Origin of the sequence: Sporosarcina aquimarina (assembly GCF_023715615.1) — a bacterium.
Taxonomy (GTDB): Bacteria; Bacillota; Bacilli; order Bacillales_A; family Planococcaceae; genus Sporosarcina; species Sporosarcina aquimarina_A.
The window spans coordinates 230,686-288,356 of the sequence record NZ_JAMBOM010000002.1 but is presented as its reverse complement, the minus strand read 5'-3'; the positions used below and the strand labels follow the sequence as shown (position 1 = coordinate 288,356).

At 42.3% G+C, this 57,671-nt stretch carries 45 protein-coding genes, 1 pseudogene and 1 other annotated feature (1 of these 47 running past the window's edge); of the genes and pseudogenes, 34 read left to right on the top strand and 12 right to left on the bottom strand.

The genetic code is table 11. The features are described 5' to 3' along the window. The 5 genes from M3197_RS08400 to M3197_RS08380 all read left to right on the top strand — a co-directional run. A protein-coding gene (locus tag M3197_RS08400; protein ID WP_251660627.1) for a DUF1444 domain-containing protein crosses the window boundary here: on the top strand, positions 1-292 show its 3' portion. It extends 527 nt beyond the left edge of the window; the window shows 292 of its 819 coding nt (coding positions 528-819); its start codon lies beyond the left edge, outside the window; it ends in the stop codon at positions 290-292. Further along, positions 289-894: a YtpR family tRNA-binding protein gene (ytpR, locus tag M3197_RS08395; protein WP_251660625.1), complete on the top strand. Its 606-nt coding sequence runs from the start codon at positions 289-291 to the stop codon at positions 892-894. The genes M3197_RS08400 and ytpR overlap by 4 nt, the downstream gene beginning before the upstream one ends. 202 nt (positions 895-1,096) lie before the next feature. Further along, entirely contained in the window at positions 1,097-3,883 is a 2,787-nt protein-coding gene (locus M3197_RS08390) for a DNA translocase FtsK (RefSeq protein ID WP_251660623.1), read from the top strand. Positions 3,884-3,960: 77 nt separating this feature from the next. After that, on the top strand, positions 3,961-5,274 hold the full coding sequence (murC, locus tag M3197_RS08385) for a UDP-N-acetylmuramate--L-alanine ligase (RefSeq protein WP_251660621.1): 1,314 nt from the start codon (positions 3,961-3,963) through the stop codon (positions 5,272-5,274). Between the two features lie 289 nt (positions 5,275-5,563). Then, a complete protein-coding gene (locus M3197_RS08380; protein ID WP_251660619.1) occupies positions 5,564-6,265 on the top strand; it encodes a YtxH domain-containing protein in 702 nt (233 codons plus the stop codon). A gap of 40 nt (positions 6,266-6,305) precedes the next feature. On the opposite strand, the gene M3197_RS08375 is transcribed toward M3197_RS08380, so the two are convergent. Further along, entirely contained in the window at positions 6,306-8,438 is a 2,133-nt protein-coding gene (locus tag M3197_RS08375) for a cell division FtsA domain-containing protein (protein ID WP_251660617.1), read from the bottom strand. 162 nt (positions 8,439-8,600) lie between these two features. Here M3197_RS08375 and M3197_RS08370 point away from each other — a divergent pair, with 162 nt between their 5' ends. Then, positions 8,601-9,683 carry a bifunctional 3-deoxy-7-phosphoheptulonate synthase/chorismate mutase gene (locus M3197_RS08370; protein WP_251660615.1) on the top strand — a complete coding sequence of 361 codons (1,083 nt, stop codon included), beginning with the start codon at positions 8,601-8,603 and terminating at the stop codon, positions 9,681-9,683. An 82-nt stretch (positions 9,684-9,765) separates the two neighbouring features. Continuing rightward, on the top strand, positions 9,766-10,770 hold the full coding sequence (gene ccpA / locus M3197_RS08365) for a catabolite control protein A (RefSeq protein ID WP_251660613.1): 1,005 nt from the start codon (positions 9,766-9,768) through the stop codon (positions 10,768-10,770). A gap of 90 nt (positions 10,771-10,860) precedes the next feature. Here the strand turns inward: ccpA and M3197_RS08360 are convergent, their stop codons facing one another. The 3 genes from M3197_RS08360 to M3197_RS08350 are packed head-to-tail and all read right to left on the bottom strand — an operon-like array spanning position 10,861 to position 13,322. Then, a complete protein-coding gene (locus M3197_RS08360; RefSeq protein WP_251661032.1) occupies positions 10,861-12,027 on the bottom strand; it encodes an acetoin utilization protein AcuC in 1,167 nt (388 codons plus the stop codon). Continuing rightward, positions 12,024-12,674 carry an acetoin utilization AcuB family protein gene (locus M3197_RS08355; RefSeq protein WP_251660611.1) on the bottom strand — a complete coding sequence of 217 codons (651 nt, stop codon included), beginning with the start codon at positions 12,672-12,674 and terminating at the stop codon, positions 12,024-12,026. The genes M3197_RS08360 and M3197_RS08355 overlap by 4 nt, the downstream gene beginning before the upstream one ends. A gap of 15 nt (positions 12,675-12,689) precedes the next feature. Next, positions 12,690-13,322 carry a GNAT family N-acetyltransferase gene (locus M3197_RS08350; RefSeq protein WP_039043934.1) on the bottom strand — a complete coding sequence of 211 codons (633 nt, stop codon included), beginning with the start codon at positions 13,320-13,322 and terminating at the stop codon, positions 12,690-12,692. Between the two features lie 177 nt (positions 13,323-13,499). Here M3197_RS08350 and acsA point away from each other — a divergent pair, with 177 nt between their 5' ends. After that, the gene (gene acsA, locus M3197_RS08345; protein ID WP_251660609.1) at positions 13,500-15,218 is read left to right on the top strand and encodes an acetate--CoA ligase; all 1,719 of its coding nucleotides are present in this window, start codon (positions 13,500-13,502) and stop codon (positions 15,216-15,218) included. An 87-nt stretch (positions 15,219-15,305) separates the two neighbouring features. On the opposite strand, the gene M3197_RS08340 is transcribed toward acsA, so the two are convergent. After that, complete coding sequence (locus M3197_RS08340) at positions 15,306-18,317, bottom strand: transglycosylase domain-containing protein (RefSeq protein ID WP_251660607.1); 3,012 nt, start codon at positions 18,315-18,317, stop codon at positions 15,306-15,308. 103 nt (positions 18,318-18,420) lie between these two features. Continuing rightward, positions 18,421-18,619, top strand: a binding site (T-box leader). Positions 18,620-18,684: 65 nt separating this feature from the next. Between M3197_RS08340 and tyrS the strand changes: the two genes are divergently transcribed. Then, the gene (gene tyrS / locus M3197_RS08335) at positions 18,685-19,950 is read left to right on the top strand and encodes a tyrosine--tRNA ligase (protein WP_251660604.1); all 1,266 of its coding nucleotides are present in this window, start codon (positions 18,685-18,687) and stop codon (positions 19,948-19,950) included. 1,149 nt (positions 19,951-21,099) lie between these two features. On the opposite strand, the gene rpsD is transcribed toward tyrS, so the two are convergent. Next, positions 21,100-21,702, bottom strand: coding sequence for a 30S ribosomal protein S4 (gene rpsD, locus M3197_RS08330; RefSeq protein WP_251660602.1), 603 nt, complete (start codon positions 21,700-21,702; stop codon positions 21,100-21,102). 363 nt (positions 21,703-22,065) lie between these two features. On the opposite strand from rpsD, the gene M3197_RS08325 reads away from it, so the two are divergent. Next, positions 22,066-23,919 (top strand): sensor domain-containing diguanylate cyclase, encoded by a 1,854-nt coding sequence (locus M3197_RS08325; RefSeq protein WP_251660600.1) that lies wholly within the window; start codon positions 22,066-22,068, stop codon positions 23,917-23,919. Positions 23,920-24,012: 93 nt separating this feature from the next. Beyond that, on the top strand, positions 24,013-25,224 hold the full coding sequence (locus tag M3197_RS08320) for a PLP-dependent transferase (RefSeq protein ID WP_251660598.1): 1,212 nt from the start codon (positions 24,013-24,015) through the stop codon (positions 25,222-25,224). 68 nt (positions 25,225-25,292) lie between these two features. Here M3197_RS08320 and M3197_RS08315 read toward each other — a convergent pair whose 3' ends face one another. Beyond that, positions 25,293-25,772, bottom strand: coding sequence for a GAF domain-containing protein (locus M3197_RS08315; RefSeq protein WP_251660596.1), 480 nt, complete (start codon positions 25,770-25,772; stop codon positions 25,293-25,295). 200 nt (positions 25,773-25,972) lie between these two features. On the opposite strand from M3197_RS08315, the gene ezrA reads away from it, so the two are divergent. From ezrA to M3197_RS08265, 10 genes are all read left to right on the top strand, one after another. Continuing rightward, entirely contained in the window at positions 25,973-27,670 is a 1,698-nt protein-coding gene (gene ezrA / locus M3197_RS08310; RefSeq protein WP_251660594.1) for a septation ring formation regulator EzrA, read from the top strand. A 76-nt stretch (positions 27,671-27,746) separates the two neighbouring features. Further along, a complete protein-coding gene (locus tag M3197_RS08305) occupies positions 27,747-28,892 on the top strand; it encodes a cysteine desulfurase family protein (RefSeq protein ID WP_251660592.1) in 1,146 nt (381 codons plus the stop codon). Further along, positions 28,879-30,081 carry a tRNA uracil 4-sulfurtransferase ThiI gene (thiI, locus tag M3197_RS08300; protein WP_251660590.1) on the top strand — a complete coding sequence of 401 codons (1,203 nt, stop codon included), beginning with the start codon at positions 28,879-28,881 and terminating at the stop codon, positions 30,079-30,081. Before M3197_RS08305 ends, thiI begins: the two co-directional genes overlap by 14 nt. Positions 30,082-30,333: 252 nt before the next feature. Then, positions 30,334-30,543 (top strand): alpha/beta-type small acid-soluble spore protein, encoded by a 210-nt coding sequence (locus M3197_RS08295; RefSeq protein WP_025786089.1) that lies wholly within the window; start codon positions 30,334-30,336, stop codon positions 30,541-30,543. Positions 30,544-30,684: 141 nt separating this feature from the next. Beyond that, a complete protein-coding gene (gene mbcS / locus M3197_RS08290) occupies positions 30,685-32,256 on the top strand; it encodes an acyl-CoA synthetase MbcS (protein ID WP_251660588.1) in 1,572 nt (523 codons plus the stop codon). Between the two features lie 126 nt (positions 32,257-32,382). Then, the gene (gene rarD / locus M3197_RS08285; protein WP_251660586.1) at positions 32,383-33,321 is read left to right on the top strand and encodes an EamA family transporter RarD; all 939 of its coding nucleotides are present in this window, start codon (positions 32,383-32,385) and stop codon (positions 33,319-33,321) included. A 63-nt stretch (positions 33,322-33,384) separates the two neighbouring features. Beyond that, positions 33,385-34,395, top strand: coding sequence for a signal peptide peptidase SppA (sppA, locus tag M3197_RS08280; RefSeq protein ID WP_251660584.1), 1,011 nt, complete (start codon positions 33,385-33,387; stop codon positions 34,393-34,395). Between the two features lie 17 nt (positions 34,396-34,412). Further along, complete coding sequence (locus M3197_RS08275) at positions 34,413-35,012, top strand: RDD family protein (RefSeq protein ID WP_251660582.1); 600 nt, start codon at positions 34,413-34,415, stop codon at positions 35,010-35,012. 29 nt (positions 35,013-35,041) lie between these two features. Next, positions 35,042-35,548, top strand: a complete 507-nt coding sequence (gene tpx / locus M3197_RS08270) for a thiol peroxidase (RefSeq protein WP_251660580.1) — start codon at positions 35,042-35,044, stop codon at positions 35,546-35,548. 110 nt (positions 35,549-35,658) lie between these two features. Then, positions 35,659-36,579: a class I SAM-dependent methyltransferase gene (locus M3197_RS08265; protein WP_251660578.1), complete on the top strand. Its 921-nt coding sequence runs from the start codon at positions 35,659-35,661 to the stop codon at positions 36,577-36,579. Positions 36,580-36,885: 306 nt separating this feature from the next. On the opposite strand, the pseudogene M3197_RS08260 reads toward M3197_RS08265, so the two are convergent. Both M3197_RS08260 and M3197_RS08255 read right to left on the bottom strand, forming a co-directional pair. Further along, positions 36,886-38,186: pseudogene (locus M3197_RS08260) on the bottom strand (IS1182 family transposase). Between the two features lie 279 nt (positions 38,187-38,465). Then, positions 38,466-38,915 (bottom strand): universal stress protein, encoded by a 450-nt coding sequence (locus M3197_RS08255; protein WP_251660577.1) that lies wholly within the window; start codon positions 38,913-38,915, stop codon positions 38,466-38,468. Positions 38,916-39,134: 219 nt separating this feature from the next. Between M3197_RS08255 and ald the strand changes: the two genes are divergently transcribed. Continuing rightward, positions 39,135-40,253, top strand: a complete 1,119-nt coding sequence (gene ald / locus M3197_RS08250; protein ID WP_251660575.1) for an alanine dehydrogenase — start codon at positions 39,135-39,137, stop codon at positions 40,251-40,253. 54 nt (positions 40,254-40,307) lie between these two features. Here the strand turns inward: ald and M3197_RS08245 are convergent, their stop codons facing one another. Further along, positions 40,308-41,402, bottom strand: a complete 1,095-nt coding sequence (locus M3197_RS08245) for a M24 family metallopeptidase (protein ID WP_251660573.1) — start codon at positions 41,400-41,402, stop codon at positions 40,308-40,310. Between the two features lie 109 nt (positions 41,403-41,511). On the opposite strand from M3197_RS08245, the gene M3197_RS08240 reads away from it, so the two are divergent. After that, positions 41,512-42,192: a metal-dependent hydrolase gene (locus M3197_RS08240; RefSeq protein WP_251660571.1), complete on the top strand. Its 681-nt coding sequence runs from the start codon at positions 41,512-41,514 to the stop codon at positions 42,190-42,192. 99 nt (positions 42,193-42,291) lie between these two features. Then, positions 42,292-43,599 (top strand): DRTGG domain-containing protein, encoded by a 1,308-nt coding sequence (locus tag M3197_RS08235; protein WP_251660569.1) that lies wholly within the window; start codon positions 42,292-42,294, stop codon positions 43,597-43,599. A 21-nt stretch (positions 43,600-43,620) separates the two neighbouring features. Here the strand turns inward: M3197_RS08235 and M3197_RS08230 are convergent, their stop codons facing one another. Further along, positions 43,621-43,941, bottom strand: coding sequence for a YtpI family protein (locus tag M3197_RS08230; RefSeq protein WP_251660566.1), 321 nt, complete (start codon positions 43,939-43,941; stop codon positions 43,621-43,623). Between the two features lie 97 nt (positions 43,942-44,038). Between M3197_RS08230 and M3197_RS08225 the strand changes: the two genes are divergently transcribed. From M3197_RS08225 to M3197_RS08190, 8 genes are all read left to right on the top strand, one after another. Further along, entirely contained in the window at positions 44,039-44,980 is a 942-nt protein-coding gene (locus M3197_RS08225) for a DHH family phosphoesterase (RefSeq protein ID WP_251660565.1), read from the top strand. An 18-nt stretch (positions 44,981-44,998) separates the two neighbouring features. After that, a complete protein-coding gene (locus tag M3197_RS08220; protein ID WP_251660563.1) occupies positions 44,999-48,079 on the top strand; it encodes a DNA polymerase III subunit alpha in 3,081 nt (1,026 codons plus the stop codon). Between the two features lie 165 nt (positions 48,080-48,244). Next, entirely contained in the window at positions 48,245-48,907 is a 663-nt protein-coding gene (locus M3197_RS08215) for a FadR/GntR family transcriptional regulator (RefSeq protein WP_251660561.1), read from the top strand. After that, a complete protein-coding gene (accD, locus tag M3197_RS08210) occupies positions 48,901-49,764 on the top strand; it encodes an acetyl-CoA carboxylase, carboxyltransferase subunit beta (protein ID WP_251660558.1) in 864 nt (287 codons plus the stop codon). The genes M3197_RS08215 and accD overlap by 7 nt, the downstream gene beginning before the upstream one ends. Beyond that, the gene (locus M3197_RS08205) at positions 49,761-50,714 is read left to right on the top strand and encodes an acetyl-CoA carboxylase carboxyltransferase subunit alpha (protein ID WP_251660556.1); all 954 of its coding nucleotides are present in this window, start codon (positions 49,761-49,763) and stop codon (positions 50,712-50,714) included. Before accD ends, M3197_RS08205 begins: the two co-directional genes overlap by 4 nt. 38 nt (positions 50,715-50,752) lie before the next feature. Beyond that, on the top strand, positions 50,753-51,712 hold the full coding sequence (gene pfkA / locus M3197_RS08200) for a 6-phosphofructokinase (protein WP_251660554.1): 960 nt from the start codon (positions 50,753-50,755) through the stop codon (positions 51,710-51,712). A gap of 33 nt (positions 51,713-51,745) precedes the next feature. Next, entirely contained in the window at positions 51,746-53,506 is a 1,761-nt protein-coding gene (gene pyk, locus M3197_RS08195) for a pyruvate kinase (protein WP_251660552.1), read from the top strand. A gap of 58 nt (positions 53,507-53,564) precedes the next feature. Continuing rightward, on the top strand, positions 53,565-53,948 hold the full coding sequence (locus M3197_RS08190) for an FxsA family protein (protein ID WP_251660551.1): 384 nt from the start codon (positions 53,565-53,567) through the stop codon (positions 53,946-53,948). Here the strand turns inward: M3197_RS08190 and M3197_RS08185 are convergent. Further along, positions 53,938-54,849 (bottom strand): AI-2E family transporter, encoded by a 912-nt coding sequence (locus tag M3197_RS08185; RefSeq protein WP_251660549.1) that lies wholly within the window; start codon positions 54,847-54,849, stop codon positions 53,938-53,940. The genes M3197_RS08190 and M3197_RS08185 overlap by 11 nt on opposite strands. Positions 54,850-55,104: 255 nt before the next feature. On the opposite strand from M3197_RS08185, the gene citZ reads away from it, so the two are divergent. Next, entirely contained in the window at positions 55,105-56,220 is a 1,116-nt protein-coding gene (gene citZ, locus M3197_RS08180; protein ID WP_251660547.1) for a citrate synthase, read from the top strand. A 69-nt stretch (positions 56,221-56,289) separates the two neighbouring features. Next, positions 56,290-57,558: an NADP-dependent isocitrate dehydrogenase gene (gene icd / locus M3197_RS08175; protein ID WP_251660545.1), complete on the top strand. Its 1,269-nt coding sequence runs from the start codon at positions 56,290-56,292 to the stop codon at positions 57,556-57,558. Positions 57,559-57,671: the final 113 nt, after the last annotated feature.

Below are 57,671 nucleotides of genomic sequence, written 5' to 3'. Positions count from 1 at the left end.
AAATGATGGATATGATGCAAGCCGTATTTTAAATGCTGTATTTTTGAAGGAGATGGCTTCCCGCATTGACGGTCATATGACGGTCTCTGTGCCTCACCAAGATGTATTGATCATCGGAGATATCCAAAACGACACAGGATATGATGTTCTGGCTCAAATGACTATGCACTTCTTCACTGTGGGGACAGTACCAATTACGTCTTTGTCGTTCCTCTATAACGATGGGGAATTGGAACCTATTTTTATCATGGCTAAAAATCGTGTTGCAGAAAAGGGAGAGAACAAGAAATGAACGTTTTTATTAACCAACATGGCGTCGGTGATGTATTGATGGTACAACTAACAACTGAGCGTCCTGAGCAAACAACAATTGAATCAAATGGTGATATTACACTTATTAAATCATTGAAAGACGGCAGTCCAGTAGCATTCAACGTATTTCACGCAACTCAATACGTCGGTGAGCATGCAGATGGTTCTATTGAATTGACACCGGAACTCGTTGCGAAGATTCAAGAAGCACTTGATAAGAACAGTGTCTCACTTGAGCTGAAAGTAGATTTCAGTCCGAAATTCGTTGTAGGGCATGTTGTTTCAAAAGAGAAGCACCCCAATGCGGACAAGCTCAATATCTGTACGGTGAACGTTGGAGACGAAACGTTACAGATCGTTTGTGGAGCACCGAATGTCGAAAGTGACCAAAAAGTAGTAGTTGCAAAAGTAGGCGCTGTGATGCCGTCTGGTATGATCATTCGCGATGCAGAACTACGTGGAGTTCCGTCTTCAGGAATGATTTGTTCTGCAAAAGAATTAGCGTTACCGAATGCGCCATCTGAAAAAGGTATTCTTGTTTTAGCTGCAGATGCAGAAGTTGGAAGTGCGTTTACAAACTGAAAATAGAAGTATGGACAGAGGACCTAGTTGAGTTCTCTGTTTTTTTGATGAAAAATACATGAATCTGTGTGTTATTTTTATTAAAAAAATATAGTTGAAGGGACCTATGAAACTCTTTCCTTTTCTTCTTAGCACATGACTATTTGATTTTATCCTTGTTTTTCTGTTAAAATAAGTTGATTGAAATGAAAAGAGTGATAGAGTGAGTTGGATTAAAAAAACTATGGGTCGCTTTTTCGGCTCGCAATCTGATGAGACATTTGAAGACTTGAACACAGAATTACCAGAGCAAGAACAACCGCAAGAAACACCCTCGCCGCAGCGGCCGGCGTTTAGATTTCCAATGATTACTGATGCTGAAATTTATGGATGGGATGAAGATCCCGATGAACCTGTACAAATAAAACAACCAATAGCACCTTTAGAAGAAAAAGAGGCACCATCTGAATCGATACCGTTATACAAAAATAACAGATGGCCAACGGAACCCCCTATAGGAGAAATTCATAGAGCAGGCAATAGAACGAAATATAAAGAGAATAAAGAGTATACAGAGACTACTAGAACCATAACACCTAAATTCAAAAACCCTGTTGAGCGTAAAACAGAAATCGTGAAACAACGAACGAACAAACCATTTACACCAACAGAAGTGCCTTCACCTGTGTATGGATTTTCACAACCTAAACGAAATGTGAAAATTGAACATGAGATTACTTCTAAAATTGGTAGTGAACCAAGCACTAAAACGAATCGACCATCAAATCTCTTCTTACCAAAAGAAGTGTTACCTTCTGGTAGAAAAATTGGGGCACCTTTTATTGGTGCTAAGAAAACCAATCCGTACACAGAGAATGAAAAAGAAGTTGACGAAGTAATGCAAGAGTTACATGAACCTTCGTTAACTGAATCAAAACAATCAGAATCAGAGTTAGTTAAGCTGGAAGAAAGTATACCGCTGACTACAACTACTGATCAGATAAGTACTGAAACCTATCCGATTGAAAAAATTGAAGAGGAGACAGTTGAAGAGCGTGTACAAATAGCAGTTTTAGAGCCTGAACCTGAAGAACCTCATCAAGAGAGTTTAGTCCAGAATGAGCCAGTAACTGCATTATTTGAGGAACCTGAAGTAGAAACCATAGAAGATGATCTAACTGAACCAGCAGAGCCTGCAGTAGAAGGTTCTGAAGAAATGAATGAGGAAGAGGACAGTAGTGTTCCATTTGTTGAGGAATCCACTACATCCCCACACCAAGATAAAAGCAATCATGAAAAGATTGTTCCTTTTAATGTCGTCATGCTGAAAACGGATAAAGAAAAACAGCAGTTACGTTCACTTGCTGTTTCGAATGCTCCGACATTCAAAGAGCCCGCCCCAATGACTATGAAAAACGAGCAACTGCCTGTCGTTAATGAGGAGTTTCAACCAACAAAGCCCGAAACTCAGAATCAGCCAGGAATGACGCAGAGTAGTCAACAAGTTGAAACGGTTCAACCAGCGCCCCTGTCGAGTAAAGCAACAATATTGGAAGAACCGGAGGATGAGCAACAAGTACTTCCTCATTATGTTTTTCCTTCAATTGAAGATTTGTTACCAGCTGAAGAGCAGCAAGAAGATACGGAATGGCTAACTTCACAATCTGAGAAGCTCGTCGAAGCGCTGTCTCATTTTGCCGTAGAAGCAGATATATTAGAAGCGGTGCAAGGTCCTACTGTTACTCGTTTTGAGTTGACGGTTGGATTTGGAACTAAAGTAAGCAAAGTTCGTAATTTAACAGATGACCTGAAACTAGCTCTTGCCGCAGAAGATATTCGTATTCAAGCACCCATCCCTGGTACCAGCTCGATTGGGATTGAAATACCGAATCGGACAACACGTCCTGTGCGTATTTCAGAAGTCATTGATACTGACAAGTTCAGCAGTTCTGATTCACCACTCGAAGCCGTACTAGGATTAAGTTTGACAGGGGAACCAGTAACAATTGATTTGCGGAAAATGCCGCATGGAATGATTGCAGGTGCAACGGGCTCAGGGAAATCCGTATGCATCAACTCGATTCTCGTCAGTCTATTATACAAAGCTTCTCCGACAGAGCTTAAAATGATGTTGATTGACCCTAAAATGGTGGAATTAGCTCCATTCAATGGAATACCACATCTTATTAGCCCTGTTATTACGGATGTAAAAGCTGCGACAGCCGCTTTAAAATGGGCAGTCGACGAAATGGAACGACGCTATGAGCTATTTGCGCATGCGGGTGCCCGTAATATTGAAAGATATAACCAAATGGCAGAAGCGAATCGTCAATTTGCACAAAAAATGCCGTATTTACTTATTGTCATCGATGAACTTGCAGATTTGATGATGGTTGCACCGAATGATGTTGAAGTTTCGATCAGTCGGATTGCTCAAAAGGCGCGTGCGTGTGGAATTCACTTGATTATTGCAACGCAGCGTCCGTCAGTCGATGTTATTACTGGCATCATCAAAGCCAATATTCCAACACGTATTGCATTTGCGGTATCTTCTCAAATCGATTCACGTACGATTATCGACAGTGCCGGAGCAGAGCGACTTCTCGGTAGGGGAGATATGTTGTATATCGGAAACGGACAATCATCACCAATCCGGTTGCAGGGCACGTTTGTAACAGATGATGAAATTGAATGCATTATTGATCACGTTAAAAGTGAAGCCTCACCTGAATACTTATTTGGTCAGGAAGATTTGCTCGCATCTGTGGTTGAGGAAGAAGAAACCGATCCACTTTTCACGCAAGCCTGCACCTTCATCATTGAGCAGGGGAGTGCGTCGACATCACTTATGCAGCGCCATTTTAGTATTGGATACAATCGTGCTGCGAAAATTATGGATCGCATGGAAGCACATGGCTTTATATCAGAACAACGCGGAAGCCGTTCGAGGGATGTGTATTTAACAGAAGCAGACTTGGAGTCATTTCTGAATCCTGATCATGAAGCATAAGAATAGAAATATGAATTTACATCACCAATTATCAATGAGAGATATTAGGGAACAGGTTGCTCCCAGGAGGTTGCACAATGACGAAATTTCACTTTACAGGTATTAAAGGATCAGGAATGAGCTCACTCGCTCAAATCCTTCACGATTCATCAAATGAAGTTCAAGGATCAGATGTGGAGAAACATTTTTTCACCGAGGACCCTCTTCATGAACGATCTATAACCGTACTTCCTTTCAGTGAAGATAATATTACTGAAGGACTTACAATAATAGCAGGTAATGCATTCCCGGATACACATCCAGAATTAGTGAAAGCTAAGGAACTAGGATTGGACGTAATTCGCTATCATGACTTCTTGGCAGAATACATGAAACAATCCGTTTCTATTGCAATCACAGGTACCCATGGAAAGACATCGACGACGGGTCTTCTTGCTCATGTCCTGACTGGCTTTGCGCCAATATCTTACTTAATTGGAGATGGTACAGGAAAAGGCGTTCAAGACAGTGACTTTTTTGTTTTTGAGTCATGCGAATACAAACGACATTTCTTAGCGTACGAACCTGATTACGCAATCATTACGAATATTGATTACGATCATCCTGATTATTTTAAAGATATGGCGGATGTGTTGAATGCGTTTGGCGAAATGGCTTTGAATGTTAAAAAAGCGATTATTGCTTGTGGTGATGATCCGAACTGTTTAGCGATTCAAGCAAACGTACCAGTCGTACTCTATGGTTTAGGTGAAGGAAATGATTTTAGCGCTACTAATATCGTAAAAAGCGCTGGTGGCACTTCTTTTGATGTATTTGTACGTAACGAATTCTATCATTCGTTTACGATTCCAATGCCTGGCGACCATGCGATTAAAAACGCATTAGCAGTCATTGCACTTTGTCAGTATGAAGGATTGGAACCCACTGTTATCGCAGAACGTCTTAAGACTTTTAACGGGGTAAAACGGAGGTTCACTGAAATTCAAGCAGATGGTGCAATTTTAATCGATGATTATGCCCATCACCCAACTGAAATTCGCGCAACTCTTCAGTCGGCGAGACAGAAGTATCCTGAGCGTGAAATTATCGCGGTTTTCCAACCGCATACATTTTCAAGAACTGCTGCATTAATGAATGAATTCGCAGAAAGTCTTTCTGAAGCTGACCGAGTTTATTTGTGTGATATATTTGGATCTGCTCGTGAAAAATCAGGTACGTTAACGGTGAATGACCTTGCCGAGAAGATTCCTGGTTCTGCCCATTTAACCTTAGATGCGATTGAAGCACTTGACGGACATGAAGATGCAGTCTTTTTGTTCATGGGTGCAGGAGATGTACAAAAGTATTTGAGCGCTTATCAGCAACATATCACTGAACAGAAAACAGTCTGATTGAATTAATCAGGCTGTTTTCTTTTTTTGATGAAATCTTGATTTATTTTAAAGGAAATACTCACTCGTTGTCGAAAGGAGAAAGATGGTCAAAGTTTAGCCTGTAGAGTGACAGGGTAAAAGTACTCATAACAACGTGGACAGGGAGGAGTGAACTGCATCCATCTGTTGTACATAGCGGATATTCGTTGAGAGTCAGTGTTCAGCGAAGTTACCAATCGTATCGACAGACGTAAAAAGCCAAGGGAATAAAAACTAAAACGGAACACCATTTTAAGGAGGAGATCGCATGAGCGAAAACTATAACAAACTAAACCAATCTAACGAACTTAACTCGGGTGATATCTATGAAAACTCTTATGGAGAGCCTTCTCAATTACCGATGAACTATAATTATTTTCCAACAGATACAGACCGTTTCTATGAAGAGGATAGTTCAGGTTCTGGAAGCTTTTTAGTAGGCGCATTAGTAGGCGGAGTCATTGGAGCTGCTGCAGCACTTTTCCTAGCACCGAAAACAGGTAAAGAAATGCGTGATGATTTTTCTACGCAAGCCGTACAATTTAAAAATAAGAGCATCGAGCTAAGTTCTACAGCTAAAGATAAAGCAGTTGATCTCACTGCTACTGCTAAAGACAAGGCAGCTGATCTGTCTAGTACTGCAAAAGAGAAAGCGACACAGCTTTCTGCTGTGGCAAAAGAAAAGTCTGGAGACCTTAAGAAAAATGTCCAAGACCAAACAGAAAAAGTAAAATCGATGACTTCAAAAAAGACTGCACCAATGGATGATGGTACTGCTTCATCAGAAGGTGAAGAGCCTATTGTTAACAAAGCGGACAAGGGTGCTTCCAAAAAGTCCGAAGAGAAAAAAATAGCTAGCAATCAGACGACTAAAAATAGTGATGTAGCCTACGATAATTCAGAAAACATAGGAAAAGACAAGAATATCAATCAAAATGCAGTTTCTGATGAAAAACCTAAAACTAATTGAACTAAAATAGCCATTCAGCGCAAAAGCTGAATGGCTATTTTTACGTAATCAAAATCTCTAATTCGTCGCCTCCGAATAGCTGATCGTAAAATTGGATGGGCTGATTGTTGCGAAGTAGTTGATAAGAAGTTGCTGAACCAGTAGGGAGCTGATAATCGACGAACGCGAAGACATCGCTAAATGTAATTGGCTGTCCCGTTATAGGTGTAACTTTCAACTGGTCTTCCTCAGTAACTTGTGCGGTTGGTTCGACAGATTGATCATTCAGCGTGACCAAGAAGCGAGGTTTTGTTATAGTTACTTGCCTACTGTTGAACGAAACGGTTATCTGCTCTGTCAATTGAACACCTAATTCATTGGCAACATCAGCAACCGTAGTAAGTGAATTGTGTTCACTCGTAATTTGATCTCCATCTTCCAATCGTGAAGTTAGTGAAATCGGTAGACCATTTCTGGAGTAAACGGTAGGTTTGGGTTTAAGGTGAACTCGTTTCCCATTAAGAATAACCGACTGAAGTGTACTCTGACTGTTGTAATCTGAATTTAGTGCAGTAAAGGCGTCTCGCAATGTTTTAGCTTGGTGAACTATAATATCATCTCGATCTTGAATCGGTGTATGTATATCTTGACGTTCGTTATTTACGATTACTTCGGTTTTCAAGACAACTCGACGCTCGTTGATCATCACAGAAATAGAGTCTGTATTCAATTCTGTTACATCTGCAATGACGGCTTGTGCTGAACGTCCATCTTTACCTGAAATGAGTTTGATGGTGTCACCATTCCGAATTGGATCTTTGGTACTGACTGTTTCTCCATTTCTATAAATTGCAGAAGGAGTTCCGTGGCCGCCGGGTAACGTGATTTCTTGACCATTGAGTGAAAATCGTAACGCTAGACCTGGTTTCCCATATAAATGTTTGGCTTTAATACCAGCTGCTAGGAGAGCATCTCCGACAGTCATTTCTTTCAACTCAAAGAGACGGATTGTTTTTTCATTCACCGTTACTGACATATAATGGATTGGTGCGCGTTTGGCTGCAATAGCGATTCCTATTGGTGTAACGAGTGCAGGAGATGATTGGATATGCTCGGCTAGGGTTACCTCTGAGAGCGCATCCAGGCCGCGAACAGCAACCCGTTGCAAAGGGAGTTCCAGAGCTGCGCTGAGTTTATTCGATAGAGCAGGGGTCAAACTACCGCCACCAACTAGCATGACTGCTTGCGGAGAAGTGTTGTTAAGGCGTAAAATCTCACTCGCAATGGAGTTTGCAAGACGGTCTATCGTTGAGTCAATGGTTTCCACAACTTCGTGTACAGGCAATTTTTGTTCAAAGCCTAGAATATCGTGGAAGATGACGGATTCTTCTCCGTTAAGTGATCGTTTGACACGCTCTGCTTCTGGGAAGTCTAATAAATAGCTGGAACTTAGAGCTTCGGTTATTTCATCGCCAGCAATAGGAACCATACCGAAAGCAGAAACCGTATTATTATTTGTTAGTGCTATATCCGAAGTCCCGGCACCAATATCCACTAATGCTACATTTAAACGTCTCATTGATTGTGGAATGAGGACATTGATTGCAGCAATTGGCTCGAGGGTGAGAGCCTCCATCTCAAGATCTGCTCTTTTAAGTGCAGACAGCAAGGACTCCACAACAACGCGAGGCAGGAAAGTGGATATGACTTCCACACTGGCAGATCGGCCGGTTTGGTCTATCAAACTCCCGATCTCTTCATCATCCAAAAAGTAGTGAAGTACAGAGTAACCGACACAATAATATGGATTCTCTGAAGTAATAGAGTCAGATGACAGCAACTCCTGCTGAGCTTTTTGGACTGCACCGAGTTCTAAACGATTAATATCTTCAATATGGATTAATGCATGTTCGGAGATGTCCACTGACATTTTACCAGTGGCAGTTTTTAACGCTCGTCCAGCAGCTGCCACGCTTACTTTTGTCAAAGGACCATGGCGTTCTTCAAGTAAGGCTTTCATTTCCCCAATTACTGAAGCTACACTGACGATGTTATGTATTTGTCCATCTAACATAGAGCGCTCTTTGTGCTCGATGACTTCGAGATCGATTACGTGATACCTTGAATTGACTTCTTCCAATATAATTCCGACAACGGAACGTGTTCCAATATCCAGTGCAAATAAAGGCGTCACTTTAGTACCTCCTAAATACTTTTCGATATATTATATATGACGATTTAGCAAAATAGCGTGACTTTTCAACTGAGGTTCATTATACTAGGTCTATTATTATAAAATGTACCATACATTCTCCGATGCGAAAAGGGAATGCTATGAATGGGGAGGAGAATGATTATGCGCCAGAATGATTTGGAAGAGCTTCGGTCTCAGGTGACGGAATTGAATGTAAAGATTTTAGAACTCATTAACGATCGTACGGCTGTAGTGCAAGAAATCGGTAAAGTAAAAGAAAAACAAGGTGTAAATCGCTATGATCCGGTTCGAGAGAGAGAAATGTTAGATTTCTTGAAAGATGCGAACAAAGGACCCATTCCAAATGGTATTCTTGAACAGGTATTTAAAGGAATATTCATGTCCGCACTTGAAATTCAAGAAGACGAACAAAAAAAGGCTCTTCTTGTTTCACGTAAACGAAAAGCTGAGGACACAATCGTTGATATTAATGGTGAAAAAATTGGAGATGGAACACCTTCGTTTGTTTTCGGTCCATGTGCAGTTGAGTCATATGAACAAGTGCTCGCAGTTGCACAATCCATTAAGGCAAAAGGACTGACGATGATGCGAGGAGGTGCATATAAGCCACGTACATCACCTTATGACTTCCAGGGGCTAGGATTGGAAGGATTGAAGATTTTAAAGCGTGTTTCTGATGAGACGGGCTTGTCCATTGTGACAGAGATTATAACACCATCTCACTTAGAAGAGGCGCTTGACTATATAGACGTCATTCAAATCGGAGCGCGTAATATGCAAAACTTCGAGCTTCTCAAAGAAGCAGGAAAAGCAAACAAGCCAGTGTTGTTAAAACGTGGATTGGCTGCAACGATTGATGAATTCATTCATGCAGCAGAATACATTATGTCAAAAGGGAATACGCAGATCATGCTTTGTGAGCGAGGCATTCGAACATATGAACGTGCAACTCGCAATACGCTAGATATTTCTGCTGTTCCAATTTTAAAGCAAGAAACCCACTTGCCGGTATTTGTTGACGTTACACACTCAACAGGTAGAAAAGATCTTCTGATTCCAACGGCTAAAGCTGCGATCGCTGTAGGTGCAGATGGCGTTATGGCCGAGGTGCATCCAGATCCAGCGGTTGCCTTGTCTGATTCTGCACAACAAATGAACATCGAACAATTTGACGAGTTCTATGAAGAAATGCAGCGTTTCATGAATACACATCAAATCGTATAATTTCCCGCCGGAGCTTACATTGCTCCGGTGTTTTGGTATACTAGGAAAGAAAGAAAAAAAGACAGAGAAAGGGGAGGTCAGTATGGCGGTAACAATTTATGACGTGGCTCGAGAAGCGAACGTCTCAATGGCTACTGTATCACGTGTAGTTAATGGTAACCCCAATGTGAAACCAGCAACGCGTAAGAAGGTAACAGCATGCATTGAACGGCTCGGCTATCGGCCAAATGCCGTAGCACGCGGCCTCGCCAGCAGAAAAACGACAACAATAGGTGTGATTGTTCCAGATATCTCCAAAAGTTATTATGCAGAACTCTCTAGAGGGATTGCAGATGTTGCGACGATGTATGAGTACAACATCATCTTGTCTAATTCAGACAAACGCCCTCTTCGAGAAATGGAACTAATTGAAGATCATCTTGGCAAACAAGTTGATGGACTGATTTTCATGAGTGATTCGATCTCGGAAGATGTTCGTAAGGAAATGAAGTCCGCAAACGTTCCCATTGTGTTGGCAGGAACATTGGATTCTGAACTAGAATTCCCAACTGTGAATATTGAAAACAAAGAAGCTGCATATTCAGCAGTGAAAGAGTTGATCGAAAACGATCACAAACACATTGCATTCATTTCTGGACCATTCAGCAGAGATATCAATCGGCTTTCTAAAAAGACAGGCTATGAAGATGCAATGTCAGAAGCGGGATTATCGATTCCAGAAGGATATATTGTGGAAACGGATAATACATACGATGATGCATATGAAGTATGGAACCGTTTAAAACAGCTGCCAGAACCACCAACAGCTATATTTGCGGGCAATGATGAAATTGCTGTCGGGTTATTGAATGGGATACGAGATGCAGGACTTACCGTTCCAGATGATTTGGAACTGATTTGTTTTCAGCATTCGATTCTAGCCCGTGCGGTCCGTCCTCAGTTAACTGCAATCCGAGTGCCGTTATATGATTTAGGAGCCGTATCGATGAGGCTCTTAACCAAATTGATGAACGGCGAAGAAGTTAATCAGCAACAAGTAATTCTTCCATACCAATTAGAGTATCGGGATTCTGCAAAAGGCAAATAATCCTTCATAGAAATTAATTTCAACTGTAAAAAGCAGAGATGCGTAAGCTCTCTGCTTTTTTGTACTTTTTCAATTGAATAATTGTCCAAACTACCTTGGTTGTTGCTCACTTCGTATGTAATGTAGTGAACGATCCATGACTTGTGCATTCTTTTCTTCAATTTCCGCTTTTCTTGGAATCGGTTTATATAACGGTTTTGGGTCTTCCCACGTTTCAATGAATGGAACAGGGGACTCTGGTTGCCAGCGATTCAGCCATTCTTTTGGGAGCGGTCCTGTAGGAGGAGAAAGTTTTTTCATTGCATACCAAATATGAGACCAGGCTCGCGGGACGACCCGCCAAATGTCATAACCACCTCCGCCTACAGCAATCCAACGTCCTTCGCAATATTCATCTGCAAGTTCACGAGCAATCCTTGGAATTTCCTTATAAATCTCCATAGTGCCATACAAATGTGTTAACGGGTCAAAGAAGTGAGCATCAGCACCATTTTGAGTCAGAATTACGTCTGGTTTGAACCATTCCACAACTTCGCGGAAAGCGGTTTCATAAACCTTTAGAAAAGAGTCGTCTTCTGTGAAAGCATCAATTGGGAAGTTGAACGATGTCCCGTAGCCTTTACCGTTCCCACGTTCTGTAACGTGGCCAGTTCCGGGAAATAGATAACGTCCTGTTTCATGAATGGACAATGTGCATACATCGGGGTCATCATAGAAAGTCCATTGAACCCCATCGCCATGATGAGCATCTGTATCGATATAAAGGACTCGAGCGTCATAATTTTTCTGCAAATAACGAATGGCAACAGAGCTGTCATTATATACGCAAAATCCCGAAGCTTTCCCTTGGAAACCATGATGGAGTCCGCCGCCAAGATTTAACGCATAACACGCTCGATTATTCATCACTTCATCAACAGCTGTCAGTGTACCACCCACTAGCATAGCGCTTGCTTCATGCATATTAGGGAAAATAGGCGTATCTTCAGTGCCTATCCCATACACACTTCCGATTTCAGGTCCCACTTCACCTTTTCCTGCCTTTTTTACCATCTCGACAAACTTAGGTTCGTGGACTAACAGTAATTCTTCATCCGTTGCTATTCGAGGTGCGATGATATCTTCGTCCGTTATCGCATGCGTGTTTTTCAGTAAATCCAATGTTAACAAAATTCGCTTTTGATTAAATGGATGTGTGTCAGAAAATGAGTAGCCTAGCTGATCTTCCGAAAAAATAAATACGGCGTCCTTTTTCATACTTGTGTCCCGGGAAAGTTCGGCCAAAGAACGTCAAATCCACGTCCCTTTAGTCCTTCAATAATTGGAATGGGATTCATCGTCTTGATACGAATGACTAAGATTTTATTAGCCTCATTTTCTTTGTCAGGATAAACTAGGACACTTTGAACGTTTGTTTGAAACTCATTAAACACTTTCGTTACTTCATGTAAAATTCCGGGGATGTTAGGCACACGAACTTCAATTTGCGAACCAGGCTGATGAGCACCCGTCAGTTCAATGTATTTGTACAATAAATCAGTTTCTGTAATAATTCCGATAAGCTGTTGGTTGGAAACGATGGGTAGACAACCAATCTGATTATGATAAAAAACTAATGCAGATTCCTCCACGAAATCCATGGGGTGTCCTGTAATCAGCTTCTTCACCATGCATTCAGAAAGTGGCATTTCATACACAGCAGTAAGATTCTCTGTCTGCTGGTCTCCATAGGGTAAGATTTCTTTTAGGTCTCGATCAGTAACAATACCTACGAGTTGTTTGTCCTGGATCACGATTGGGAGATGCCTTATATGATGAGACCTCATTATATCTGCAGCTTCTTTTACCGTATGATCGGGTGTTAATGTAATGACTTCAGTTTTCATGATTTCTTCTATTAACATAGTGTCCCTTCTTTCTTAGTACAGAAATCTGTTTTTAAATCGTAAGCTATCAAATCGTTGAACATCCTCTTGCTTGATCCGTTTACCAATTCTAGCCATTAAACAATTAGCAGGATGGGAACAAATCTCAGGGTCGTCTGTTGCAAAATATTCGAGTCCTCCATGCTGCATCATTTTTTCCATGACTTTTCGATATTCCCAAACGTTGAGCTTGGTCTCTTTCAAGTCCCAATGCCAATAGTATTCAGTTGTAATGACGATATAGTCTTCCATTGCATCATCCATCATTGAGACTTCCAGCAACGCCTTACCAACACCGCCTCCCCGATACTTTGCAATGACCTCAATCGCACCTAATTCTATCAAATTTTCAATATTTCCCTCGGACCAACGTTCAAGTGGATCAGGGTATAAATAAGTGACGTACCCGACGATTTGGTCGCGTTCTCGAGCAACAATAATTCTCCCTTCAGGCAATTTTGAAATCCCGATGAGTGCTTTGTGTTGTTGTGCAGGTGCTCTAAATGCTACTAATCCTTCATGGAAAGCATAACTTTCAAGATCGGACGTCCGAATGGGTCCTTCAATAATAAGATCTCCATTTTTATGCTTCAATTCTAACGCATTATAGGTTTTAACATGTTCCAACCATTTCACCGCCTTATGCTGTTAATCCATCTGCTTACAGTATACATGAAAGCTAAGTGCGTTTTGATGAAATTTCTTACAAAATGAAGAACTGTCGGAAAAATATTATTTGTTTGCTAATTCAAGAGTGATTCATGTAGAATAATAGTGTTGGTACATATTCAAGGGGGTTCTGTTATGGTTTTAAAAACAATTCCGGCTCAACAGTCTGATTACCAAATGCAAGACTATGACAAATTGGCGGCTACTTTCGACTGGAAAGAAGCTGAAAAGGCCTTTAGCTGGTACGAAACGGGGAAAGTGAATATTGCACACGAAGCGGTAGATCGACATGCCGATTCATTTCGCAAAAATAAGGTTGCGCTCTACTATAAAGACGGTTCACGCAACGAAACTTATACGTTTAGAGATTTGAAGAAGTATTCTAACCAAGCTGCGAATGTATTGAAAAACTGTTCAACTTTAGAAAAAGGGGACCGAATCTTTGTATTCATGCCGCGCTCCCCAGAACTATACTTTGCTCTTTTAGGAGCGTTGAAAATCGGTGCGATAGTAGGACCGCTATTCGAAGCGTTTATGGAAGGTGCGGTGTATGATCGATTAGATGACAGTGATGCGAAAGCGATAGTGACGACGCCAGAACTGGTTGACCGTATTCCAGTTGATCGTTTACCGAATCTTGAAACCGTCTTCGTCGTGGGGGACGACGTAAAAGAAGAAGGAAAAATAATCAGTTTCAGTAAACATTTTGAGAAAGCTTCGAAAGATTTTGATGTGGAATGGTTAGAACGTGAATCACCTACCTTGTTGCACTATACATCAGGTTCTACAGGTAAACCTAAGGGTGTCCTTCATGTACAGGAAGCAATGGTCCAACAACTTCAAACTGCAAAATGGGTATTGGATCTTCGCGAAGAGGATGTATTTTGGTGTACTGCTGATCCAGGTTGGGTAACAGGTACAGCGTATGGAATTTTTGGCCCATTATTGGCAGGAACAACAAATCTGATTGTTGGTGGACGTTTCTCAACGGAAAGCTGGTATGGGGCTGTTGAAGAATTTGGCGTATCTGTTTGGTATAGCGCACCGACTGCATTCCGTATGTTGATGGGAGCAGGAAGTGCTGCTATGGAAGGGCACGATCTCTCTTCACTCCGCCACATCCTGTCGGTGGGTGAGCCGCTAAACCCTGAAGTTGTTCGTTGGGGAATGGAGACATTCAACATGCGAATTCATGATACATGGTGGATGACAGAAACAGGTGCCCAGATGATTTGCAACTTTGGCTCACTTCCACTGAAGCCAGGTTCGATGGGGAAACCAGTTCCAGGAATTGAAGCAGCCATTGTCGATGACCAAGGGAATGTATTGCCACCAAACCGAATGGGGAACTTGGCGTTGAAAAAGGGTTGGCCAGCGATGATGAGAGCCGTTTGGAATAACCCGGAAAAGTACGATTCCTACTTCTTGAATGGAGAATGGTATGTATCAGGGGATTCTGCTTATATGGATGAGGACGGTTATTTCTTCTTCCAAGGCCGTGTAGACGATGTCATCATGACGAGTGGTGAGCGCGTCGGTCCATTTGAAATTGAAAGTAAATTAATTGAACACCCAGCAATTGTAGAAGCGGGTGTCATTGGAAAACCTGATCCAGTCCGTGGTGAAATCATTAAGGCGTTCATCGCGCTACATGATGGATACGAGCCGACGGATGAATTGAAGGAAGAAATCCGTCAGTTTGTGAAGAAAGAGCTTGCTGGCCATGCAGCTCCTAGAGAAATTGAGTTCAAAGACAAACTTCCGAAGACACGAAGTGGTAAAATCATGAGACGTGTGCTAAAAGCATGGGAACTCGATTTGCCTACGGGTGATTTGTCGACAATGGAAGACTAACAACAAAAAGAAGGCTGGACAGTAACCCGCATTGGGAACTGTCCAGCCTTTTCTTTAAATTTTTTTAAGGGAGAAGGACGGCAAAGTTTAGTTGCCGTCTGAATCTCCATCTCCGTCACCATCTCCGCCGTTTGCAGGAGGTTTCGGTTTCCCGTCTTCTCCGCCATTACCGGGAGGTTTCGGCTTCCCGTCTTCTCCGCCATTACCAGGAGGCTTCGGTTTTCCATCACCCCCACCGTTAGTAGGAGGCTTAGGTTTGTTCTCTGTATTGGAATCAGGAGGGGTCGTACCTGTATCGCCACCACTGTCTCCGGACCCATTATTTGAATCATCAGGTGTTTCAGGTTCAGGTGTTGTTGCTTCGGTCGTAACTGCATTAGAAGGTGCAGAAGTTAATCCTGTGATATCCACAGCACGTACCGTATATGATCCGCTTCCTATAGGGAAGGAGAGTGACTGACCATCAATGATTGTCCCTACACGCTTTCCACCATTGTAGACATAATAGCCAATGACATCGTTTGAAGGAGACGCACTCCACGTCAATACAGAGCCATTTTGTGAAGCGGACACACCTGCAGGCGCTACACTATCCGCAGGGAAGATCGCACCGGATACGACGCGAGATGCAAAGGATGATCGTGCTGGGAACAACTTGGATGCATCTCCACCCAAAGGTCCAAGCATCCGTTTGATAAATGCTTCATTGACACCAACACCACCTGCAGTAATGAATTCAGAAGGGGTCGAAGGCAATGCTGCATATCTCTTTCCTTTTACAGATACAGACGAGGATGAAATGATGCTGTCATCCGCTTTGTTAGGGAGCATAACATTCGCATTGAATAAATCTGAACGGACTAATCCTGCCGCTGAACATGCAGCTGACGGTGCAAGTCCTGAAATACCACAGAATGAGCGATTCACAACCCCATTAGGTCGTTGAAAACGAACATTTTGACCAATCGTTTCAGGTCGTGCCTGGTTGATGGCATTCATGAGTTTGGCATATAAAGCGTTTGTTCGTGAGCTTGCGGTTCCGTATTGCGCGTTAGGCGTGGATTGAAGAGATTTGGTTTGGTACTTATAACCAAGCCACACGCCAAGGGAAACGTTCGGATTATAACCGAGTAGCCAAGCGTCACTGAATGAGTTCGTCGTACCACTTTTTGCAGCGATGTCTACATTGAAATTTAATTTGCTCTTCATTACTTTTGCAGTACCGCTAGAGGCGACATCCCGAAGCATATCTGTCACGATGTAAGCAGTTTGCGGGCTGAAGACCTGTACAGGCTCAACTTTATGTTGATAGACGACCTTGCCGTTTTTATCTTCTATTTTCTCAATAATATAAGGGTCTACATGTTGTCCGCCGTTTGCAAGTGTAGAATACGCACTTGTGTTTTCCTGGACCGTACCACCATATCTCAAACCGCCTAATGAAGCAGAAAGGTTTTCGTAATCAGATTCCACTAGGCTTGTATAACCCATTTTTTTTAGAAATTCAGCTGGTCTTCGGTCAAGAATCTGATTATAGAGTCGAAGTGCAGCTAAGTTTTGTGAAGTCGTAAGTGCTTGGCGAGCTGAAATAATACCAAGCTCCTGAGTTGGTATGAAGTTGGCTGGAGCATAACTTCCTCTTCTAAATTTCACATCTACTACCGGGCTACCAGCACCGATGACACCATACTCAATGGCAGGTGCATAAACGAGTAATGGCTTGATAGTAGAACCAGGCTGTCGAGTAGTTTGTGTCGCGTGATTTGTTGCTTCCAATTCATGATCACGGCCACCGACAAAGGCTAAAATCTTACCAGTCTTATTGTCCAATAATGTTGCACCGACTTGAACCGGCAACTTCTCTGTTACCTTTTCTCCGGTTTGCTTATTGGTAGAGTTCACTGAAGTAGTGAAACCATATTGTGAAAAATTTTCCGAAACATCGTTCATTGCATTATACAGTGCTAAGTCAACAGTCGAATGAATTCGGAAGCCGTCATTTCTCATGGAACGTTCTGCTAAAATACTATATTTCTCATTCAGCTTTTTATCTTCTTTTAATCGGTCAGCGTCAATTCCATCTTTTTCTGCAATCATATCAGCGAGAATTGCGATTGTACTGCGCTGTATTTCATCCGTTAAGAATTCATCTCTGCTTTTAGGTGCCGGAGCCGCAGTCCTGAAATCTTTTGTAATGTCGTAGGCAATTGCTTCATTGTATTGCTTTTCGGTAATATATTCCGTTTCTTTCATTCGAAATAACACAGTCTTCATTCGATTGATGCCTGGCTTCAATCCTTTTTCATCTTTCAATCCATTTGAGCCATTGTAAAATGGTGTATATGCAAAAGGAGCTTGAGGAATACCAGCGATGTATGCAGATTGAGCGAGATTCAACTCTTTCGCGGTCTTATTAAAGATTCCTTCCGCAGCAGCTTCGATTCCAGCAATGTTTCCACCATTAGAATTACGACCGTATGGAATGATATTTAAATAGGCTTCTAAAATTTCATTCTTGGTCATGAAATGCTCTAACCGCATCGCAAGTAAGAGTTCTTTCGCTTTACGCTCATAAGAAACTTCATTCGTTAAAATTTGGTTTTTAATTAGCTGTTGTGTAAGAGTAGATCCGCCAGTTTGACTGTCAGAATTGGTGACATCTTGGAACAGACCTCGGAAAACTGCTTTCGGGACAATCCCGTTATGTGTGCTAAAATATTCATCTTCTGTTGCGTAAACGGCATTGATGACGTAAGGGGAGACATCCTCGAGTTTGACTTCTTTCCGGTCAATGTCCGCTCGCACTTTTCTTAAGTACTTTCCGTTTGTATAGATTTCGGATGTTTCTTCATAACTTAAAATCTCACTACGCATTTCTTGTTTAGAACGAAGTGGTTCCTTTTCAACAAGCGAGGCGAAATAACCTGCCCCTACGGAAGCGCCGAAAACCGTTAACGTCAAACCGATCACTAAGAAAAGCAAAAAGAGATTCCAGATGACGCCTGAGGTAATCCGGGTATTTTTTGCCCATTTGGTTTTCTTCATCGCTTCGAATTTATCTTCAAGTTCATCAACCCGTTTTTTGTCCTGTTTTGTCAATTCGTTCCCTCCTAAAAATCTAATTAATTATAGCATATTCTAACAGTAATGGACTGAATTTATTTGACAAATTTCCATTTTCGACTACAATATGATGTAGTTACTCTTCACAGTGAAGAAGCCGCAGTAGTGGTAAGCGATCCGTATAGAGAGGCAGCGGTTGGTGGAAGCTGCTCGGTACCTTGTTCACGAATTACAGCTTTGGAGTGTTGCGCGGATAGCGGCGTTATTGCTAATAAAGCGGAGATAATTATCTCAAGCTGGGTGGTACCGCGCTTACATGTACAATTAGCGTCCCTGCATGATCTTTTTCAGATCGTGTAGGGATTTTTTGTGCTTGTGAAGCAAAAATGGAGGAGGAAGTTACATGACAGCAAACTTATTAGAGGATTTAAAATGGAGAGGTTTGCTTTACCAGCAAACTGATGAAGATGGGATGGCAAAGCTCCTAGACGAACAAAAAGTATCGCTCTATTGCGGTGTCGATCCAACGGCTGACAGTATGCACATCGGACATATCGTTCCACTTCTGACACTTCGTAGATTCCAGCTTCACGGGCACCGACCTATTTTACTCATAGGTGGCGCAACAGGAATGATTGGGGATCCATCGTTCCGTGCGGATGAACGACAACTTCAAACGGAAGCACAAGTGGATGAGAACGTAAAAGGATTGAAAGTCCAACTTGAGCGTTTGTTCGATTTTAAAGATGAAAATGGAGCGCGACTCGTTAACAACAAAGACTGGATGGGTCCAATGAGCGCGATTGGTTTCCTGCGAGACTATGGTAAATTGTTGAATATTAACTACATGTTAGGAAAAGAAAATGTGGCGTCTCGTTTAGAAACAGGACTCTCGTTTACAGAATTCACATACATGCTTATTCAAGGAATCGACTTTAATCACTTGTATGATCACTACGGATGTCGCGTGCAAATCGGTGGATCTGATCAGTGGGGGAATATTACAACGGGACTTGAAATCATTCGCAAGACTCACGAGGAAGAAGCTAAGGCATTCGGAATCACGATTCCACTAGTTACGAAATCCGATGGTACAAAGTTTGGTAAAACAGCTGGCGGCGCTGTCTGGTTGGATGCTAAAAAGACATCTCCTTATGAGTTCTACCAATTCTGGATCAATGCTGCAGATGCAGATGTAGTACACTACCTGAAGATATTTACATTCTTGGAACGTTCTGAAATTGAAGAACTGGAGCGTTCGGTTGCGGATGAACCTCACTTGCGTAAAGCGCAGAAGACATTAGCTGAAGAAATGACTCGTCTTATTCACGGTCAAGAGTCACTCGATCAAGCGACCCGTATATCTGCAGCACTATTCAGTGGAGACTTAAAGAAATTAACGACTTCTGAAATGAAGGATGCCTTCAAAGATGTCCCGACATTTGAAATGGCGAAAGAAGATCACAATATTGTTGAGTTGTTGGTTGAAGCTGGCATATCACCTTCTAAACGACAAGCACGTGAGGATGTAACCAACGGAGCCATCTCGTTAAATGGCGACAAAGTAACGGATACAGCGCACGATGTTAACGCGGCTGACCGTTTAGAAGATGCATTTACGATTGTCCGTCGTGGTAAGAAGAAATATACAATGGTTATGTTTAAATAAGATGAACGATCAATCAGAGAGAAAGGTTAACACCTTTCTCTCTGATTTTTTTATTGAAGATTGTGTAATGACGCTTTCAGAAAGCGCGTTACAGGGAAATTGTGCGCGGACGAGATTGAAATGCGCGCGAGAGAAAGAGTGATGTGCGCGGAAGAGCGGTGTTTACGCGCGGAAGTATAGGAGAATCGCGCGACAAGGAAATTGTGCGCGAGCCAGATCGAAATCCGCGCTAAAGGTAGTGGGTTGTGCGCGGAAGAGCGGTGTTTACGCGCGGAAGTATAGGAGAATCGCGCGACAGGGGAATTGTGCGCAAGCCAGACCGAAATACGCGCGAAAGGTAGTGGGTTGTGCGCGGAAGAACGGTGTGTACGCGCGGAAGTATAGAAGAATCGCGCGACAGGGGAATTGTGCGCGAGCCAGATCGAAATGCGCGCGAAAGGCAGAGGATTGTGCGCGGAGGAACGGTGTTTACGCGTGGAAGAACAGGAGAAACGCGCGACAAGGAAATTGTGCGCGGACGAGATCGAAATACGCGCGAAAGGTAGTGGGTTGTGCGCGGAAGAGCGGTGTTTACGCGCGGAAGTATAGGAGAAACGCGCGACAAGGAAATTGTACGCGAGCCAGACCGAAATGCGCGCGAAAGGAAGAGGATTGTGCGCGGACGAGATCGAAATACGCGCGAAAGGTAGTGGGTTGTGCGCGGAAGAGCGGTGTTTACGCGCGGAAGTATAGGAGAAACGCGCGACAAGGAAATTGTGCGCGGACGAGATCGAAATACGCGCGAAAGGCAGAGGGGTGTGCGCGGAAGAGCGGTGTTTACGCGCGGAAGTATAGGAGAATCGCGCGACAGGGGAATTGTGCGCGAGCCAGATCGAAATGCGCGCGAAAGGTAGTGGGTTGTGCGCGGAAGAGCGGTGTTTACGCGTGGAAGTATAGGAGAAACGCGCGACAAGGAAATTGTACGCGAGCCAGACCGACATACGCGCGAAAGGAAGAGGATTGTGCGCGAAAGAGAAACACCGCGCGGCAGAGACCGAATTCCGTACAGAAGGAAGATGCTCGCCATAAGAAAATGTCTCACTAAACATCAAAACACGCTCCACGCAAAAAAATCCCTTCCGGATTATCCGGAAGGGATGGGACTCGCTATTAACGTGAGTAGAATTCAACGATAAGAGCTTCGTTGATTTCAGCAGAAAGTTCGCTACGCTCTGGAAGGCGTACGAAACTACCGACTTTAGTGTCAGCGTTGAACGTTACGAACTCAGGTACGTAGTTGTTGATTTCGATTGATTCGTTGACGATGTCAAGGTTTTGTGATTTTTCACGAAGAGAAATCTCTTGACCTGGCTTCACGCTGTAAGATGGGATATCTACGCGCTTACCATCAACAAGGATGTGACCGTGGTTAACGAGTTGGCGTGCAGCACGACGTGTGCGAGCAAGACCAAGACGGTAAACGATGTTGTCCAAGCGAGTTTCAAGAAGGATCATGAAGTTAGCGCCGTGGAGTCCTTGCATCTTACCTGCTTTGTTGAACAATGTGCGGAACTGACGCTCATTCACACCGTACATGAAGCGAAGTTTTTGTTTCTCTTGTTGTTGAAGACCGTATTCAGAAAGTTTTTTACGCTGGTTCGGACCGTGTTGACCCGGAGCATAAGGACGCTTTTCGATTTCTTTACCAGTGCCGCTTAGTGAGATACCAAGACGACGAGATTGTTTCCAAGATGGACCTGTATAACGAGCCATGAATGACTCCTCCTCTGTTGGTTTTATTTTGTTGTAAAATAAGACCAGATGCGTTCAATCTCTACGACATTCTGTTTTCATGTATCTTCACCTCTGCAGCCAAGGGTTACAGGATACACCTCAAATTGAGGAACAGACTGAGCAATAGAGAACACACAACTGCTGCAATTATTTTACACAACGACTATCATACCAATGTTGGACAAACTCGTCAAGTGATTTTAAAGGAGACTTCAGTCCTTCGAGAATAAATCAATCTAAATGGATATATTGTACTAGTCATAAAGTTGCATTTTGAATTATGATACGATAAAATGAAGATAAGTTATTCGATGCTTTTACTGAATGATAGAGGGTGTCTATATGAAAACAAATGAGCAAATGTATGAATCGATTAAGAGTAACTTACTGGATATAATGATAGGTGTGATGGAGAACATAAAAGAAAGTGAATTCATCCGCCTCTTTGAAGAACTGTTCACAACGCACTTTAATATCACGAAAATAGAGTTCTTTCTATATGAAGACAACCAATTCTATCCTGCTTCATCTTTGCTGAAAGATCGAAGGAATCGTCTGGGAGTTGTGGAAACCTTAACAGCTCCTATGCTATCCGGAGCATTCTCAGAGACAGACGATCCGTTAGACTTTGCCAATGATACCTTAATGATTAGAAATGAGAAACGCGAACCGGTTGCAATGGTTCTTGTGAAGTCAACAGATGAGTGGCATACGTTTGCGTCCTCCGAATACTTCAAGAAGTTCCAACTCTTGCTGGGGAGGCTCATTGAAACCATTAAAGGCTATCAATCACTCCATACACATTCCCAAAATTATCAAAGCTTACTCGAAGCAACTAAGACATTTAACTCAACTATGGAATTAGGAGTAATCCAGTCACGTCTCGTATCCACGATTTCTAAAAAATTTGGAGCAATTCAAGTGGAACTCATACTTTCCCAAGAACAGCTAGCCTCTTCTTGTCCCTATAGGTTATTCGATTATTCCAATGAACTGCCATCCACTGTTGAAGCTTTTCTTTCTGGCGAATTGACGCTTGGAAAAGATGCTGAAAATGATTGTGAAGTCCTCAGTGCTCCTGTAAAAGGCATGCAAGGGACGTATGGGATTCTCCAGCTTTCTGCACCATGTCATTATATATTTTCTCCTTTGCAAAAAGACTTCGTCCGTAATATTTCAGAAAGTGCAGGTCATGCAATCGAAAATACAAGCTTGTACGATCAATCTCATCGGCTGATCCATGAATTGCAATTGGTGAATGAAGTTTCTAAAAAACTTACTGAACGACTTACGTTCGAGGAAATGATTACGTATATTTACAATCGGCTTAATGAAACGTTTGAACCTGAAGAGGTAGCAATTGTCTATTTTAGGGATGAGGAAGCTCCGGTTTTATCGAAAGAAACGACTTCTTACTTTCTGACGCAGGCTGGAGGTCGTTATTTGGAGTATGCCGAAAGCCGCGTGAGAAAAGAAAATGGCGCTGTTTTTATAGCGGATTTGAAGAACGATGACATTGAAGGATTCACTCCGTATCGTTCACTAATGATTGCTCCAATAGTCATTTCTGAAAAAATTGCAGGGTACACATTGCTGATACACACGGAGAAATATCATTTTACATTTGAAGATTTTAAACTAGTGAAAGCAATTATTAGCCACTCGTCTCTTGCACTCTCCAATTCTGCGCTCCGCGAGAAATTACAAGACCTTGCAAACAAGGATCAGATGACTGGTTTATATGCGAGAGGGTACTTAGATCGTCATATGTCTTCAGCATTTAAAAAAGGCATTGGCGGGGCGTTTCTTCTACTCGACGTCGATGATTTTAAACAGGTAAATGATCAGTTTGGGCATACTGTGGGAGATCGCGTATTGAAACAAACGGCGGAACTTCTTAAAGAGAGCATCTCAGATCATGATATCGCTGGACGTTGGGGAGGCGAAGAATTTGCGGTCTATTTGTCAGGTGCGACACTTGTTGAGGGGGAGCGTCTTGCAAAACAGTTGTTGCTTAAAATGCCTCAAATCACCAATCCGTCTGTGACAGTTTCTATTGGAGTTAGTGTGTGGGCACCTTCGACAAACAAGGAAACCTACCAGCAGTTATTTCAAAATACGGACGAAGCACTTTACTCAGCAAAATCAGGTGGGAAAAATCAGATTATCGTTAGTGAATCGGTACTTGCAGAATGATGCGCAAGTACCGAATTTCTTTGAGTTTTACAACAGGTAAGCATACAATGAATGTAAGCGTTTACTTCATGAGTGAAAGGTGGATGATTCACGGTGAATGAAAAAATTCATAAAGACACGGCAACGGTTCACACAGGCTATGACAGTAGCTCGCATCATGGAAGTTTGGCAGTTCCTTTATATCAAACATCAACGTATGCTTTTGACACAGCAGAGCAAGGGGCTAGACGGTTTTCAGGAGAAGAAGAGGGCGGCATCTATTCGAGATTAGGTAATCCAACGGTCCGAGTGTTGGAAGAACGAATGTCCCTGCTTGAAAATGGGGCTGGATCGCTGGCATTCGGTTCTGGAATGGCGGCTGTTAGTGCCATCCTGACTCATTTGACGAACACAGGGGATCACATCGTTTGTTCCCGTGGGATTTACGGATGCACGTTTGGCCTGCTTGGAATTATGGAACAGAAATATAACATTACACATACTCTCACTCCAATGGGAACAGAAGAAGAAATAGAAGCGGCGGTAACTCCTGAAACAGTCTGTCTCTATATCGAATCACCGATTAATCCAACTATGGAGCTCTCAGACCTTCGAGCGGTCATAGCAGTCGCAAAACGTCACCAGCTAAAAATCGTTGTCGATAATACGTTCGCATCCCCTTATTTACAAAATCCAATCGACTTTGGTGTGGATTTTGTGTTGCATAGCGCAACTAAGTATATTAATGGGCACGGAGATGTCATTGCAGGGTTACTTGTAGGTAAGGATAAGTCGGAAATTGATAAAATTCGTGCAAGTGTCCAAAAAGATTACGGGGGCATCATTTCTCCGTTTGATGCCTGGTTACTTATCCGTGGGCTGAAAACGCTTTCGATAAGAATGCAAAGGCATACTGAAAATGCAACACGGTTAATGGATTATTTGAAAACACAAGACTTGGTGGAAGCAGTTTTTTATCCGTTCGATGATAGTAATCCACAAGTCGAAATCGCGAAGAACCAAATGTCAGCTGGGGGAGGTCTCGTTTCCTTTAAGATAAAAGGAGGTCAACTTATCGCTCAAGCATTCATGAATCATCTGAAACTGATCAAAATTGCGGTGAGCTTGGGCGACGCAGAAACTCTGATTCAGCATCCCGCAACAATGACACATTCAGGAGTACCAGCAGAGGATCGTGAAAAAATGGGGATCAGTGATGGGCTCTTGAGGTTGTCAGCGGGATTAGAGCATGCGGATGACCTCATTGCAGACTTAAAGCAAGCATTTCTGCAAGTAACTCAAGCACAGCAAACCCTTTCTAATTAAGAAGGTTCAGGCAAACAAAAAGTAGCGAAGTGAATACACTTCGCTACTTTTGTTAGAAAATATCATACTTAAATATGTTGTAAAAGTACTTCTACAAACTTCTCAAGGCCAACGCGATCCTCTTCAGAAAAGCGATTAATTTCCGGGCTATCGATATCTAATACTCCAATGAGCTCATCATTCTTCACGAGTGGTAGCACAATTTCAGATTGTGAAGCGGAGTCACATGCGATGTGTCCCTCGAATGCATGTACGTCTTCGACAACTAAGGTCTCTCTGTTTTTCGCAGATGTTCCGCATACGCCTCTTCCTAAAGGAATTCGAATACAAGCAGGAAGGCCTTGGAATGGTCCAAGGACAAGTTCTCCCTCTTCCATCAGATAAAAACCAGTCCAATTAGTACGCTCTAAGAAATTGCTTAATAAGGCAGAGGCGTTACTTAAATTTGCAATGCGATTTTTTTCTCCCTCTAACAAAAGTTGGAGCTGATCAGCAAGTTGGCGATAACTTTCTGTTGAATCCTTCGAATACTCGATCCCCATAAACATAAATGCTCCCTCATTTCCGTGTAGTTACTTCCTAAAAAAAGTAGAATATCTAATAGAATCATACATTTTTCGAGGTGTTTCACACAAGTAAACAAATTTTCGACGAAGATTCGCCCTTTTTCAACACGAAAATTCTTTAAACGTGTTACTATATAAGGTATTATCAATTGTAGAGTCGTTGCGGAATAGGGGGATGGACAATGGTGAACTACTTCATCATTCCAATCATCATAGTGATTGTGCTGGCTGTTGCAATGTTTTTGTTGAGACGAAAGCATATCCAGGAAATCAGCAAGCTGGAGCATAAAAAGCTACAAATCCAGCATGAACCGATATTTGAGGAAATGACAAAAGTCAAACAGCTGAATATGACAGGTCAAACTGAGGAGAAATTTGAACGGTGGCGTAACGAATGGACGGAAGTCGTCGATGTGCTCGTTCCTAAAATTGATTCCTTACTATTTGATACCGAAGAAATGGTTGATCGATTCCGCTTTAAAAAAGCAACGGGAATTGAAAAAGACATCAACCAACAACTCACAGTGTGTGAAGAACGTAAAAATTCGATTTTACACGAATTGAATGAACTGATTGGCAGTGAAGAAAAAAACAGAGTAGAGATGGAGTCCTTAAGAGAAGAATTTAGGGAAGCCCGGAAATCTGTATTAGCCCATCAGCATTCTTTTGGAAGAACCGTTCCAGTATTAGAAAAAGAACTTGAGTATTTCCAACCCGCGTTTGAAGAATATGATGAGTTAACGGATAATGGAAATTACTTGCAAGCAAGGGAGAATGTACTTGCAGTTGCATCCAAAGCGAATGAGCTGTTCCCGTTGATACGAGAAATTCCATCATTGCTGAGTGAGTTGCAAAGTAAACTTCCATCTGCAATTCGGGAACTCCGAAATGGTGTAGCTGAAATGATGGATGACGGTTACTATTTAGAACACTTAAACTTAAAATCATCATTAGGAGCTATTGAGCGTGAACTAGAAGAATTACTTGGTAAAGTGGAGATTCTTGATGTTCAACCCGTTCAAAAACGTTTAGCTGAAATTGATGATAGCTTGGATTCTTTCTATGATGCACTCGAAGAAGAAGTGAAAGAACGTCAGTATATGGAACAAACTTACGAAGAAGTTGCAAACAGACTAGTGGTAGTCAAGTCGTTTTCAAAGGAAATTGCAGATGAAGCGTTATTCGTACAAGAAAGTTACCGATTGGATGAAAAAGAAGCGGCGATTCCTAAAAGCTTCCTTGTTGAACTTTCAGATGCTACTAAGCGGTTTGAACTCTTGACTAGTCAAGGAGAAAATGGTGAGTCAGCTTACTCAGGACTTGCACTAGACTTACGCACAGTTGCTGAAACGTTAGATCGCGTGGAAATGGAAACTATTGCGTTCCAGGAACGTATTAAAAACCTACGGACTGATGAACTAACTGTTAGAACACGTCTAGAAGAGCTCACAAGGACATTACAAGAAGCTGAACGAAAACTTCTGAAAGCGAACATTCCAGGTGTACCTGATGATATCGAAGTCCGATTAGAAGAAGCCGATGAACAACTCTTTATTGTTAAAAATGGTTTAGAAGAAGTTCCGCTCAATATGGCGCTTGTAGAAGACTATATAAACAACGCAGAAAAAGAAGTGCGTGAAGTCGTGTTGAAAATTGATGAAATGTTAGAGAATGCATTGTTAACTGAACAAATTATACAATATGGAAATCGATATCGAGCATCTTATCCGACAATGCATGCCAGATTGTTGGAGGCGGAAATGGCATTCAGACAGTTCCGGTATGCAAAAGCTCTAGAAGAAGCAGCCACTGCTGTTGAAGAAGTGGAACCTGGTGCAATGAAGCGAATTGAAGAGTTAATACAAGAACACGTACAGTAAGCGTACCCTTCAGCCACCCGCACATTGAGTGCAGGTGGCTTTGTGCGCTTTAGGTGCATGAAAGGACGAGTTCATGATGATTTATCTGGATAATAGTGCTACAACGATACCAGAAGAGGAAGTTCTACAGACATTTACACAAGTGAACCGCACATATTATGCGAACCCTGCGTCACTTCATCAAGCTGGGAACAAATCTGAACAGCTTTTAGAATCTGCCAGGAAGCAAATTGCGACACTAGCTGGAGACTCCGAAAGTACTGTGATTTTTACTTCTGGCGGTACTGAAGCAAATAATTTAGCTGTTGTTGGATATGCAAACAGTCTTAAGCATCGTGGAAACCATATTATTACAACCGAAATCGAGCATGATTCAGTTCGGAATGCCTGTCTTCATTTGCAAAAAGAAGGATTTGAAATTGACTTCCTTTCGGTCAATGATGCAGGTCAAGTATCTCCTGAAGAATTGAAGCAGAAGATTAGGAAAGATACCATTTTAGTGAGTATCATGCATGTAAATAATGAAATTGGATCAATCCAACCGATTGAAGCGTGTTCAAAAGTAATCCGAGATCATTCTCGAGCTACATTCCATTCGGATTGTGTACAGAGCCTTGGAAAACTTCCATTACCATATCCTGAATGGGTGGACGCAGTGACATTTTCTGCGCATAAGATCCATGGGTTGAAAGGGACTGGCTGCTTAGTAACAAAGAAATTTAAAGAGCCGGAAGCTGTCACTTTTGGAGGAGGTCAGGAGCATGGTTTCAGGAGTGGGACCGCCAATGTAGCTGGAGCTGTAGCATTTGCTAAAGCGGTTCGAATAGTAAACGAAAAAAATAATTTACCTACCTATAAACGATGGAGTGAACGGTTGCGGAACCTTTTGAATGCTGAAAAACTTGTAAGGGTCTGTTCACCTATAGAAGGTGCTCCACATATTTTTACAGTTGCATTTAAAGGGATCACAGGCGAAGTGGCAGTGAATTATTTTCAAGCCCAAGGCATCATGGTTTCCACTTCCAGTGCGTGTTCTTCTAAAACAAACAAAATAAGTCACGTTATTCAAGCAATCCATGTTCCGGACGGTTACCGTAAAGGTGTTATTCGAATTAGCTTCGGTAATATGAATACAGAAGAAGAAATAGACACGCTCTTACAAGTAATTAAAGAATTTTTAAAGATGATCAAGAAAGGAATGAAGCAGCATGATTTGGAATGAACTTCTTATAAGATACGGAGAAATGTCGCTTAAAGGGCGAAATCGAAAAGTATTTATACAAAAGCTGACCACGAATATTAAGCAAGTTCTTCATGATTTACAATCAGTTAAACTAAAAGCAGAACGTGATCGCATGTTTTTATATGCAACAAGTGAAGACTTGGAACAAGCAATAGAGCGGTTATCCGACGTTGCGGGCATTCAATCTTATAGTCCGATTGCTAAGTGTGAGTCCACTGTTGAAGCGATTCAACAAACAGCACTTGCGATTTTTGAAACCGAAGACACGAATGAGAAAACATTCAAAGTTGAAGTGAGAAGAACGGACAAATCATTTCCATTAGTAACAGGAGAATTGCAAAGAGAAATTGGCGGCACAGTTTTAAAAGCTCATTCCAATCTGAGCGTGAACGTTAAGAAACCGGATATTTTACTTCATATAGATATTAGGGAAGACGGTTCATTCCTTTCTTCTAAAGTATTTAAAGGTGCGGGTGGCATGCCGGTCGGTTCCAACGGCAAATCACTACTTATGTTGTCTGGTGGAATAGATAGTCCTGTTGCTGGTTACTTAATGATGAAACGTGGCGTCACTATAGAAGCAATCCATTTTGCAAGCCCACCATTCACAAGTGAGCAAGCACAAGAAAAAGTGGTGGAACTAGGACGCCAAATTAGCACATATGGCGGAAAAATAAAATTGCACGTCATTCCATTTACTGAAATTCAACAAGCGATTGTTAAGCAAGTACCTGAAAATGTATCCATCACGTCTACGAGAAGAATTATGTTGCGTATTGCAGATCAGCTACGTACAGAAATCGGTGCACTCGCTATCGTAACAGGAGAAAGTTTAGGACAAGTGGCAAGTCAAACCCTCGAAAGTTTTACGGCAATTAACGCAGTTACCACGACACCAATACTACGTCCGCTAATTGCAACGGATAAATTGGAAATCATCGAAATGGCTAAAAAAATCGGAACGTATGAAACCTCTATTCAACCGTTTGAAGACTGCTGTACTGTTTTCACACCATCCAGTCCTAAAACGAAACCGCGTTTAGAAAAAGTCGAGTACTACGAAAGCTTTATTGACTTCGAACCGTTAATTACAACAGCAATTCAAAATCGCAAAATAATCGACTGTTCTATTGTAGAAAAGACGGAGGAGTTCGGTGACTTGTTGTAAGTAAATTTGATTAACTGTTTGCCAACGTCGTTAACAAGCGCTTTTGATAGTAGTGATTGGCATATGGACTCTCGTTTAATGAGTTTTTTTCTGTCTTATCGGTTGTACAACATTGTTTGAAAGTGCCGAACGGAAGCGTTTCATAAGCTGTCGATTAGATCATTTTAAAATATGAAAAAGTTACCATTTCCTTTCTGTGCATGAATTTTCCCAAACGGTACATTCTATGTTCACAAGGGAGGTGACATCGACATGGCAAACACAAACAGCGGCAATTCAAACCAACTTCTTGTACCAGGTGTACAACAAGCGCTTGACCAAATGAAAAACGAAATCGCATCAGAATTTGGAGTTCAGCTTGGAGCAGACGCTTCATCGCGTGCCAACGGTTCCGTAGGCGGAGAAATTACAAAGCGATTGGTACGTCAAGCTCAACAACAAATGAACGGTTACCAAAAATAAGTAACTGATTGGACTGTCCCCAAAAGTGGGGACAGTTTTTTAGTATGTGAAGAAAATTTTTTATCATGACTTTCTATTTATTTTTGAATTGAATAAATTTTAGATGTATACTGACTATACTGTTAAAAAGGGGGAGTCAACATGAAGAGAGAAGAGTTGTTAGCACCAGAAAGCTATAATATCGTATCTGAAATTGAAAAATACGCAGATGGTACAAATAAAAAAGCATTAATTTACGTCGACTCAGAAGGAAATCAAAAAGACTATACATATGACGAATTAATGGAGGACGCAAATCGTGCCGCTACTGTCTATGAAGCGAATGGGTTGAAAAAGGGAGATATCCTATTAGTGATGGTTCCAAGGTTAATTGAAGCGTATGTTGCCTATATAGGAGCTTTAAAAGCAGGAATAGCAGTCATTCCTTCATCAGAAATGTTACGTGCATCAGACATTGAATATCGATTGGAACATAGTGGAGCCAAAGCAATTGTTGCGTATGAAGCCTTTACAAGTCAATTGACTGAAGTGCGTGGTATTGAGAATGTCACTTTGTTTGTAGTAGGAAAGGCAGATGAAGGGACCATTTCTTTAACGGAAGAAATGGTTCATGCACCCGTGAAATACAAGGCGGCGTCCACAAAAGCAAATGATATGGCATTCTTATCGTATACTTCTGGAACTACAGGTAAGCCAAAAGGCGTTGTACATACTCACGGATGGGGATATGCTCACCTACGAACGACAGGTGAGAACTGGCTAGGTATACAAGAGGGAGATATGGTGTGGGCTACAGCGGCGCCAGGTTGGCAAAAGTGGATTTGGACCCCGTTCCTTGCAGTTCTAGGAAGTGGTGCAACTGGCCTCGTATACAATGGGAAATTTGACGTGAAAACTTACATGGATATGATCAAGACATATCAAGTAAATGTATTGTGTTGTACCCCTACAGAATACCGATTCATGGCGAAAGCGGAAGACTTGAGCAGTTATGATTTGTCCTCATTGCGAAGTGCTGTATCTGCAGGGGAGCCGTTGAACAAAGAAGTCATCGATATATTTGAAAAAGTATTTTCTCTTCAAGTTAGAGATGGTTATGGACAAACTGAAAATACATTATTAGTAGGGACAATGGTCGGAATGGATGCTAGACCAGGATCTATGGGGAAACCAACCCCAGGAAATCGTGTGGAAATTGTTAATGACAATGGAGAACTTGCTCAAGTGGGAGAAGTTGGAGACATCGCTGTCCACGTTTCAACCCCTGCATTGTTCAAGGAATACTTACAAGATCCAGAACGCACTTCCATGCAGTTCCGAGGCGATTATTACATTACAGGTGATCGGGCGAAGAAAGATGAGGACGGTTATTTCTGGTTTGAAGGCCGTGGAGATGACATTATTATTAGTTCTGGTTATACAATCGGACCATTTGAAGTCGAGGATGCCCTTACGAATCACCCTGCTGTAAAGGAATGTGCAGTCATCGGAAGTCCGGATGAGGTTAGGGGAACTGTAGTTAAAGCTTTCATCGTCCTAAGGAATCCCTCTGATAAAGAAAATAGTTCCCTAGTGAAAGAATTGCAAGATCATGTAAAACAATGTACAGCACCATACAAGTATCCCCGGAAAATTGAATTTGTCGATGAACTGCCGAAGACCGCATCAGGTAAAATCATGCGCGTCCAACTTCGAAAGCAAGAGGCTATGTAATGATTTGGACTGGGATTTTAATTATCTCAGTCCTTTATTTTGCTAAAGACTTTACCTTGCTAACATGCCCCCGTATAATTGAGAGATATTTCGTGCAGCTAAATGCTGACAAAAGGGGTGAAAAAATTGCAAACTCAACAACAAGGAGCACTTTGGGTGTTCACCGCATACGTACTGTGGGGATTCATGCCGATTTACTGGAAAAGTCTGCATCACGTGAGTAGCGGAGAAATTTTAGTGAACCGAATCATCTGGGCTTTCCTCTTAACTGTTCTGGCTATCCTAATTATGGGGCAAGGTAAAAAGTTGTTGACGGACATTCAAGTACTTTGGCAGACGCAAAAGCAATTTTGGAGTCTCTGTGCCGCTTCGTTTCTCGTAACAATCAATTGGTTTACGTATATATGGGCAGTAAACCATGACTTTATCGTACAAGCGAGCCTCGGTTATTACATAAATCCGTTAGTTTCTGTACTGTTAGGAATTATATTCTTGAAAGAGTCTTTAAATCGCCATCAGAAAGTGGCTTTCGTTTTAGCGGCAGTGGGAGTTACAATTTTAACGTTCCATTATGGTGTTTTCCCTTGGATTTCATTTGTATTGGCGTTCACATTTGCGTTATATGGACTTATTAAAAAATATATTAAACTAGATGCGACAAGAGGGCTTGCAATTGAAACGGCATTTTCAGTACCTGTTGCACTTCTTGCTTATATCTTGATTTTTTCAACAGGAGATGCTGTTATAATGGACACTGATCTATTGACGGTTGTCTTGCTCGTTTTAACAGGTATTGCAACAGCTTTACCGTTAGTTTTTTTTGCGAAAGGCGTACCTTCCATACCGCTATACGTCACGGGTTTTCTTCAATATATCGCTCCAACGATGATGTTAATCATCGGAGTTGCTATTTACGGAGAATCGTTTGGTAAGTTTGAATGGCTCAGTTTTGCATTCATATGGATGGCACTATTAGTGTTCACAGTACCCGAAATACTTCGTTATGTAAGAAACAAAAGAGCGCTGGTTCGTCTTCAAAAACAGGAATCTTCACACCAATCTTAAATTGGATGAAACATTCTGTTTGGTAGAACGTACACGTAGTATGAACTAAAGGAGGAATTTGAAATGTCAACGAAACGATGGATTGCACTCATTTCGGCCGCAGCTTTAGTCGTTGTTTCAATCGGTGTTAACTCGCTATCGTACATATTCACTAGAGATTTTAACGCTCTTTTTGAAGATAGCTTTGCAATGACAGGTGCAACCTACGAGGAAACAGTATTGGACCAAGGTGATTCAAATGAACGCATAGCAATATTGGACGTAAGTGGAGTGATTCAAGACACTGGACCTGCATCACCGTTTGCTGCGGCAGGATACAATCACCAAAGTCTCTTGACTCAGCTCGCTGATATTCAGGAAGATGAAACAATAAAAGGTATTGTTTTGCACGTAGATTCTCCAGGTGGCGGAGTAGTGGAGTCATCTGATATTTATGATGAGATCGTCGCAATCCAGAAAAATCGAGATATTCCAATCTATGTATCGATGGGGTCAATGGCGGCTTCTGGCGGCTATTATATTTCAGCCCCTGCTGATAAAATCTTTGTTCACCCGGAAACGATTACAGGTTCAATCGGTGTGATCATGGAAAGTTTAAATTACGCGGAGCTTGCTGACAAAATTGGTATTGATTTTAATACGATTAAAACAGGACCGTACAAAGATATGATGAGTCCTAACCGTGAGATGACAAAAGCAGAACGGGATATGTTACAAGAAATGATCAACGATTCTTATGAGAGGTTTGTGGGGATCGTAGCAGATGGGCGCGGTATGTCCGTTGCCGATGTTAAAAAAGTAGCAGATGGAAGAATTATGAATGGTCGTCAAGCGATTGAGTCAGGTCTTGCAGATGACTATGGGAAATTACCTGATGTCGTCGATGCATTAATCACAGAACAAGGGTTTAATAACCCTACTGTATTTGAATATACTCCAACAGATAGCTTTTCATCGTTATTCGGAACGAGTGTCTCTGGATTGTTTAAGAAAAATGCGGAAACAGAGTTGATCCAAAAACTTCTGACTGACTATCAAGCACCGCGCATGATGTATTTGTATGGTGAACGGTAAGGGGAGGTGTTGACATAATGTCTGAACAAATGGAACAGCCGGTAGAACGAGTAGAAGAAACCCGATTGAACCAAGAACCGATAGAGCAACAATCTATAGTCACACAAAAGCAAGAATACATGAAGAAACCAGCGGGGTTTTGGATCCGTTTTTGGGCGTATCTGATTGATATTATTATTGTCGGAGCAATCAGTGGTTTGTTAGTAAAACCAATCTTTCGGGTTGTGGACTATCCAATAAAGGATCCCGTTTTTTTGTTATACAGCCCTTACAAAATCATTTTACTCATATTATTTCTCGCGTACTTCTTGCTCATGACAAAGTATTTCGGCCAAACAGCAGGGAAAATGATTATGGGAATCCGAGTCGTAAAAAAATCTGGAGAGCCACTTGGTTGGGCAACTCTCTTGTTCCGTGAAGTCATCGGCCGTTATATTTCAAAAACGCTGCTAATTCCGTATTTACTTGTCATCTTCATGCCCCGTAAAGAAGCATTGCATGACTTGTTTGCGGATACTGAAGTCGTTCACGAGCAAATTTATGAGAAACGGAATACAGCTACAACAGTACAAGTCGATGAGAGTCGCCAGTTGCAAGGCGATCAGTCTATCTTGTAAGATAGATGGATACGGAAAGGAGAATCTTAATGACTTCAATCACATTCAAGAATAATCCTGTTACATTGGTCGGAAAACAGCTGAAAGCGGGCGACAAAGCACCAAACTTCACAGTATTAGCAAATGATCTTCAACCGGTGACGCTTGATGATTCTAAAGGGAAGATCCGTTTAATAAGCGTTGTTCCTTCAATTGATACGGGCGTGTGTTCTAAACAAACACATAGATTCAATGAAGAGGCTGGAAAGTTTGGCGACGGTGTGGAAGTAATGACGATTTCCGTTGACCTCCCGTTCGCTCAAGCACGCTATCGTTCTACAGAAGAAATCGGAAATATCCAGATTCTATCGGATCACCGAGAACTTTCGTTTGGAGAGGCATACGGAGTGGCGATACAAGAACTTCGTTTGCTTGCTCGTTCGATTTTTGTTATTGATAAAGATGACACTATTACTTACTCAGAGTACGTGAGTGAAGTAACCGATCATCCAGACTACCAAGAGGCTTTGGAAGCTGTGGAGAAATTGAAGGCGTAATTGTTAGGTAGCTGTAGCCTGCAGAAAACCCATCCGGCTGTCGGATGGGTTTTTCATGGCGGCTGTTGAGCAGGTTAACGGATCGAAAAGAAGGAAGTAGAGGGATAAGGATGAAAACAAATACAGAACAACTATTCACATATTTAGATGAAGCTGCTAGTAAAGATGAGTCACTTTACTTAGAACAGCTTATCGTAGCGTGTCAAAATTGGGTAGAAGGAAAGGCTAGTCCTGAACTTCAAGGAGATGTCACCAAAGAGGAAATTCGACGTGGATTACAACTTGCGATTTTAAAAGGTATGAGACAAAACGTTCAGCCACACCATCAGATGACTCCGGATGCGATTGGAATGCTAATTGCACGTATCTCAAGTTTTCTTCTACCTCAAAAAGAAGTAGTGGAGTTGCTAGACCCAGCAGCGGGTACCGGTAATTTACTACTAACTGTTATGAATACACTGGAAGTGCCAGCTTCTGCTGTCGCTGTAGAAATTGATGAATTATTGGCGAGATTGATCGTCGCAGGTGCGGATCTAATGGAACAACCCATTCGAATTTATGTACAAGATGCACTGCGCCCGTTACTCGTAGATCCAGTTGACTTGGCGGTATGTGATTTACCTGTCGGCTATTATCCAGATGATGAAAATGCGTTGAATTTTGAAATGATGCCTGCTGAAGGACATGCATACGCTCATCATTTATTCATTGAACAAACGATTCATCATCTAAAGCCAGAAGGATATGGTATATTCGTTGTTCCGTCTTCACTTTTTGAGTCTGCACAATCAGGTGAATTGCACACGTATTTGAAGAAACATACGATGATTCGTGCGGTTCTACAATTGCCACAAACACTATTTAAGAATGCCGCCCAGTCAAAAAGTTTACTGATTTTACAAAAACCATCCGAACAAGCGATGCCAACACCAGATGTATTGCTCGCTACCGTTCCAGATATGACGGACAAGCAAGCGATGATTTCTTTCTTTAACAAGATGGAAGACTGGGCAAAAGAAAATAAGAAGTAAGTAAAAAGCGTCCCTTCCATGTGAAAGGGACGCTTCAGACTGTAGACAAAAGGGTTGGAAATCGAAATGATTTCCAACCCTTTTAGTTTTTGTTCGTATAAATCTGCAACTGGTCAAGAGCCGTTGATCTCCGTTCCGGTCGGACGCTTTCCAGGGGGCTTGCCCTCAGCCTCCTCGTCGCTTTGAAAGCAAAGATGTGCTCCCAACGCTGTGCTTATGCTCGCAAAACCCGTTCTTCGTTACGGCTTTTCCTGCGGGGTCTTCGCGCTGCGCTGATCCCCCAGGAGTCGCCGCCCTGCTCTCCAATCAACTCGATGTCCCATAGGCCATTCCATATGTATGTGCATTTTCCCTTACAGGTGGGATCCATGTCCAGCTGGCAAGTTTCTTCAGATTTTGGGCAGCGAAAGTAAGCATCGCCGGCATAGACATTTTTTTAAGTCCCCTCAAGGTTGTCCATCGCATACCATGCTTCTCCTTGGCGTCGGCAAAGACTCGTTCAACCGTCTCTTTGCGTTTTCCGTATATTTCTTTGATTTCATAATGGTGTCTCAAGTCTTCTGCTACATCTAGATAGTCTTGCCAGATATGACGCTGAATCAGTTTTTGTTGATTTTTACTTCTCGTACACTGATTGATTACTGGACAAAGATAACAATCGAAATGCTTATCATAGACGTACTCATTTTCTTGCAGAAGCCTTCCTATGTCATTGGCCGTTTATAAGGAAGCACCGGCAATATCTGATTTTCTAGGAGAAAGTTTGCAATTGCTGGTGTCTTATAGGCAGCGACAGCCAGTGGACGTTTTACCTTATCGATAATTTTCTGGACCAGCGGTTGAAGCATATTGCTATCGTGAACATTACCTGGAGTAACGATATTTGCGAGTACAAATCCTCGTTCATCCGTGGCTGCGTGAAAGGAATAAGCAAACTGCTTTGTTCGCTCATCTTTTACATAGTAGCCACTTTCCGGATCCGTTGTAGACTCCTTGATTTCTTTATGAACGTCCTTTTCAAACTTCTCTGGTGGAAATGGTTTCTTCCTGTTCTTCTCACGATCTATGTTGAGCTCTTCTTGAAGCTTTTGCTCATAGGCTCTGCTCTCTTTACGGACGACTTTCTTTTGGAACTTCCGTTTGTTTGCACTTGCTTTCACGTGTGTCGAATCGATAAAAACGTGTTCCGAGCTAAGTAGCCCACGATCTGCGACTTCCTTTAGTACTTGATAAAAGATCTGTTCGAATAAATCTGTATCTGCAAAACGGCGGACGTAGTTTTTTCCGAACGTAGAGAAATGAGGAACCACTGTGTGAAAACCGAATCCAAGAAACCAGCGATAGGCCATATTGGTTTCAATTTCTTTGATGGTCTGACGCATCGAGCGAATACCAAAGGTATATTGAATGAATGTCATTTTAATGAGTACAACTGGATCTATGCTGGGTCTCCCAAATAATGAATATAGATCTTCAACTAATGGATAAATGAAAGAAAAATCAATTGCTGCATCTAATTTACGAACCAGATGGTCTTGTGGAACTAACTGTTCGATTGTAAGCGTTTCCATCTGTTCCCGTTCATTAACTTGATTCTTCGGCATCAATTCCATCACCTCATTTGATAGTTGGGAGATTCCGTTGATTGTAGCGGAGAGCGGCGACTCCTGAGGGATCAGCGAAGCTCGAAGACCCTGGACTGAGCAAAGCGAGGGAAGCGGCTGAGAGCAAGCCCCTCGGAAAGCGTCCGCTCGCAGCGGAAATCAACTTTTTTTGGTTAATACTATTGTAAAAGAAAAAGACTGTAGGCAAACCCCGTGATTACTGGAGTTTGTCTACAGTCTGAAGCGTCCCTTCCAAGTGAAAGGGACGCTTTTTCTTTTTGATTATTCGCTTTCGGATGTACGGACTACAAGTACGTCACATTTTGCAGAACGTACAATGTTCTCTGATACACTACCGATTAGGAAGCGCTCTACTGGGTTTAATCCAGTTGCCCCACAAATGATTAGATCCGCTTCGATTTTTTTAGGGATCTCTCTAGGAATCATTGTTTTAGGTGAACCATATTCCACAATAACATTCACGTGAGTCAATCCAGCAGCTGCTGCTTGCTCTTTGTATCCTTCAAGCAATTCTACAGCATAAGATTGAGCCCGCTCAGCAATTGAACGATCATACGCCTCTACAGCGGAGTAAGAACGTGTGTCGATGATGTTGACGAGGTTCAGGGTAGCGTCGTTACGCTTAGCAATTTCTACTGCTTTTTTAAACGCCCATTCAGACTCTTTAGATCCATCTACTGCAACAATGATTTGGTTATATATTAATGACATCGTTACCACACTCCTACTTTAAAATTATACTTCTATAGGTACTATACGACATATCTCTTAATAATTCCTGCTTTACCATCAAAAATCGGCAAATTAAAAATATTTGTTTATCGATGCAAAAAGTACGGCAAAATAGGAAACTATCTGCTACACTTATTGAGAAAAGGTTTGAACGGTACATACTGGACAGCCGGACACATTCATTGAGGAGGAATAACTATGCGTATTGGAGTACCTAAAGAGATAAAAAACAACGAAAATCGTGTCGCAATGACACCAGCTGGAGTATTCAACTTGAAATCAGCGGGACACGAGGTGCTAATCGAAACATCAGCAGGAATTGGCTCTAATTTTACGGATGAAGAGTATCGTGAAGCTGGAGCGGTAATTGTTGAGACTGCAGCTGAAGCATGGGCAGCAGAAATGGTCATGAAAGTAAAAGAGCCAGTTTCATCAGAGTATGGTTACTTCCGTGAAGGTCTCATTTTGTTCACGTACTTGCATCTTGCTTCAGAAGTAGAGTTAACTAAGGCATTACTCGACAATAAAGTAATCGGGATAGCTTACGAGACGGTACAATTACCAAATCGTTCGTTGCCACTTCTCGCACCGATGAGTGAAGTAGCTGGACGTATGGCAACTCAAATTGGAGCTCAGTACTTGGAGAAGATGGAAGGCGGAAAAGGAATCCTATTATCAGGCGTGCCGGGTGTTCAACGTGGAAACGTGACTGTTATTGGTGGAGGACAAGCTGGAACAAACGCAGCCCGCATTGCGATTGGTATGGGAGCTCGTGTCACTGTCCTTGATTTGTCTGTAGAACGACTTCGTCAACTGGATGAACTGTTCGGAGATGACGTTCAAACACTCGTGTCGAATCCATTTAATATTGCAACGTCTGTTAAAGATGCGGATCTAGTAATTGGCTGTGTGCTGATCCCTGGAGCTCGTGCACCTAAACTAGTAAGCGAAGAGATGGTTAAATCGATGTCACCAGGTTCTGTACTTGTAGATATCGCGATTGACCAAGGTGGAATCTTTGAAACTTCCGATCGCATTACAACGCACGACGACCCAACATATGAAAAGTTTGGTGTGGTACACTACGCAGTTGCAAATATGCCAGGTGCAGTCCCACGTACATCCACAATGGCACTTACAAACGTGACGGTTCCTTATGCACTACAAATTGCGAACAAAGGATACAAGCAGGCTTGCTTGGACAACGACGCGTTGCTAAAAGGAGTTAACACGTTAGAAGGTTACTTGACGTATCAAGCCGTTTCGGATGCGCAGGCAATCGAATATGTATCTGCTCAATCTTTGTTGAGTCGATAAGAATACTATAAACAAAGAAGCAGAGGCTGTAAGTTAAGCCTCTGCTTCTTCTATTTACTTAATTATCTTGAGCTCTTTCGGGAACTTCGTTAATACTTCGATACCATCATCAGTTACGACGACATCATCTTCAATACGAACGCCAGTAATTGCAGAGTTGTAGATGCCTGGTTCAATTGTGAAAACCATACCTTCTTCCAGCTGGAAGTCATTCGCTCCATGGATTGAAGGGAATTCGTGAACAGAAATTCCGAGTCCATGTCCTAAACGGTGAGTGAAGTATTCTCCATATCCGGCTTTCGTGATTACTTCGCGTGCGGCTTTGTCAAGGTCACTTGCCCGTACGCCTGGCTTTACAAGATCGATTGCCGCTTGATTGGCAAAACGTACAGCTTCGTAAATACTCAGCTGTTCAGCAGATGGTTCGCCAAACGAAACCGTTCTAGTAATATCTGAACAATATCCTTTATGCACTACCCCCAGGTCCATTAGAACAAAATCGCCTTTTTGGATTTTACGTTCTCCAGGAGTTCCGTGTGGAGATGCGGTTTTCGGGCCTGATAAAACGGTTGTATCAAACGACATCTTCTGGACACCTTTTTTCTTCAACGCAAATTCGATTGCAGTTTGAAGTTCCAGTTCAGTGACACCTTCCGCAATATTCTCGCATGCGACTTCAATCGCGTAGTCTGCTAGTTTTGCAGCTTCACGTAGTAATTGGAGTTCGGATTCATCCTTATGGCTCCGCATTGTATTCAATTGTTCATCCAAACGTGAAAATTGGGCTGATGGGAAGAGTTCTTCCATACGTTCCAAACGCTCGACGGTAAGATGTGATTTCTCAATTGCAATCGTGTTGAGTTCGCTCACTTTGCGTTTCACTTCAGCTTGCACAAACTCCCAAGCGTCATCTGTGTCTTCGTAACCGACCGTTCCAAATGTCCAGCCAGCAGATTTCACATCTGGAACTTCCATGAGTGGACAGACGATGAAAGGTTCTGCGTCTTTAAAAATCATCACACCTAGAAGCCGCTCGTGAGGGTCACTGCTAAAGCCTGATACGTAAAATACGTTATCCGGTGTGGTTACAAATGCCGCATCTACGTTGTTGTCCTGTAAATACTGTTGAATCGTTTTAAGTTTTGTCATGATTAATCCTCCTTAATTCACTTATCTATCATACCAAAAAAAGAGGGTTTACATATGGTTTCACGAATTGATAAAAAGGATAGAACAAAAAGTGGAGGTGTCAAATTCAATGGAAATTTCATATCACGGACACTCAATCGTTAAGATTAAAACAAACGACAAGGTGATTTTAATCGATCCTTATATTACAGGAAATGAGTTAACGGATTTAGTTGTGGCGAACGAAAGACCAGACGTCATCTTATTGACACATGGACACAATGATCATGTAGGCGATACGATTGAAATCGCAAAGGCGAGTGGGGCATTAGTTGTAGCGCCTAATGAACTTGCGGTATGGCTCGGGTGGCAAGGTCTAGAAACACACGGCATGAACATTGGAGGAGCTTGTGAGTTCGATTTTGGAACGGTGAAGTTTACAAAAGCATTTCATAGCTCATCGTATACAACAGATGACCAACAGCTGATTTATATGGGAATGCCTGCAGGAATCCTGTTTATGGCAGAAGGTAAAACAATTTACCATGCAGGGGATACATCTCTATTTGGAGATATGGAGCTAATCGGCAAGCGTCATCCAATTGATATCGCTTTTTTACCAATAGGTGATAACTTTACAATGGGGCCTGAAGATGCTGCACATGCGGTGGAACTTCTCTCTCCGAAGCTGACAGTGCCAATACATTACAATACTTTTCCACCAATCGTGCAAGACCCTGAAGACTTCAAAAAACTTGTGAAGAACCATGAAGTACTTGTGATGAAAGCAGGGGATGTGAAACGGATTTGAGTTAACTGGGCTGGGTGAGATAAATCTCTTTCAGCTCGGTTATTTTTTATGGATTTATGGTAAACTGAAGAAAGGCATACATAGAAAAAGGTGAATGCAATGTCGACAAAGCATGAACAGATTTTGCGCCACATTGAAGATCTCGCTGTTGGTGAGAAAATTTCAGTACGGCAAATAGCAAGAGCGCTCACTGTGAGTGAAGGAACAGCTTACCGAGCGATTAAGGAAGCGGAAAATAACAAACTTGTGAATACAATCGAGCGTGTCGGTACAGTCCGCATCGAAAAGAAGAAAAAAGAGAATATTGAGCGACTGACGTTTGCTGAAGTTGTGAATATTGTGGATGGTAGTGTATTAGGTGGTAGCGGAGGCTTACATAAAACTCTGACTAAATTCCTGATTGGTGCGATGCAACTGGATGATATCCGACGTTATATTGACGCAGGAAGCTTGCTCATTGTGGGAAATCGTCAAAAAGCACACCAATTAGCGATTAGCGAAGGGGCAGCGGTTCTTGTAACAGGTGGTTTTGATACGACAGATGAAGTGAAAAAACTTGCAAATTCACTCGATTTGCCGGTCATTACGACAAGTTATGACTCGTTTACTGTTGCAACCATGCTCAATCGGGCAATATCGGATCAGATGATTGAGAAGGATATCCTTCTCGTAGAAGATATCCAGCACCAACTTTCAAATACTTCTACGTTGTTCATCCAAGAGACGGTTGGTCAATTTAATGAATTGAGCCAAAGAACTTCCCACTCAGCGTTTCCGGTCATTGAGCGTAATGGAAAAGTAGTAGGTATGGTCACGTCTAAAGATGTCGTTGGGAGACAGGAATCTGAACCGCTTGGAAAGGTCATGACAGCCTCACCGATTACAGCGACTGGAAAGATGAGTGTTGCTTCAGCTGGTCACATTATGGTGTGGGAAGGAATCGATTTGCTACCTGTTGTGACTGAAACCGGCTTGTTAGATGGTGTCATAAGCCGACAAGATGTTCTCAAAGCTTTTCAATTAGCTCAACGGCAGCCACAGCATGGCCAAACCATTGATGATATAGTGAAAAACCAAATGCACTCTGATACGGAAAACCCTCAAAACGTAATTTTTGAAGTGATTCCACAGATGACCAATCAGCTGGGCTCCTTGTCGTATGGTGCACTGACTACGTTGCTAGCGGAAACTGGTAACCGTGCCATCAAGCTCTATAAGCGTGGAGAAAGTGTTCCTGAAAATTTATCAATCTATTTTATGAGACATGTCCAGCTTGGAAGTAAGGTAACGGTGAAACCTGAAATTTTGCACATGAGTCGTAGAGTCGTGAAGATGGAAATTTCGTTGTATGCAGAAGGTGAAATGATCGGTAAATCACTAGTTACGTATCAGTTGTTGGAGCGATAAAAAAACGCTGATGCACGGGCATCAGCGCTTGTTCAATTCTGCTTCTTCGTCCACAAATTGGTTGTAATACTGAACGGCTTTCCAGTTAAAGATGGATACATAGCCTCCAAGTATGATGAAGATTCCAGAAATCACGTAAGTCGTAACCCCTCCAAATAGTAACAGTTGGTTGATTCCGAAAAAGACTAGCAGAAGTCCTAAAAACATTCCTGCTTTCGATGAAAACATCTTTTTGCGAATCGGGAATACCTGGCTTGTCCGGAACTGTCGAGTTTTAAAGTAAAAATAGAATACTGCCGAAGCAATAATAAAGAATACAAGTATAAAATTAAAAGTCTTCACAGCATAGCCCTCCAAAAGAATCCAACACTTCTTCTATTGTAGCGGCTTTATTACTTAAATGCGACCGTAATTCTTTAAATATCGGAGGAAATGGAAAATGAAAAGACAAATCATTGACACAATTGAGCAGTACTCCACCATTATTATTCATAGGCACGTCCGCCCCGATCCGGATGCATTTGGGTCACAAGTAGGCTTAAAGAAGCTCATAGAAGCGAATTATCCGGACAAAAATGTCTACGCGACAGGAAGTGATGACGGCCAGTTGTCATTTCTAGCTGGACAAGATTCTGTATCCGATGACATGTATGAAGGTGCGTTAGTCATTGTGACAGATACAGCAAACACCGAGCGGGTAGATGGACAGTCCTACTCAAAAGGAAGCTTTTTAGCTAAGATCGACCATCATCCGAATGTGGATCCGTATGGGGATGTATTATGGATTGATACAGATGCAAGTTCTTGTTCGGAAATGATTTATGAATTATTTGCTGAAGGACGAGACGTTAAAGGATGGCAGCTTCCAGATGAATCTGCAAGACTCCTATTTGCTGGAATTGTCGGCGATACAGGAAGATTCATGTATCCAAGCGCAACTGGTAAGACGTTTGAAATTGCTAGTGAACTAATCAAATACAACTTTGACCGACAGCAAATCTTTGCAGGGATGTACGAGGTGGAACGAAATCTGCTTCACTTGCAAGGGTACGTTTATCAAAACTTCACGATAGATGAAAATGGAGCTGCCTTTATTAAACTCAAAAAAACAATCTTGGATGAATTTGATGTAAAAGCAGAAGAAACGTCTTCTCTCGTAAGTTCACTTGGAGATGTCAAAGGCATTCGTGCTTGGTTAATATTTGTCGAAGAAACGGACCAAATTCGTGTCCGATTGCGTTCCAAAGGAATTATTATCAATGATTTGGCTGCTGAATATGGGGGCGGCGGACATCCACTTGCTGCAGGAGCCTCTGTAAGAACTTGGGAAGAAGCCGATGAAGTAATTCAGAAAGTACAAAAGTTATGTGCATGTAACTAGTGAATGGAGGGATAGACAATGAAGCTTGTTTATCCGCAAATTATAACAGGAGCCGATTTACTTAACGGCATTATAAAGCTCGATCGATTGGCTCCTCTTCTGCAAAGAAGAGGGGCTGTTTCGGCTGCAATCGTGAATTCGACTCTTTCTGGAATCCGTTCTTTTTGGAAAGTCATGACAAAGTATGGCGTTCACCCAGTCATCGGGCTTTCCGTGAAGATAGAACTACCAACTGGAGAAACGCCACTATGCTACATTTATGCTAAAAACGAAAAGGGTTTTCGTCAGCTATTAAAAATAAGTAGTGCTGTTGCAACACGTGAAGCTGAAAACTTACCTGAGAAATGGTTGAAATCCTATACTGCGAACTGTACCGTCATTTTCCCGCTTACAGACCCCTCTTGGAACGAAATTCGAACTGAAGAAACAATCCAACGCTTGAAAATGCAATGCAAAACCGAAAGTTTGCATATAGGCATCGCACGACCCGCTGGAGCTGTACATCCTGAAGAAACTGCCATTGAACAACTGGCCAATTCAGAAAAACTTAGCATTGTTGCATGCAGTGAAGCTAGGTTCATCGAGCCACAAGACGCTTTCAGTTTCGAAACAGCACAAGCGATTCGCGATGGCTACAAACTGAATGATCCAGCGCGTCCCGAAAATCTATACATAGACGCCTACGTCCCTGAGCAAGAAGAGTTGGAACGATGGTTTGTAGGTAAAGAGCATTGGCTTGAGCAGGCGGCAGACATGTTAGTTGGATGCAAGGTCCAGTTGCCAGAGAAGCATTTACTCATGCCAAAATTTCCGGTTGGTGAGAACATGTCGGCAGCACAACTGCTTGAAATCCATTGCAGGAATGGGTTGCAAAAACGATTTAATCAGATTTCCCACGCATACGAGGAGCGACTTCGGTATGAATTAGAGGTCATCGTAGAAATGGGGTATCAGGATTATTTTTTGATCGTAGAAGACTTCATTGCTTATGCAAAACAAAAGGATATTGAAGTTGGACCTGGACGAGGGTCCTCTGCGGGATCACTCGTTGCTTTCTCCCTTGGAATCACTGCGGTAGATCCCTTGAAATATGGGTTGATTTTTGAACGGTTTTTAAATAAAAGCAGAGTGACCATGCCGGATATTGACGTCGATTTTGCGGATACACGAAGAATGGAAGTTGTCGAGTACGTTGCACAAAAATATGGGAAGGCACATGTCGCTCAAATAATAACGTTCGGTACGTTATCAGCTAAATCTGTAGCGAGAAATACAGCAAGGGTATTTGGCTTTTCGAACGAAGATATGACGTTGCTATCCAAAATGTTGTCGGATACTCCTGGGAAAACTCTTCATGAGAAAGTGAGCCAATCATCACATTTGCAAACATGGATCGAAAAAGATGAAGTGCGCGCTCGGTGGTATACGGTGTCTCTCGCTTTAGAGGGATTACCTAGAAATGCATCTACACACGCTGCGGGGGTCATACTTTCGCCAACTCCGCTCGTTGAAACCGTTCCGTTACAAAGTGGTGGAGATTCCATCTATTTAACACAGTGGGCTATGAATGACTCGGAAGAAGCTGGGCTTCTGAAAATGGACTTTCTTGGCTTGCGTAATCTGACTTTGCTCGACAGGATACGTAAACTGATTCGATTTGCTACAAGAGAGGACCTATCACTTGAGACAATTCCACTGGATGATGAGCGGACATTGGAGTTGTTTCGAAAAGGGGACATGTTAGGAGTTTTTCAGTTTGAATCACCTGGCATGCGTAAAGCGTTACGTGACATTTCACCGGATGCTTTTGAAGATATCTATGCCATAAATGCCTTATACCGACCGGGTCCAATGGAAAACATCCCTCTTTATAGTAAAAGGAAGAAAGAGCAGGAGCCAATTCATTACATGCATCCCGCTCTGGAACCGATTTTAAAAGAGACATATGGCATTATTGTTTACCAAGAACAGATTTTGCAGATTGCCGTTCAAATCGCAGGATTTACTCTAGGGGAAGCGGACTTGTTACGACGTGCAATCAGTAAAAAGAAACGAGATGTACTGATGGAGCAACGCATCCATTTTACAGAAAGTGCACAGAGAAACGGTTTCCCTAAAAGTATCGCAGGTGATATTTACGAGCTAATTGTAAAGTTTGCTGATTATGGATTCCCGAAGAGTCATGCGGTTGCTTATTCGTTGATATCCTACCAACTCGCTTACTTGAAGGCGAACAAGCCTGAGTATTTTTATGCTGGATGCCTATCGGTGTTAGCGGGTTCCCCGGAAAAAACAATGGAAATTATTCGTGAAGTGAAAGCGAAGGGAATCCCTGTCCTAGGTCCTTCAATTACAAAAAGTAACTGGTCAGCAACAACTGAAGATGGTTCTATCCGACTTGGTTTGGGCGCAGTAAAAGGTATCAGTTATCCATTTTATACAACCCTGCAACGAGCGCGTCAGCAGGAAGTGACGCTGAAAACGCTGTTTGACTTGTCTGTTGCACTTGGGGCAGAAAACTTCACTGAAAAAACAATTCCGCCACTTGTGAAGTCTGGTGCGTTGGACGAATTCGGTCAAACACGTGAAGTGTTACTCGCAACAATCGAAGCTGCACGAAAACATGCGCTCTTTGTTAGACCATCTTCTGATGAAACAGACTTGCTCGCAGGGATGATGAAAGGGATGGCGAGTCCTAAATATAGTCCAGGCGGAACGATGTCTGATTTGCAACGACTTAACTATGAAAAAGAAATACTTGGGTTCTACTTATCTGAACATCCAATTGCTTCTTATAAAAAGCAACTAACTACTAAGTCGAATCAGATTGCAGACGCCCTTGAACAAACATCAGGAACTAAGGTAGTACTGGCTGGGATGGTGTTGGAAGTGAAGCGAATTCGGACAAAAAAAGGAGAAGCGATGGCATTTCTCGAATTACAGGATGAGACTGGCGAGATCTCGTGTACGTTATTTCCTAAACAATATGCGATCTGTAGCAGTGAGCTGAAAGAGCAGTCATTACTCGTGTTTCGAGGTACGGTGGAAGTGAGAAATGGCAAACCTCAGCTTGTTGTTCAGGAGATTGTTACAGATTAAACGAGTCTCTATAGGTTATTTTTTGAAAGATAGTGAAGGTACCATCTCCCTATACAATTGAAATAGATTTCCGGATATCACTTTACGGCAGGCTTGCTTTTTTGTATGCTTATAAAGGATAGTGGTCTGACCACTTAAGAATGTAGCATAAAAAGGAGTTTGGACATGGAAAACTCTCGTCCATCATCGAAACGATTTTTGGATATTGTTGCGGATCTGCGTACAATTATTAAAGAAGAAGGTGCTGTCATTGGGGATAAGCTACCTTCTGAACGTGTGCTAGCGGATCGGTTACAAGTAGGAAGATCCACAATTCGAGAAGCACTCCGAAGTCTTGAACTTCTTGGACTGATTGAAACAAGAAGGGGAGAAGGAACGTTTCTCGCGGACTATAAAAAGCATCAATTAGTGGAGATTCTTTCCACGTTTATCATGCAAAATCCACAATCATTAAAGTCTGTGGATGATACGCGGCGAATTCATGAAAAAGCAGCAATTGAATGTATTTCCAATGATCCCGAACGAAGAACGCTTCCTGTTTGGGGAAGTTTTTTAGTTAAACTGCGAGGGACAGAGCCAATCATAAGGGAAGAATTGTTGCAAGAGATTGTAGTGGTTTCAGGAAATCGCTTGTCATTAAAGATTTGGTTTTTGTTGAAACAATATAGCCGCGTTCCGTATCATGAAACTATGGCGGAAGACGAAAAAGAAGTTGCAACGAATTTACTTAAAGAGATGATGAACGGTAATAGCCATCTAGCCGTTATGCGGTATAAGGACTGGCTTGACATTGTCATTGGTGAAAGAAGGGGCGAACACGAATGCTAAGGGACTTATTTACAAATGTGAAAAAACAACAGGCAATCATGCCAAATGCAAAGTCTAAGAGCGATGTACCTGAAGGAATTATGACGAAATGTCCAGAATGTAAGCACGTTGAACCGACAAAAGAATTAGGCAAGCTCCTTAAAGTTTGTCCTAAATGTGATTTCCATTTCAAAATGACAGCACAAGAACGAATTGACTCCTTAATGGATGAAGGGACGTTTGTGTCCATGGATGATCATCTTGTAACTGAAAATCCATTAGAATTTCCTGCATACACAGCAAAAGTAAAAAAAGACGCGGAGAAAACAGGACTCAACGAAGCTGTGCTGACCGGTACAGGCAAGATTGGCGGTAATGAAGTGGCAATCGCTATCATGGACGCTCATTTCCGTATGGGGTCCATGGGATCAGTTGTAGGTGAAAAGATTACGAGAGCGGTCGAAAAAGCGACAGAGCTCGGAATTCCACTGCTTATCTTTTCTGCGAGCGGTGGTGCTCGTATGCAAGAAGGCGTTCTCTCCCTAATGCAAATGGCAAAAACGAGTGTTGCATTAAACCGTCACTCAGAAAAAGGACTTTTATATATCTCTATAATGACCTATCCAACTACGGGTGGGGTTTCGGCGAGTTTTGCATCTGTCGGCGACATTAATCTTGCAGAGCCAAAAGCACTTATTGGATTTGCAGGGCGCCGGGTTATTGAGCAAACTGTACGTGAAAAGTTACCTGAAGACTTCCAAACGGCTGAATTTCTACTTGCCCATGGTCAGTTGGATGCAGTCGTCCATCGTGTAGACTTGCAGGATGTGCTTTCTCGCATTATCCGACTGCATACGAAGGGGGAAGCAGCACAATGAAAAAAAACATGTCATTTGAAGAACCTATCATAAAATTACGAGAAAAAATCCAGGAACTAAAAGAGTTCACTGAAACGAACGAAGTAGACTTGTCTGAAGAGATTCGGAACTTGAACAATCGTTTGATAAAGTTGGAAAACGATATATATGGCAACATGGAGACATGGGAACGTGTACAAGTGGCGCGTCATCCTGAGCGTCCCACGACATATGACTACATTGGAGAGCTTTTTGAAGATTTCATTGAGCTTCATGGCGATCGCGCATTCGGTGATGATGCTGCGATAGTAGGTGGAATTGGTTCGTTTGAAGGTGAACCAGTTACAATTATCGGTCATCAACGTGGTAAAGACACAAAAGAAAATGTAAAGCGTACCTTCGGAATGCCTCATCCAGAAGGGTACCGAAAAGCATTACGGTTGATGAAACAAGCTGAAAAATTCGGCAGGCCGATTATTTGTATGATTGATACGAAAGGTGCCTATCCAGGGCGCGCAGCAGAAGAGCGAGGTCAAAGTGAAGCAATCGCTCGTAATCTTGTAGAGATGGCAAGTCTCACTGTTCCTGTTATTTCTATTGTTATAGGAGAAGGGGGAAGTGGTGGTGCCTTAGCATTAGGAGTAGCAAATCGCATTTATATGCTTGAGCATTCTACTTATTCGGTCATTTCCCCTGAAGGCGCAGCCTCGATTCTTTGGAAAGACTCTGCGTATTCGAAAGAGGCAGCAGAAGCAATGAAAATTACTGCTCCGCACTTGTTGAAGATGGATGTTATTGATGAAATCATTCCTGAAGTATTAGGTGGAGGACACCGTGATCCGAAACAACAAGCAAAAAATATGAAAACAGTTTTAACAAAAGCTCTGAGCGAGTTGAGTAAGCTCGATGCTGACAGACTTGTTCAAGACCGTTATGATAAATTCAGAAAGATCGGTGTGTTTTCTGAGTAATTTGTATGATTCTACTTTACTGTAAGGAGGGTATACGGATGAAGAAAATCGCTGTATTAACAAGTGGTGGAGACGCACCAGGTATGAATGCGGCCGTAAGAGCTGTCGTCCGAAAAGCGATTTATGAAGGACTCGAAGTCGCTGGCGTTTACAATGGATACCAAGGTTTGATCGACGGGAAAATTGAACTGTTACAACTTGGATCCGTAGGTGACATTATCCAACGTGGGGGCACTATGTTACGTTCCGCTCGCTGTCCGGAGTTCACTACAATTGAAGGACGTGAAAAAGCGCTCAAACAGCTCAAATTGAATGGAATTGAAGGCGTTGTAGTAATTGGGGGAGACGGCTCGTTTAGAGGGGCACTAGAATTATCGAAACTTGGTATTCCTTGTGCGTGTGTTCCAGCTACAATTGATAATGATATTAACGGAACTGACTTTACAATTGGTTTTGACACAGCACTGAATACAGTCATTGATGCAATTGACAAAATAAGAGATACAGCAACTTCACATGAGCGGACCTTCATTGTAGAAGTGATGGGACGTAATGCAGGGGACTTGGCTCTTTGGGCAGGCCTTGCAGGTGGAGCAGAGACCATCCTCATCCCTGAAGAAACGTATGATTTACCGGATATTCTTGACCGTTTGAGACGAGGAACGCATCGTGGCAAAAAACACAGTATCATTATTGTCGCAGAAGGAGTGATGTCTGCTTCTTTGCTTGCTGAGAAATTAAGTACAGAAGAAGGCATTGATACACGCGTTTCTGTATTAGGCCATATTCAACGTGGCGGCTCTCCATCTGCTAGGGATCGTGTTATTGCTAGTCAATTTGGTGCGCGCGCTGTCGAAGCACTGAAAAACGGTGGCAACACAGTCGCGATTGGAATGAAAAATCATCAGGTCATCGAATATGATTTAGCACGGGTATTTGATGGGGATTCTGAATTTGAGAAAGATATGTATACGTTATCTAAAGAATTATCTATTTGATGGAAATCAGTGAAAAGGAAGTGGCCTGAACCAATGAGAAAAACTAAAATCGTTTGTACAATCGGTCCAGCAAGTGAATCACCAGAACGTCTTGAGCAACTAATAGATGCGGGTATGAATGTGGCACGTTTGAATTTCTCCCATGGAGATCATGACGAACACCTTCAACGTATAAAAGCAATTCGCAAAGTAGCAGCTGCTAAACAAAAGACTGTCGGAATTTTACTCGATACTAAAGGACCGGAAATTCGAACGCATTCCATGGAAAACGGCCTAATCGAATTGACAGCGGGTCAAAAGATTGACGTTTCTATGAAAGAAGTCCTTGGGACAAAAGAGCGTTTCTCAATCACGTATGACCAACTGATTGACGATGTGGATAAAGACGATACGATTCTTCTGGATGACGGTCTCGTCATGTTGAAAGTATTGAGTAGAAGTAAAGCTGAAGGATTGATTCACACTGAAGTGATGAACTCCGGAGAACTTAAGAATAAAAAAGGCGTTAACGTACCTGGTGTTTCAGTTCAGCTTCCAGGGATTACAGAAAAAGACAAAGAAGATATCCTATTCGGGATTGAACAAGAGATCGATTTTGTCGCTGCGTCATTCGTCAGACGTTCGGAAGATGTATTGGAAATACGTGAACTGTTAGAAAAGAACAGTGGATCGAATATCCATATCATCCCTAAAATCGAAAACCAAGAGGGTGTCGATAATATTGATGCAATCATCGAAGTATCTGATGGTCTCATGGTCGCTCGTGGAGATTTAGGTGTGGAAATTCCGCCAGAAGAAGTTCCAGTCATTCAAAAACAGCTAATTAAAAAATGTAACCAAGCAGGTAAACCTGTTATCACTGCAACACAGATGCTCGATTCCATGCAACGGAATCCTCGACCAACTCGTGCAGAAGCGAGTGATGTTGCAAACGCGATTTTTGATGGGACCGATGCAATTATGTTATCAGGTGAAACTGCGGCTGGTTTGTATCCGGTAGAATCTGTGGAGACAATGGTACGGATTGCGAACAAGATCGAAGAGTCTTTCGATTATCGTTCCTTCATATCTACGCGACGTAGAGAAAAACATGGTAACTTGACAGATGCTATTGGACAAGCTGCTGCCTATACAGCTATTAACTTAAATGTGAATGCAGTAATTGCTCCTACTGAAAGCGGAACAACTGCACGGATGATTTCTAAATATCGTCCTGGATGTCCAATCATTGCTGTAACATCTTCTGAGCAAGTCGCTCGTCGTCTCACACTCGTGTGGGGAGCGTACCCGATTGCTGGAAGACGTGTCAGTTCAATTGACTCGATTCTTGAAGAATCGGTTGAAGAAAGTGTTAAAAATAAGTATGTTACGCATGGTGATGTCGTAATCATTACGGCAGGAGTGCCTGTTGGAGAAGCAGGAACAACGAATCTGATGAAGATACATGTCATCGGCGATCTACTAGCAAAAGGACAAGGTATCGGTAAATCTGTAGCATATGGCCGAGCTATCGTTGCCCGGAGTGCAGCAGAAGCGGAAGCGTTCGATGCAGAAGGTGCAATCCTTGTGACGAATTCGACAGACCGTGATATGCTACCTGTACTTGAAAAGTGTGCGGGCCTCATTACAGAAGAGGGCGGACTTACCAGTCACGGCGCAATCGTCGGATTGAATTTAGGCATTCCTGTAATTGTCGGCGTGAAAAACGCAACGGAGATTATTAAGCATGACAAAGAGATTACAATGGACGCTGAAACTGGCGTTGTTTATAAAGGCCATGCTAAAGTTCTATAAACAAAAAACCGCTACCTAATTTTAGGATAGCGGTTTTTCTCAAAGAGGAGATATTAAAATGAAATGGTTACTGCTTCTTTTTTTAGTCGTCCCTGCAAGTGAACTCACATTACTACTTGTATCTGGGAGCCATCTAGGTGTTATGCCAACCCTCGCCATAATTGTTATTACTGGAATTGGGGGTGCTTATTTTGCGAAGCGACAAGGAGTTAGAGCGATTATAGAATTTCGAGAACGAATGGCTGCAGGAGATCCACCGGGACCGCCGATTATAGATGGATTATGTATTTTTGCAGGTGGTCTGCTGTTGCTGGTCCCAGGTTTCATAACAGATGCGATTGGTCTGCTGTTACTCTTCAGCTGGCCGAGAAAAATGATTCGTCCCTATATCATTCAACTAATTTACAAGAAGATGAAAAAAGGGACACTTATCATTCGATAAACTTCGGGTGATGTCTAATTTTCATTGCCGTGAACAGGAGGAAGGGTGTCAGTAATATTCCTGGCAACCCGAATAAGTAAAAAGAACTGGCTGTGATGAGAAACGCATGGACTGGTTTGACTCGGAAAGTGGATGCCCACAAATAGGACTCTGCGATTTGGCGAGTCACAAGCGTTAGGATGTAAAGTAATAACAGTGCTGAACCGAATAGATAGTTTCCTGTGTAAAAATAAAAGAGCATCATCGGTAGAAGGAACAATCCGATCCCCAAGAAGGGCAGGCTATCTGCAAGAGATATGAGAAATGCAGTCCCGATGGGTGATGAAAACGATAGGAAAAAGAAACCGATACACAATAATAGAAATGTAAGACAAACTAAACGGGCTTCGATGGAAATGAAGTGACCGATGAGTTCTCCTGACTTCTTAAAAAGTCGATGTGCCTGACGCCGCATTGATCCTGGGAAGTAGACAAGGAACCAGAATCGGTCTTTTCCTGTTTCTCGTAGTGCAAAGAAAAAGGCAACTAGAAAGATAAAGAGAGTGAACACTTGTTGAAAGAGAACTCCTGTAAATGTAAAAGTATGTTCAACAAGAGTGTGACCTGCTGTCAGTACGTGATCTTTTAAAAACGTAATGGCAACGCCTGACCAGTCCTGATTTCCGGTATAGGGTTCCAAATGGCGCTCAGCAATCGGTAAGGTGTCGATCAACCCTTGAATAGCCATAGTTGAAAGCCCTACTACCAAACTGATAATAATGGACATGGCGACCAAAGTAGAAAGAGTTCTAGGTAAGCGCAGGACTTGATTGGTGAAGTTCACAACAGGTGCTGCGAAATAGGCTAATATAATTGCGATACCAGCTGGTGGAACTAGGAATAGAAAGATTCCACCAATCACTCCAGGCAGAAACGGGACAATGTAGTGTTTAAAAAAGGTTGTAGTATTCCACTTTTTGATAGAAATTCACTCCGATTTAATAGATTTCCTGGAAACCGTATGCATTTTCATTCACAAAACAGACAAAGTTGATTATAATGAGTTTTGTAAGCGTTTTTAGGCGGAAACAATATTAGCAGATCAGCCGACTGCCCCAACCGGTAGACAAAAAATCCACGGGTGGTTAGAAGGCTGCTGACTGAAGGAGAGAGTTTCATGACATCTACTAAAGGTTTAGAAGGAATTGTAGCGACACAATCCGCGATCAGCTCAATCATCGATGATACCCTTACATACGTCGGGTACGACATTGACGATCTTGCAAATAATGCAAGTTTCGAGGAAGTCGTCTATCTTCTCTGGCACCAACGTCTACCAAAAGAAGATGAGCTAGCTGAATTAAAGCAGCAATTGGCAGACAACATGTCCGTACCAGAAGAAGTGCTCGCTCATTTCAAAACGTATCCAATCAAAGACGTCCACCCAATGGCAGCATTGCGCACAGCAATCTCCTTATTAGGGTTATATGACGCGAAAGCTGAAGATATGTCCAAAGAGGAAAACTATCTGAAGGCGATTAAACTCCAAGCTAAAATTGCAACAGTTGTAACTGCTTTTGCACGTATCCGTAAAGGGCTAGAGCCAGTAGCTCCTGATACAACACTTGGATATGCAGCAAACTTCCTTTACATGCTAAATGGAAAAAAACCAGAAGCAATTGAAATTGAGGCATTTGACAAAGCGCTGGTCTTACATGCAGATCATGAGTTAAACGCATCCACATTTACTGCGCGTGTTTGTGTGGCAACTCTCTCTGATATGTATTCTGGTGTTACAGCTGCAATTGGAGCACTTAAAGGTCCATTGCACGGTGGAGCGAACGAGCAAGTTATGAAAATGCTAATGGAGATTGGCGACGAAGACAAAGTGGACGAGTACATCCACAACAAACTTGCGAACAAAGAAAAAATTATGGGCTTTGGCCACCGCGTCTACCGTAAAGGAGACCCGCGCGCTAAGCATCTTCGTGAAATGTCTCAAAAACTCACAGAACTTCGTGGAGAAGGTAAATATTACCGTATGTCAGAGGAAATCGAAAAAATCGTTACTGGTGAGAAAAAATTACCACCAAACGTTGATTTTTACTCCGCTTCGGTTTATCATTCACTTGGGATTGATCATGATTTATTCACTCCGATTTTTGCGGTTTCCCGCATTTCTGGATGGATTGCGCACATTCTAGAACAGTATGATAACAACCGACTGATTCGTCCTCGTGCCGAATACATCGGACCTGATATGCAAAAGTATGTGCCAATCGATCAGCGCTAATTAGCAAAAATCTTTGGGGCGGTATATCATCATACCGGCCCTATACTTATGACTTTGGGAGGAATTATAATGGCTAATGAAGGTAAAATCACAGTAACAAACGGTGTATTAAACGTTCCCGATCACGCAACAGTTCCATTCATCATCGGTGATGGAACAGGTCCAGATATCTGGCATGCAGCTTCTCGCGTACTTGAAGGTGCAGTAGAAAAAGCGTACAACGGTAAGCGTAAACTTGTTTGGAAAGAAGTGTTGGCAGGAGAGAAAGCGTTCAACGAAACTGGAGAATGGCTTCCACAGGCTACACTCGATACAATTGAAGAATACCTAATTGCGATTAAAGGTCCTTTGACTACTCCAATTGGCGGTGGATTCCGTTCATTGAACGTAGCACTTCGCCAAGAACTTGATCTTTATACATGCTTACGTCCAGTACGTTACTTCGAAGGTGTTCCTTCACCAGTAAAACGTCCTGAAGACTGTGACATGGTCATCTTCCGTGAGAACACAGAAGATATCTACGCAGGTATCGAGTACAAAGAAGGTTCTGACGAAGTTAAAAAACTGATTAAGTTCCTACAAGACGAGTTCAACGTTAAAAATATCCGTTTCCCTGAAACTTCTGGACTTGGTATTAAGCCAATTTCTGAAGAAGGAACAAAACGTCTAGTTCGTGGTGCTTTGAACTATGCAATCAAAGAAGGCCGCAAATCATTGACACTTGTTCACAAAGGTAACATTATGAAATTCACGGAAGGCGCATTCAAAAACTGGGGATATGAAGTAGCTGAGCAAGAATTCGGCGACAAGGTATTCACATGGAACGAATACGACCGCATTAAAGACGAAAAAGGTACAGATGCTGCAAACAAAGCGCAATCTGACGCTGAAGCTGCAGGCAAAATCATCGTTAAAGATTCTATTGCTGATATTTTCCTTCAGCAGATCTTGACACGCCCGAAAGAATTCGACGTTGTTGCTACAATGAACTTGAATGGTGACTACGTTTCTGATGCTCTTGCTGCACAAGTAGGCGGAATTGGCATCGCACCAGGCGCTAACATCAACTACCAAACAGGACACGCAATCTTTGAAGCAACTCACGGTACTGCACCAAAGTATGCAGGACTTGATAAAGTAAATCCATCATCTGTTATTCTTTCAGGCGTTATGATGCTTGAGCATCTTGGCTGGAACGAAGCTGCAGACATGATCACAAAGTCAATCGAAAAGACAATCGCTTCTAAAGTGGTTACTTATGACTTCGCACGTTTGATGGATGGAGCAACTGAAGTGAAGACTTCTGAGTTCGCTGACGAGTTAATCAAAAACCTATAAGTTTACGCTTCGTATTCGACAGGTACACAATAAGTAAGAGACAAAAAGCAGAGCTTTAATCGTAGCCTCTGCTTTTTGTTTATATAAAAATAGGTTGACAGGATTGTTTTGAT

Excerpts from the sequence above, each read along its gene's own strand:
- thiI (WP_251660590.1), top strand. The coding sequence starts at position 28,879 with ATGATTTGGAATGAACTTCTTATAAGATACGGAGAAATGTCGCTTAAA.
- M3197_RS08305 (WP_251660592.1), top strand. The coding sequence starts at position 27,747 with ATGATTTATCTGGATAATAGTGCTACAACGATACCAGAAGAGGAAGTT.
- rpsD (WP_251660602.1), bottom strand. The coding sequence starts at position 21,702 with ATGGCTCGTTATACAGGTCCATCTTGGAAACAATCTCGTCGTCTTGGT.
- mbcS (WP_251660588.1), top strand. The coding sequence starts at position 30,685 with ATGAAGAGAGAAGAGTTGTTAGCACCAGAAAGCTATAATATCGTATCT.
- murC (WP_251660621.1), top strand. The coding sequence starts at position 3,961 with ATGACGAAATTTCACTTTACAGGTATTAAAGGATCAGGAATGAGCTCA.
- tyrS (WP_251660604.1), top strand. The coding sequence starts at position 18,685 with ATGACAGCAAACTTATTAGAGGATTTAAAATGGAGAGGTTTGCTTTAC.
- ald (WP_251660575.1), top strand. The coding sequence starts at position 39,135 with ATGCGTATTGGAGTACCTAAAGAGATAAAAAACAACGAAAATCGTGTC.
- tpx (WP_251660580.1), top strand. The coding sequence starts at position 35,042 with ATGACTTCAATCACATTCAAGAATAATCCTGTTACATTGGTCGGAAAA.
- M3197_RS08370 (WP_251660615.1), top strand. The coding sequence starts at position 8,601 with ATGCGCCAGAATGATTTGGAAGAGCTTCGGTCTCAGGTGACGGAATTG.
- ezrA (WP_251660594.1), top strand. The coding sequence starts at position 25,973 with ATGGTGAACTACTTCATCATTCCAATCATCATAGTGATTGTGCTGGCT.
- ccpA (WP_251660613.1), top strand. The coding sequence starts at position 9,766 with ATGGCGGTAACAATTTATGACGTGGCTCGAGAAGCGAACGTCTCAATG.
- M3197_RS08295 (WP_025786089.1), top strand. The coding sequence starts at position 30,334 with ATGGCAAACACAAACAGCGGCAATTCAAACCAACTTCTTGTACCAGGT.
- M3197_RS08325 (WP_251660600.1), top strand. The coding sequence starts at position 22,066 with ATGAAAACAAATGAGCAAATGTATGAATCGATTAAGAGTAACTTACTG.
- M3197_RS08275 (WP_251660582.1), top strand. The coding sequence starts at position 34,413 with ATGTCTGAACAAATGGAACAGCCGGTAGAACGAGTAGAAGAAACCCGA.
- sppA (WP_251660584.1), top strand. The coding sequence starts at position 33,385 with ATGTCAACGAAACGATGGATTGCACTCATTTCGGCCGCAGCTTTAGTC.
- M3197_RS08215 (WP_251660561.1), top strand. The coding sequence starts at position 48,245 with ATGGAAAACTCTCGTCCATCATCGAAACGATTTTTGGATATTGTTGCG.
- M3197_RS08255 (WP_251660577.1), bottom strand. The coding sequence starts at position 38,915 with ATGTCATTAATATATAACCAAATCATTGTTGCAGTAGATGGATCTAAA.
- M3197_RS08225 (WP_251660565.1), top strand. The coding sequence starts at position 44,039 with ATGAAAAGACAAATCATTGACACAATTGAGCAGTACTCCACCATTATT.
- M3197_RS08245 (WP_251660573.1), bottom strand. The coding sequence starts at position 41,402 with ATGACAAAACTTAAAACGATTCAACAGTATTTACAGGACAACAACGTA.
- M3197_RS08355 (WP_251660611.1), bottom strand. The coding sequence starts at position 12,674 with ATGTTAATAGAAGAAATCATGAAAACTGAAGTCATTACATTAACACCC.
- icd (WP_251660545.1), top strand. The coding sequence starts at position 56,290 with ATGGCTAATGAAGGTAAAATCACAGTAACAAACGGTGTATTAAACGTT.
- M3197_RS08190 (WP_251660551.1), top strand. The coding sequence starts at position 53,565 with ATGAAATGGTTACTGCTTCTTTTTTTAGTCGTCCCTGCAAGTGAACTC.
- M3197_RS08360 (WP_251661032.1), bottom strand. The coding sequence starts at position 12,027 with ATGAAAAAGGACGCCGTATTTATTTTTTCGGAAGATCAGCTAGGCTAC.
- M3197_RS08205 (WP_251660556.1), top strand. The coding sequence starts at position 49,761 with ATGAAAAAAAACATGTCATTTGAAGAACCTATCATAAAATTACGAGAA.
- citZ (WP_251660547.1), top strand. The coding sequence starts at position 55,105 with ATGACATCTACTAAAGGTTTAGAAGGAATTGTAGCGACACAATCCGCG.
- M3197_RS08240 (WP_251660571.1), top strand. The coding sequence starts at position 41,512 with ATGGAAATTTCATATCACGGACACTCAATCGTTAAGATTAAAACAAAC.
- pfkA (WP_251660554.1), top strand. The coding sequence starts at position 50,753 with ATGAAGAAAATCGCTGTATTAACAAGTGGTGGAGACGCACCAGGTATG.
- accD (WP_251660558.1), top strand. The coding sequence starts at position 48,901 with ATGCTAAGGGACTTATTTACAAATGTGAAAAAACAACAGGCAATCATG.
- M3197_RS08235 (WP_251660569.1), top strand. The coding sequence starts at position 42,292 with ATGTCGACAAAGCATGAACAGATTTTGCGCCACATTGAAGATCTCGCT.
- M3197_RS08380 (WP_251660619.1), top strand. The coding sequence starts at position 5,564 with ATGAGCGAAAACTATAACAAACTAAACCAATCTAACGAACTTAACTCG.
- M3197_RS08265 (WP_251660578.1), top strand. The coding sequence starts at position 35,659 with ATGAAAACAAATACAGAACAACTATTCACATATTTAGATGAAGCTGCT.
- M3197_RS08315 (WP_251660596.1), bottom strand. The coding sequence starts at position 25,772 with ATGTTTATGGGGATCGAGTATTCGAAGGATTCAACAGAAAGTTATCGC.
- ytpR (WP_251660625.1), top strand. The coding sequence starts at position 289 with ATGAACGTTTTTATTAACCAACATGGCGTCGGTGATGTATTGATGGTA.
- pyk (WP_251660552.1), top strand. The coding sequence starts at position 51,746 with ATGAGAAAAACTAAAATCGTTTGTACAATCGGTCCAGCAAGTGAATCA.
- M3197_RS08220 (WP_251660563.1), top strand. The coding sequence starts at position 44,999 with ATGAAGCTTGTTTATCCGCAAATTATAACAGGAGCCGATTTACTTAAC.
- acsA (WP_251660609.1), top strand. The coding sequence starts at position 13,500 with ATGGTTTTAAAAACAATTCCGGCTCAACAGTCTGATTACCAAATGCAA.